A 55,209-nucleotide genomic window follows, 5' to 3' on the forward strand; every position below is an offset into this window, starting at 1 on the left:
CTCCCTCAGCGCCCGCATACGCCCGTCTTGAAAGGCAAATCCGCTAGCTCCCGCTGGCTCATCGCGGCGATGTCGGGATGCGACAGGGGATCGCGGTGCCATCTCTCCTCATCCGCGTAGTTGTCGATCGCCTGGAACTGCTCCATGCGGCGGCGAAGGTGGGCGGCAATGCTCAAGAAAAGTTGCATCATGGGTTTGTCCTCCAGATTTCATGCGTGGAGAATCCGGCCAAAACACTATGATTTCAATGGAGATTGCCTGCAGCTTGCTTTAGAAAGGCTATATGCAGAACCTGAACCGCGTCCATCTTAACGCGCTGCGCGCCGTCGAGGCGGTGCTGCGGCTCGGCTCGCTGGCGGCGGCTGCGAGCGAGCTTGGCGTTTCCATCGGCGCGGTGAGCCAACATGTCATCCGCTGCGAGCGTCAGCTCGGCCAGGGCGTCTTCGACCGGACCAAGCGCGGGCTGGTGCCAACGGCCTTCGGGCGGCAGATCGCCGGGCGGCTGAACGAAGGCTTCGGCAAGCTTGACGAGGCCGTGGCCGCCGCGCGGCGGCACGCCGACAACGTGCTGACCATCTCGGTCGCGCCGGTCTTCGCATCGAAGTGGCTGGTACAGCGGCTTGCGGGTTATTCGCGGCAGCACCCTCAGATGCGGCTCAGGCTCGATGCCTCGGTGGCGCTGGTCAATCTCGACGCTTCCGACATCGACCTGGCGATCCGCGTCGGCGAAGGCGGCTGGCCGGGGGTGAACGCGGAGTTCGTGCTGGCGCAGGAGGTCTTTCCCGTGTGCGCACCGGCGCTGGCGGAGGGGCTGAAGACGCCGCGCGACCTTATTTCCGCGCCCATCGTGCGCGACGCCAACTCGACCATAAGCTGGGACGGGTGGCTTGCCCCGTACGGCCTCGCCGAAAAGGACCTTGGCGAGGGCAGCGCCTTCACGGATGCATCGCTGGCATTGGATGCGGCGATCGCCGGCCAGGGGGTGATGCTCGCATGGCAGACGCTGGCCCACGACGCGCTGGCCGCGAATTTGCTGGTGCGCCCATTCGAGGGGCTGGCCGAGACGAAGTTCGGCTATTGGCTGGTGACGTCGAATTCGCGGCCGGAGCCGAAAAAGGTCAAGGACTTCAAGACCTGGCTTCGCCGAGAGATCGCCGCCACGGCTTCCGCCTATAAAACGTGATCGCCGCGCCCTGTCCGCTCTCGGCCATGCGCCCCATATCGTGCTATATTGTCGGCTTCTGCCAAAACGCGAAACGAAGGAGGATCGAACGATGAAAGAATTTCATTGCGGATCGCTTGTCCCCGGTTGCGACTGGCACACGAGGCATGAGGAGGAGGCGGAGGTCATCCGCCGCGCCGTCGAGCATATGCGTGAAGCCCACGGCGAGACGATCATCCGCGAAAGCATGATCGAGGCGATCCGCTCGCGCATTACCCAGGAGAGGGACGCGGCATAGCCGCCGTATCCTCCCTTTCCTTTTGAAGGGAGGGCTATCGCATATAGATGGAGCTTTTGGTTCGGCTTCGCCGGACCCCCCACCCCCAATCCCTCCCCACAAGGGGAGGGAGAGCAAGCACGGCCAGTGCGCCCCACCCGTCCCTTCGCTAACGCTCCGGTCCACCCTCCCCTTCGGCATGCTCAGAAGGCAGGCAGCGTGCGGCTTTTTCCAACAGCTCCTTGCGTGTCATCTTGAAGCCGGAATCGATCCAGGCCTGCTCCAGCTTGGCAAGGAGTGCGCCAAGTTCTTCGCCGGGCGCGTGGCCGGCGGCGACGAGGTCTTTTCCCTTGACCGGCAGGGCCGGCCTTTGCCAGCGCCCGAGAATGTCGAGCAAGCGCTGGAAGCCGGCGGCTTCGATAAGCGCTTTGTCGTCCTCTGCCGCGCGGGCGCGGGCGTTGGCGAGCGCCAGACGCAGGCGCTTGTCGACGCCTGCGGGACTGCCGCGGTAGATGAGTTTCGCGAAATCGGCCTCGCTGAGCGCGGGATCGGGTAGAGGCGTCTCTGCCCAGGCGGCAAGGCAAGCCGCCTCGGCTTTCGACAGCCGCAGCCGCGCGGCAAGCGCCTTAAGGCGCCCGGCGTCGGGCGGCAGGATGGCGGCCAGCCTGAGCAGCGGGTCCGGCGGCCATGAAAGCGCCTGCTCCACGGCCATCAGCGGGTGGATCGTGTCGATGCCCCATTTCTCGCTTTCCGGCAGCACCATGGTCAGCGCGTTGGTCGTGCGCATCCACAAAAGCGCCCGCGAGGGATCGGGGGCGGAAAGCAGCTTTCTCAATTCGCTCCAGACGCGCTCGGCCGAAAGCTGGGAGAGGCCCTCCTTGAGCCGCGCACAGGCCTTCAGGCCCTCGGCATCCGGCCGGCCGGAGCCGTACCAGGCGAAGAAGCGGAAGAAACGCAGGATGCGCAGGTAGTCCTCGCGGATGCGCGTTTCCGCACTGCCGATGAAGCGCAACGTGCGTGAATTGAGATCGTCGAGGCCGCCGACGAGGTCGACCACGCGCCCGTCGGCATCGGCGTAAAGCGCATTGATGGTGAAGTCGCGGCGTTCCGCATCGCTCTTCCAGTCGCGGCCGAAGACGACGCGCGCGCGCCGGCCGTCGGTCTCCACATCGGCACGCAACGTGGTGACTTCGTAGGGCTTTCCCTTGGCGACGACGGTCACCGTGCCGTGTTCGTAGCCTGTGGGGACGACCTTGAAGCCGGCAGCCTCGGCCCGCCGCGTCGTCTCATCGGGCGGGGTGGTGGTGGCAACGTCGATGTCGGTCACCGCCTGGCCGAGGAGCGCGTTGCGCACCGCCCCGCCGGCGATCCGCGCCTCCTCGCCGTCCGCGTTGAGAACGGCAAGCAGCGCCTGCAGGCCCGGTTCGCGCAGCCAGTCGGCGTCGGCGATGGTGGCTGAGGTCATTGCGCGTAGAGCCTTTCATAGAGCATGTGCAGGATGCCGGCGGTGACTCCCCATATGAAGCGGTCACCGTAAGGCATTGTATAATAAAAACGTTCCCGCTCCTGCCAGATGCGGCTTTCGCGCCGGTGGTTGGCCGGGTCCATGAGGAAGGACAGCGGCACCTCGAACACCGCATCCACCTCGTGCGGGTTGAGGGACAGCCGGAAGCCGGGCTCCACGACCGACAGGATCGGCCGGATGCGATAGCCACTGCCGGTCGCGTAGTCGGGCATGCGGCCGACGATTTCGATGCGGGCGGGGTCGAGGCCGATCTCTTCCTGCGCTTCGCGCAGGGCGGCATCCTCGGGCGAGGCGTCGGTGGGATCGATGCGCCCGCCCGGCAGGGCGATCTGGCCGGAATGGCTGCGCAGATTGGCGGTGCGCTGGGTGAGGATGACAGTGGTCTCGACGCCGTGATCGACCACCGGAACGAGGACGGCGGCATCATGCAGGCTGTCGCGGATGATGAGGTGCTTCAGGTCCGGGTTGAGGCGATGGTCGCCATAGGCATCGGGATCGTGCTCCGGGTCCTGCGCGGCGGCGCGGCGGCGGAATTCTTCCGCCGAAAACAGGTCTTTGGTGTCGGTCAGCAGGGTCATTCGGAGAGCGCCTTGAGCTTTTCGGCGGGCATGATGGGGAAGACCGCGCCGCCGGAGCGGACGGCGAACATCGCCCGGCCGTCGATCTCCACCTCCTCGCCCAGCTCCACGAGCTCGTACATGACGGGACGCGCCACCAGCGCCTCCAGCCGCCCGCGCACGAGGATATAAGGCTTCATGCCGCCCGTACCCTCCTCGTCGACGAAGCGGATGGGATGGTCCGGGCCTGCCTCCACCACATCACCCACATTTGTGCGGAAGGTGAGAATCTGATTCTCGCCCTTGCCTGTGGCAACCACCTCGACGGCGAGGAAGGGCGCGTCCTCGACGCGGATGCCGACTTTTTCCACCGGCGTTACGAGGTAGGTCCTGCCGTCCTCGTCCTTGCGCAGGACGGAGGAGAAAAGCTGCACCAGGGGCATGCGGCCTATGGGCGTGCCGAGATAGAACCAGGTGCCGTCGGCTTTGATTTCCATGTCGAGGTCGCCGCAGAAGGCCGGATTCCAACGCTCCACCGGGGCCGCGCCCTTGCCCGCACGCGCCGCCCGCGCGATCAGCGCCGATAGCGCGCCGGCATCGGCGGCCTTGGCGAAGGTGCCTTCGTCGGCGGAAGTGTGGCGGTGTGCAGGGGCCATGGTCACGAAATAGTCACTGTTCTTCGGCTTGTCAGCCTTATGAACTGATTTAAGCTCCCTAGTGGTCTGACCCAAACAGATGTACCCATCTGTTTGGAGAAGTCAGCCCACAAGCGATTAATCTGGTGGGGCGATTTGTCCTGACAGAGGGGTACTATCTGTCAGGATCGCACCATTAGGGTGGCAATGCTGCGTACGCTGAACCATGTATCGCAGACTGGGCCAGTTCGGCAAAGCGAGGAAAAAGCCGCATGAGCATCATCGCCAGGGACAGCCAGGCCGGCATCATCGGTGCCAGCGAGAAGGAAATGGTGGCGCAGGCCGAGACCGCCCTTGCCGACATCGCCCGCGTGCGCGAGGGCGTCGGCCGGGTGATCTTCGGCCAGGAGGTGGTGGTCGAGCGGGTGCTGGTGGCGCTCATGGCCGGCGGGCATGCGCTTCTGGTGGGCGTGCCGGGCCTCGCCAAGACCAAGCTGGTGGAGACGCTCGGCATCGTTCTGGGTCTCGACACCAGGCGCATCCAGTTCACGCCGGATCTGATGCCGTCCGACATCCTCGGCTCCGAGGTGATGGAGCAGGACGAGAAGGGCCGCCGCGGCTTCCGCTTCCTGCCCGGGCCGATTTTCGCCCAGCTTCTGATGGCCGACGAGATCAACCGCGCGAGCCCGCGTACCCAGTCCGCGCTTCTGCAGTCCATGCAGGAATACCACGTGACGGTGACGGGCCGCCGCCACGACCTGCCCTCCCCCTTCCACGTGCTGGCCACCCAGAACCCGCTGGAGCAGGAGGGCACCTACCCGCTGCCGGAGGCCCAACTCGACCGCTTCCTGATGCAGGTCGACATCCTGTACCCGGAACTAGAAGCCGAAAAGCGCATTCTTCTGGAGACGACAGGCGTCGAGGAGGCGCGGCCGGAGAACGTGCTCGCGCCGGAAAGGCTGAAGGAAGTGCAGACGCTTATCCGCCGCATGCCGGTGCCTGAAAGCGTGGTGGAGGCCATTCTGGCCCTGGTGCGCTCGGCCCGCCCCGGCCTCGGCCATCCCGAGACGGACCGGCACGTTGCCTGGGGACCGGGCCCGCGCGCCAGCCAGGCGCTGACGCTGTGCGCCCGTGCCCGGGCACTCTATGACGGGCGGCTTGCCCCGTCGGTCGACGACGTGCGCGCGCTGGCCGAGCCGGTGCTGCAGCACCGCATGGCGCTCACCTTTGCCGCCCGTGCCGAGGGCATGAGCGTGCGCGACGTCATCGCCCGACTGGTCAAGGGGCTCGGCTGATGCAACGGCGGAAGGCTGATGGCGCGGATCGGTGAAGTCACCACCCCGGTAGAGACCCGGGATGCGCTCGTGCGGGCACGCACACGGGCCGCGCTTGTGCCCGATCTGCTGGTGGAGGCGCGGCGGGTCGTCAACAATGTGATCGCCGGCTGGCACGGCAGGCGGCGGCGCGGCATCGGCGAGAATTTCTGGCAGTTCCGGCCCTATGTGGAGGGCGAGGCGGTGTCCCGCATCGACTGGCGCCGCTCGGCCCGCGAGGAAGACCACATCTATGTGCGCGACCGCGAATGGGAGGCCGCCCATACGGTTTGGCTGTGGGCCGACCGTTCGCCATCCATGCTATTCCGCTCGAGCCAGGCGGATGTCTCCAAGGAATCGCGGGCGCTGGTGCTGATCCTGGCTCTGGCCGAACTCCTGTCGCGCAGCGGCGAGCGCATCGCCTGGCCGGGGCTTTCCGATCCCTTCGCCGCGCGCAACGGGGCCGAGAGGCTGGCCCAGCATATCAGCCATGCCGAACCCGCCACCGGGCGCCCGGACCTGACGGTCGTCCGCCGCTTCTCCGATCTCGTCGTCGCCGGCGATTTTCTCGAAGCGCCGGAAGAGACCATGCGCTGGCTCGACCCGCTGGCGCGCGCCGGCGCCAGGGCGCATCTGATCGAGGTGGCCGACCCGGCGGAAGAGACCTTCCCCTATTCCGGCCGCACCGAGTTCCATGACCCCGAGACGGGCGAGCGGCTGATCGCCGGGCGTGCCGAGACGCTGGGCGAAGACTACCGCCGGCTCTATCTCGCACGGCGCGAGACGCTTGCCCGGTGGTGCAAGAAGCTCGGCTGGAGCTACACGGTGAACCATACGGACCGGCTGGCTTCCGAAGCGCTCATCCGCGTGCACACGGCGATGACGGCCGAAATGGATATCGGCCGATGAATTTCCTCCCCCTCTCCTTCGGCGCGCCGATGGTCCTGTGGGGCCTCCTCGCCCTGCCCATCATCTGGTGGCTCTTGCGGCTCACCCCGCCCAGGCCGCAGCAGGAGACCTTCCCGCCGCTCGCCATCCTGGCGCGTATCGTGAAGAGGGAGGAGACGCCGCACCAGAGCCCATGGTGGCTGACGCTTCTGCGGCTGGCGCTTGCGGCCCTCGTCATCCTGGCGCTCGCCGCCCCCGTCTTCAACCCGCGCGAGAAGATCGCCGTGGGCGGCCAGGCGCTTGCCATCGTGATGGACAACGGCTGGTCGAGCGCGCCCGACTGGGAGCGACGCGTGGCCACGGCGACGCGGCTCATCAACGACGCCAAGGAAAGCAGCGTGCCGGTGATCGTGGCGCTGACGGCGGAAAAGCCGGCGCAGGACATCGGCCCCTTCGACGCCGACACGGCCATCGAGCGGCTGAACGCGGCCGAGCCCCGGCCCGTGCCGACGGATCGGCCGGCAACCTATGCCCGCGTCGCCGGTGCGCTTGCCGATATGCCCGGCGCGACCTTAGCCGTGCTGGCGGACGGGCTCGCCGGGCCCGACGACGAGGCGGCGTTCGAGACGCTGTTTTCCGCCGAGCTTTCCGATGTTCTCTGGGTGACGCCGGACCGGCTGCCGACCGTAGCGCTCGCCGACGGCGCCAACGAGCCGGAGCGCTTTGTCGTGACGGCGGTGCGGCGCCAGGACGAGACGGGGCCGCACCAGGCGGTCGCCTACGCTTCCGACGAGCGCGGGCGCCGGATCGCCGAGACAACGATCACCTTCGGCCCCGGCGAGGCGCGGGCCAGTGGAGAGATGCGCGTTCCCTTCGAACTGCGCAACGACTTCGCCTCCATCGGCCTTGCCGGCGAGAGCCATGCCGGGGCGCTGCGTATGCTCGATGAGAACGCGCGCCGCCGGCGCGTCGGGCTTCTGTCGCAGCACGAGGCGGACCAGGCACAGCCGCTGCTCTCGCCGCTCTATTACATCGAGCGCGCGCTCGGCCCCTATGCCGACCTCATCCGGCCCTCCAACCCGGAATTGACCGAGGCCATCCCGCAGCTTCTGGAGCAGAAGCCGGCGGCGATCGTCATGGCCGATGTCGGCACCCTGCCGGATTCGGCGCGCGAGGCGCTGGTCGAATGGATGCACGAGGGGGGCACGCTGATCCGCTTCGCCGGGCCGCGGCTGGCAGCGGCAGAGCATGACGAAGAGCTGCTGCCCGTGCGGCTGCGCGCCGGCGAGCGCTCGCTGGGCGGGGCGTTGTCGTGGTCCGAGCCGCAGCCGGTGGACGAGTTTCCCGCAGGCGGCCCCTTCTCCGACCTGACGCCGCCGCGCGACGTGGCGGTGACCCGCCAGGTGCTGGCCGAGCCGTCTGCCGACATCGTCGAGCGCACCTGGGCCAATCTCGCCGACGGCACACCGCTGGTGACCGGCGCGGGGCGCGGGGACGGCCGCGTCATCCTGTTCCACGTTACGCCGGAGGCCACATGGTCGAGCCTGCCGATCTCCGGAAGCTTCGTCGAGATGCTGCGGCGCATCGTGCAGCTTTCGCGCAACCAGGGAAGCCTCGCCGCCGACCAAGAGGAACAGAGCGGGCGGCTGCCGCCTTACCGCATGATCTCGGCCACCGGCACGCTGGTGCCGCCCGGACCCGAGGCCGAGCCGCTGCAGCCCACCGGCGATACTCCGGTCACACTTGCCAATCCGCCGGGGCTCTACGGCTCGGAAGAAGGCGTGGTGGCGCACAACCTTCTGGCGCCGAACGCGCAACTCACCGCCCTTTCCCGCCCCACCGCGCCGGTGACGATGAGCGAGGCACGTTACGCCTTCGACCAGTCGCAGCCGCTCAAGGGGCCGCTGATGGCGGCGGCGCTGGCGCTTCTGGCGCTCGACACGCTGGCCGTGCTGTGGCTGGGCGGCCTGCTGCAGCGGCGCCCGACGCGCCGCGCCGCCTCCGCCGCCTCTGTGCTGCTTGGCGCCGCGCTCGTGCTTTCCCTGCTGGTCCCTGAAGGGGCTCTGGCGCAGGACGACCCGCAAGTGGGCGACGTGGAGGCGATCGAGGCCACATCAGCCACCCGCATCGCCTATGTCAGGACCGGCATCTCCTCGGTCGACGCCATCAGCCGCGCCGGCGTTCTGGGCCTGTCGCGCTTCCTGGCCGAGAAGACGGCGCTGGAGCCCGGCGCGCCGGCGGGCCTCGACATCGCTACCGACGAACTCTCCTTCTACCCGCTTATCTACTGGCCTATCGACCCCAGTGCCGAGATGCCTTCCGAGGCCGCCATCGCGCGCATCGACGCCTATATGCAGCAGGGCGGCACGGTACTCTTCGACACGCGCGACCAGTATTCCTCGGGCTTCGGCTCCTCCGGTTCTGTGAGCCCGGAGACGCAGCGGCTGCGCGACATCCTTTCCGGCCTCAACGTGCCGCCGCTGGAGCCGGTGCCGGACGACCACGTGCTGACCAAGGCGTTCTACATCCTGTCGGAGTTTCCCGGCCGCTACCGCGGCAGCGACTTGTGGGTGGAGGCCTCGGCCGACGCCGAGAGCCGCGCCGACCGGCCCGTGCGCACGGGCGACGGCGTGTCCCCCATCATGATCACGGCCAACGACCTTGCCGGCGCATGGGCCGTGGGCTCGAACGGCGAGCCGCTGCTGCCCACCGTGCCGTCGGACCCGATACAGCGCACCTACGCGCTGCGGGCGGGCGTGAACATCATGATGTATATGCTGACCGGGAACTATAAATCGGACCAGGTGCACGTGCCTGTCCTGCTCGAACGGCTGGGCCAATGATGAACTGGTCCCTGAGCTTCGATCCGCTGTTTTCCTGGGGTGTTCTGGCGCTTCTCGTCATCCCGCTCGCCTGCCTGATGGCGCTCAGCCTGTTCGTTGGCCGGCGCGGCGCGCTGCTTCGCCTGGCCGCGCTTGTCGCTCTGGCGCTGGCGCTCCTCAATCCCGTGCTCCTGGAGGAGGAGCGGGACCCGCTCAAGAGCGTCGTCGCCCTGGTGATCGACGAAAGCCAGAGCCAGAACATCGGCGACAGGAGCGAAACGACGCGGCAGGCGGCACAGGCGCTGGCGGAGCGGCTGGAGCGCTTCGACCAGTTCGAGGTGCGCATGGTCGAGGCCGGCCGCAGCGAGGCCGTCGACGAGAACACCGAGACCCGTCTCTTCGATGCGCTGGAGGGCGCGCTGCGCGATGTGCCGCCCTCGCGCGTGGCGGGCTCCCTCATGATCACCGACGGCCAGGTGCACGACGCGCCGGCCAATGCCTCGGGCCTTGCCGGACCGCTGCACGCGCTGATCACCGGCCGGGCGGGCGAGCGCGACCGGCGCATCCGCTTCGAGCGCGCGCCGCGCTTCGGCATCGTCGGCCAGCCCCTGGAAATGAGCTATCGCGTCATCGACACCGAGGGCGAGACCGGCCAGGTGGAGGTCGAGGTTCTCGTCAATGGCGAACTGGCGCTGGTCGAGCAGGCGACGATCGGCCAGGAAATGCCACTGGAAGTCACCGTTCCCACCGCCGGGCGCAACATCGTGGAACTCAGGATCCCGGTAGAAGAGGGCGAGATCACGGAGACAAACAACCGCGCCGTCGCCCTGATCGACGGCATCCGCGAAAACCTGCGCGTGCTGCTCGTCTCCGGCGAGCCGCATTCGGGCGAGCGGACCTGGCGCAACCTCTTGAAGTCCGACGCTTCCGTCGACCTCGTCCACTTCACCATCCTGCGCCCGCCGGAGAAGCAGGACGGCACGCCGATCAACGAACTGTCGCTGATCGCCTTCCCGACACGCGAGCTGTTCGTCGAAAGGATCGAGGACTTCGACCTCATCATATTCGACCGCTACCAGCACCGCGACGTGCTGCCGATCCTCTATTACGACTACATCGCCGAGTATGTGGAGAACGGCGGGGCGCTTCTGATCGCCGCCGGGCCGGAGTTCGCGGGCGACCAGTCGATCGCCCACACGCCGCTGATCTCGGCACTGCCGGCGCTGCCCAGCGGCGAGGTGATGGAGGCCGGCTTCTACCCTCGTCTGACGGACACGGGTGCCCGCCATCCCGTCACACGCGGCCTCGACGGCTCGGCCTCCGAGCCGCCCGGCTGGAGCCGCTGGTTTCGCGCCGTCGGCATCGGCGAGACGGACGGCCAGGTGGTGATGCAAGGGCCGGGCGAAGCGCCGCTTCTCCTGCTGGCGCGCCGCGGCGAGGGCCGGGTCGGCATGTTCCTGTCCGACCAGGGCTGGCTGTGGGCGCGCGGCTTCGAGGGCGGCGGCCCCTACGTCTCGCTCTATCGCCGCATCGCCCACTGGCTGATGAAGGAGCCGGACCTTGAAGAAGAGCGCCTGACGGCGGCCGGCCGCGGCATGCGGCTCGAGATCACCCGCCAGTCCATGGAGGAGGAGGTGGGCACGGCCACGGTGACCGCCCCTTCGGGCGAGACGCGCCAGGTGCCGCTGACGGCCGGCGAGCCCGGCCTGTTCCGCGGCACGCTGGAGGCCGACGAGATCGGCCTCTACCAGGTCGAGAACGGGGATCTGTCGGCGCTTGCCCATGTCGGCCCGGTCAACGCGCCGGAGTTCGCGAATACGGTGTCGACGGAAGAGGTGCTGGCACCGGTGGCAGAAGTGACCGGCGGCAGCGTGCGCCGGCTGGAAGGCGGCATGGGCGGCCCCGCCCTTCCCAACATCGTGCCTGTGCGCAGCAACGCCACCACGGCGGCCGGGCGCGACTGGATCGGCCTCCGGAGCACCAACGACAGCGTCTTGCAATCCATCAGGCGCGTGCCGCTGTTCGCCGGCTTCCTGGGCCTCGGGCTGCTGCTACTGGCGCTGGGTGCGATGTGGTACCGCGAGGGGCGGTGAGGCAGGAGCTCGCCCCGCCCCAGCCATATTTCAATCACGTTTTATCGCTACGTATCGTTTTATTGCTTATACCATTGATTTAAATAATTATTCATGGGGACAAAAATGCATATTCCGACATCTTCGGGTGCCGTCGCCGCCATTCTCGCAACGCTCTGCGGTTCCGCTTTTGCAGATACCGGAGCGGCGCCGGCGAACTTTCTTTATACGAGTTCCGGAAGCCTCGAAGGGCTGCAGGCCGTTCTGGAGCGGCCGGATATCGACGGCGTTCAGATCGTCTATAGCTGGAAGTCGCTCGAGCCCGGCATAGGGCAATATGACTTTTCGGCGATCGAGCGGGACCTCGCGACCGCCGAAAAGCTGGGCAAGAAGCTTTTCATCCAGGTGCAGGACCGCTTCTTTTCGCCCAAGGCGAGGAATGTGCCTGCCTATCTGACGAGCGAACCGCAATATGGCGGCGGTCTCGTGGCCCAGGTCGACAATGCCGGCGAGGGAGAACCGGTCGGTCACGGCTGGGCGGCCATGCAATGGAACGATGCCGTGCGCGGCCGTTTTCAGGCGCTCATCGAAGCCCTGGCCGAAAAATTCGACGGTAGGGTGTTCGGCATAAACCTGCCCGAGACCGCCGTCGACATCGACATGGAAGGCGACCGCACCGGCTTTACCTGCGACGCCTATTTCGAGGCGGAGATGGATAACCTGGCCGCGGCCCAGGCGGCCTTCACCGAATCGCACGTCGTGCAGTATGTGAACTTCTGGCCCTGCGAGTGGGCGAACGACCACGATTACATGGGGCGCCTGTTCGAATACGCGGCCGATCACGGTGTCGGCCTCGGCGGCCCCGACATCGTTCCCTACCGCAAGGGGCAGATGAAGAACGCTTATCCGTTTTTTAATCGGTACAAGGGGAAGCTCGGCCTGGTGGCAATGGCGGTGCAGGAACCCACCTTGACCTACACGAACCCGAAGACCGGCAGGCCGTTCACGAAAGACGAGTTCGTTGGCTTCGCTTCCGACTATCTGGGGGTCGACGTCATCTTCTGGAGCGCGGAATCGCCATGGCTGAAGGGCTGACCGTCAGCGGAAGCCCATTCCTTGCTTCTCCCATCGGACCGCCGGGCGCTGGCCCGGCGGCAAGGAGTGTGATCTGGAATCTCCGCTAGACCAGTTCATCGTTTCACGATGCCGATGAACTGGTCTAACTCTTTGTTTTGTCGCAATTCCGCACGGAAAACCGGTTCCCACTTTTCCTGGAATTGCTTTAGTCGGCAGCCAGCGCGGCGTGCGTCACCGCGCCCGAAAGGGCCGCCAGTGCGCCCTCTTTCAGTTCCACCGCCAGGAGGCGGTTGGGATCGACCGGGCGCGGCATGCGCAGTTGGCCGGGTGGAATGCGCTTGAAGCCGAGCGGGCCGTAGTAGGGTTCGTCGCCCACCAGCACCACCACCGCGGCGCCCGCCTCGCCCGCCGCCTCCACCGCGATCTTCACCAGCTTCTTGCCGATGCCCTTGTTCTTGTAGACGGGGCGCACGGCAAGCGGCCCGAGAAGCAGCGCCCTGCCCTTTCCCGCCGCGATGCGCGTCAACCGCACCGAGGCGACGACATGGCCCGCGTTGAGGGCGACGAAGGATAACGCGCGCTCATGCGGCCCGCCTTCGCGGATCTTGTAGGCAGCGCGCGTGAAGCGGCCGGGGCCGAAGGCCTCGGCGTTGATGTGCTCTATTTCGGCGTCGTGCGCCGGGTCTTCCGGCAGAAAGGCGATGTCGGCAAGGGACATGGAGAGATTTTCCGGTGATAGGACAGGGATATGCGGCGTCAGGCGCACCCGCAAAGGCGCGTCAGCCCTATCGTCGTCGCTGCACCGGAAAGAGAACCATTGCATTCATCTCCAAGGAACGGTTCCGCTAGCACCAAACGCCCGCCTCGTCCACTGGAATGATGCCTCCTCCTTGCGGGAACGTTCGCAATTGTTGACGATGCGTTCATGCCCGCCGGGGTTGGGAAGCAATCGTCAATGTCCTAGATGCGGGTGGCAGACAGAAGGAGAATGACGATGGGCCTGCTCGTCGACGGCGTATGGCACGACCAGTGGTACGACACCTCGAAGACCGGCGGCCGCTTCGAGCGGTCGAAGTCGCAATTCCGCGATTTCGTGACGAAGGACGGGCAACCGGCAGAGGGGCGCGAGCGCGGCTTCAAGGCGGAGCCCGGCCGCTACCATCTCTACGTCTCCTATGCCTGCCCCTGGGCCCACCGCACGCTGATCTTCCGCAAGCTGAAGAAGCTGGAGGACGTTATCTCCTTTTCCGTCGTGCACCATTTCATGGGCGAGAACGGCTGGACCTTCAAGACGGGCGACGGGGCGACGGGGGACCGGCTTTACGGCCTCGACTTCCTGCACCAGGTCTATACCCGGGCCGACCCGCACTATTCGGGCCGGGTGACGGTGCCGGTCCTGTGGGACAGGAAGACGGAGACGATAGTCTCCAACGAGTCGGCCGAGATCATCCGCATGCTGAATTCGGCCTTCGACGAATGGGGTGACACCTCGGTGGACCTTTATCCGGCACCCCTGCGCGCCGAGATCGACGCCATCAACGACCTCGTCTACGAGAACATCAACAACGGCGTCTACCGCGCCGGCTTCGCCACCACCCAGGAAGCCTACGAGGAGGCCTTCGGCCAGCTGTTCGCCGCCCTCGACACGGTGGAAGAGCGCCTGTCGCGCCAGCGCTATCTCACCGGCGAACGCCTGACGGAAGCCGACTGGCGGCTTTTCACCACGCTGGCGCGCTTCGACCCGGTTTATGTGGGCCACTTCAAGTGCAACCTGCGGCGCATCGCCGACTATCCGAACCTGTCGAACTATCTGCGCGAACTCTATCAGGTGCCGGGCGTTGCCGAGACCGTGAACATGCGCCACATCAAGGCGCACTATTACGGCAGCCACGCCTCCATCAACCCGACGCGCATCGTGCCGGTGGGGCCGGAGGTGGACTACTCGGCGCCGCACGACCGGGGGAGGCTTACCAAGGCGGCATAGGGTCAGCCGAATTCCGCTCTTGAGCCTACCACTCCGCCGATACCGGCGCTCCTTCGAAGATTTCCGACAGGCGTCGACGGGTTCCCTCGGTTGTCTCCTCCGGCAAGGCATCGAGGGGGAAGAACCGGGCCTCGGCGATTTCCCCGTCCGGCTTGTGCGGGTGGGTCTGGCGGAAACCGGCGACAAGATAGACGGCGACGTGATCGCGGCGGCTGGCCTTGCGGTTGAAATGAACCGATTTCAGCTCCGGCGCTCCTGTAAGGGCGATGTTGCCCTCCTCTTCCAGTTCGCGCGCCAGGGCCGCTTCCGTGGTCTCGCCCGGCTCGACGCCGCCGCCGGGCAATTGCCAGCCGGCCACATAGGTGTGGCGCACGAGGAGAACGGTGTTGGCTTGCGCGTTGTAGACGACGCCGCGCACGCCGAGCGTCATCGGGCGGCGCAAGAGGAACCACAGATGGAAGAGGCGCACGAGGAGACGCGTCTTCGCGGGGCGGGGCGCGAGGAGGCGTCCGTTCATGCGGGGCTCCGCGAGGGCTGGAAAGGCGGGCGGGGCTGCATTACACACGGAGCATGTTTCGCCTTGCACATTTTTCCGACATCCATCTGGGGCCGCTGCCCGACATAACCTATCGCGAACTCGCCAACAAACGCATTACCGGTTACATCAACTGGCAGCGCCACCGGCGCATCCATCTCGACCACGGCATCATCGACCGCATCACAGACGACATGCTGGCCGCAAACCCCGACCACATCGCGCTGACCGGCGATCTGGTGAACCTGGCGCTTGCCAAGGAGATCGAGACGGCGCGGCTGTGGCTGGAGGGGCTTGGGAGCCCTGAGGACATTTCCGTGGTGCCGGGCAACCACGACGCCTATGTGCCGCGGGCGCTCGCCAGGGCCTGCCTCGCCTGGGGACCATATATGACGGGCGACGGAGCGGCACCGCCCACCGACCGCCACGGCTTTCCATATCTCAGGGTGCGCGGGCCGGTGGCGATCATCGGTGTGTCTTCGGCACGGGCGACGGCACCGTTTCTGGCCAGCGGCTATTTCGCCGAAAGGCAGGCGAGAAAAACGGCGAAACTCCTGGACGAGGCCGGCGCGCGGGGCCTGTTCCGCATCGTCATGATCCACCATCCGCCCGTGCGCGGCGCCACTGGCCCGCACAAGCGGCTTCTTGGCATTTCACGCTTCCAGAAGATGGTGCGCCGGCACGGCGCGGAACTGGTGCTTCACGGGCACACGCACCTGCCTACCGTGCACCGCATCGACGGGCCGGACGGCACGGTGCCGGTCGTCGGCGTGGCTGCGGCGGGGCAGATGCATGGCGGGGCAAAACCCGCGGGGCACTACAATCTCTTCCAGATCGTCGGCATGCCAGGGGCGTGGCAGGTGCAGTTGACACGACGCGGGGCGGTCGAGGGGCGAACCGAGATCGGCGAAATCTCTTCTCAGATACTGGTCTCAGGCGTGCGGGCGCCGGCGTGAGAGGTAGTACCAAGGCACCGGCCCTATCGGAGAAGGCTGCCGATCTCCGGAAAGCGACCCGAGAGGAAAAAGAGTACGCCGGCGATGCCGACGGCGCCGCCGGCCAGAACCAGCAGCAGACCACCGAAGAACGCCTTCCACGGGCTGCGCGCAGCCGGCGTGGCCTCTCCTATTTCTTCCCGTCCGCGAGGCAGCGCCTCCACCTCGCCCTCGACGGCGCGCTGACGCTCCACCAGGCGCTCGGCGATATAACGGGTGACCTGGTCGGCCACCGGCGCCATGTCCGTCGATTCCGCCAGCACCACGCGGCCCAGCCGCGTATCGCGCAGGAAGCGGTAGGTGCGCCGGTCGCGGCCCATGGTGACGTGCGCCACGGCATCGATCCATAAGCGCGGCTGCTCGCCGGACGAGATGACGAGGTCGAAGGCGGGATCGTCCTCGGGCACGTCGGCGAAGACGGGTCCCAGTTCCTGCGCCAGAAGCTCGAGCCGTGTGCGGCTCGCCTCGCGCATCTCGACGACCACGTCCTCGCGGTCGGCGGCGGCGTTCTTCATCTCGCGGACGGCGTCGGAGAGCTTGCGCAGATTGGCGATGGGAGCGACGTTCTGGTTAGCCTCGCTCATGATGGTCCTCCAGACCAATAAAGATCGTTAACCTACCGTTAACACGGGCGGGAAGGGAAATCATCCTGATTTGTTCCGCTTTCGTGCCTGTTGAAAACCGGCATACAGCGCCGTGCGCCCTTTAGGACGCACGGCGCTGTATGTGATTGAATCTGCACATCGTGCTTTCCGAAAATCGATTCCGATTTTCGGGCCGATGCGTTAGCCGAGAGCGCGGACGAGGATGCGCGCCATCTCTTCCGGCGCTTCCTCCGGCAGCATGTGGCCGAGATCGGGGAAGATGTGGAGGGCGAACCCCGGCGGCAGATCGCGCGCCTGCCGAACGGGCAGAACGGTGTCGAGCCCACCCCAGGCGACATGCACGGGCATCTGGAGCGCGGCCAGCTTTTCGCGGGGGATGATGCCTTGGCGGCCGTTGCGGGCTATCAGGCCGCAGACGTGCCTGAGCATGGCGGACTGGGCCGGCACCGCGCGCATGGCCGCAGCCTGGCGCACGGCATCTTCCGCAACCAAGGGCCGGCGCCCGGACATGAGGGCGAGGCAGTCGCGGATGGCAGCGGCACTTTCAGCCTCCGCATAGCGGCGAAGAAGCGGCGCGTTGATCTCCGGACCGATGCCGCCGGGAGCGAAAAGCGTGAGCGAGAGGACGCGCTCGGGTGCGCCAAGGGCGGCGAGCGCAGCCACCGCGCCGCCGAAGGAATGGCCGGCGAGGTGGAAACGGTCGATGCCGCGAGCTTCAAGGTCGGCAAGGACGGCCTTGGCGGCGGCGCCGGCCCGGCCTGCATCGGGAAAATGAAGCGAGCCGCCGTGGCCCGGCAGGTCGTAGGCGAGCAGTTGGGGACTTCCGCCGAGTGCCGCGCGCACGCCGTCCCAGACACGATGAGTGCCGGCAAAGCCGTGCAGGAGGACGAGGGCGGGAGCGCCCTCGCCCGTCCGGCTGACGTAGATCTCGGTGCTCACCCGACGATGCGGTTTGCCGCCGACGTCACCGCCTCCAGGGACGCGGTGACGATGTTGGTGTTGATGCCGACGCCGAAGAGCTTGCCGCCGGGATGCTCCACCTCGACATAGCTGACGGCGGAGGCATCCGCCCCGCGCTGCAGCGAATGCTCGGAATAGTCGAGCACGGTCATCTCCACGCCGACATGGGCCGACAGCGCGTTGACGAAACCATCGATGGGGCCGGTGCCGGTGCCCTTGATAACCGTCTCCCGGCCGTTGTCGATGATCGTCGCCTCGACGATGCGCCGGCCCTTGGCCTCCGGGTGCGGGAAGGTCTGGTGATCGAGGAATTTGAGCCGCCCGCCCGGCTGGTCCACATAAAGCTCCAGGAAACGCTCGTGGATGCGCTTCGACGGCAGCTCCTTGCCCTCGGTATCGGTGATCGCCTGGATGTCCTCGCGGAACTCGACCTGCAGGTTGCGCGGCAGGTTGAGCCCGTAGTCGGCCTGCAGCACATAGGCGATGCCGCCCTTGCCGGACTGCGAGTTGATGCGGATGATCGCCTCGTAGGTGCGGCCGACATCCGCCGGGTCGATCGGCAGGTAGGGAACCTCCCACAGCTCCTTGTTGGCCTGGCGAAAGGCCTTCATGCCCTTGTTGATGGCGTCCTGGTGGGAGCCGGAGAAGGCGGTGTAGACAAGCTCGCCGACGTAAGGATGCCGTTCCGGGATGCGCAACTGGTTGCAGTGCTCGAAGACGTCCTTGATACGGTTGATGTCCGAGCAGTCGAGCATCGGGTCGACGCCCTGCGTGTACATGTTGAGCGCGAGCGTGACGATGTCGACGTTGCCGGTGCGCTCGCCGTTGCCGAACAGGGTTCCCTCCACCCGGTCCGCCCCCGCCATCAGGCCAAGCTCGGTGGCGGCGATGCCTGTGCCGCGGTCGTTGTGCGGGTGGAGCGACAGGATGATGCTATCGCGCCGGTCGAGCTGGCGGCTCATCCATTCCATCTGGTCGGCGTGGATATTGGGGGTGGACATCTCCACCGTCGCCGGCAGGTTGAGGATGAGCTTGTTGTCGGGCGTCGGATCGATGATCTCGGTGACGGCGTTGCAGATCTCCAGCGCCACCTCCAGCTCGGTGCCGGTGAAGCTCTCGGGCGAATACTGGAAGCGGTAGCCCTGATGTCCTGACTCCCTGGCTGCCTTGGCCGCCATGTCGGTGATCATCCTGGCGGCGTCCGTGGCGATCCGTTTAACGCCGGCGACATCCTTGGCGAAGACGACGCGGCGCTGCAACTCGCTGGTCGAGTTGTAGAAATGGACGATGGGCCTCCTGGCGCCTTCGAGGGATTCGAAGGTGCGCGCGATCAGTTCGGGCCGGCATTGCACCAGCACCTGCAGCGAGACGTCGTCGGGCACGTTGCCCTCTTCGATGGCCCAGCGCGCGAAGTCGAAATCCGTCTGCGAGGCGGAGGGGAAACCCACCTCGATCTCCTTGAAGCCCATGTCGAGCAGGAGGGCGAACATGCGCGCCTTGCGCTCATGCCCCATGGGGTCGATGAGCGCCTGGTTGCCGTCGCGCAGGTCGACCGAGCACCAGATGGGCGCCTTGTCGATGCGTTTGCCCGGCCAGGTGCGGTCGGCAAGGCCGACCTGCGGATAGGGCTGGTACTTGCGCGGGGCGTCGGGCATGCCCTTGTGCCCTGCGTTGCGGTTGGCGGTCTCGTTCTTCGCGTCCATATCGTTCACTCCGGCGGCCGCAGGCTTGCTCCAATGCAAAGCGCCGCCTGTCAAGGCTTCACTGAAAAAGGTTTAGCGGAAGGAGCAGGCCAGCGCATCCGGCGACACCGATCGCCGGGCGCCCCTTCAACGGACCCGGCGATCGCCGATAAGGCCGAGAAGCAGCAGGCTGGGGGCGAGCGCACGCGTGGCCGCGCCGCCAAAAGCGGACGGGCAGGAATGGCTTATGCGCTCAATGTCCAACATGGGGTTTTGATAGCCGAGGCGGTGGCACGGCGCAAGAGGCCGCTTGACAGGGCCAGCGCCTTTCTATATTTCACCAGTTAGATAATTAACTTAATGGTGAACTAGATGAAGTCGGATCCCCTCAGCGCCGCGTTTGCCGCCCTGGCCGACCCTACGCGGCGCGCCATGCTCACCCGGTTGTGCGAGGGCGAGGCGACGGTGAACGAGATCGCCGCGCCGTTCGACCTGTCGCTTCCGGCCATCTCCAAGCATCTCAAGGTTCTGGAGGGCGCGGGGCTGATCTCGCGCGGACGCTCCGCGCAGTTCCGCCCCTGCCGGCTCAAACCGGGGCCGCTGAAGGACGTGGCCGACTGGGTGGAGCGCTACCGCCGCTTCTGGGACGAGAGCCTCGACCGCCTGGACAACTACCTGAAGGAAATCCAGCACAAGGAGAGATCCGATGACGCCTGAGACCGCCACAGCCCTGCACTCCGATGCGGAACTTTACATCTCGCGCCTCTTCGATGCGCCGCGGGCGCTCGTCTTCGAGGCATGGACGAAGGCGGAGCATATCAGCCGCTGGTCCTGCCCGACCGGCTTCACCATCCCCCACTCCGAAGGCGACATCCGCACGGGCGGCTGGTTCAAGACGTGCATGCGCTCGCCTGAAGGCGAAGAACACTGGTTGAGCGGCACCTATCGCGAGGTCACGCCGCCCGAGCGCCTCGTCTTCACCCATGCCTGGCATGACGAGAGCGGCAAGCCGGGCCACGAAACCGTGGTCACCATCAAACTGAGGGAGGAAGGCGGCAGGACGCGGCTGACCCTGCACCAGGCCTTCTTCGCCTCCAGGGCCTCGCGCGATGGCCATGAAGGCGGCTGGAACGAGACGCTCGACAATCTGGCCGCGTATCTGCCGACCATCGCCGGCGGTTGAAGCGGCACTTGAGGAAAGCTGAATCGGAATGTCAGCCAGCACAGCCAACCGCGCGGAATGACTCGACGTTTCACTCACATCTTGATCCGATGGGGAGAAGGACGATGATCCAGACGACCACCGCCATGAACGACCTCGCACTTTCCATCACCCGCGTCTTCGATGCCCCGCGCGGCCTCGTCTTCAGGGTCTGGAGCACGCCGGAGCATCTCGCCCGCTGGTGGGGGCCGAAGGGCTTTTCCGTGCCGTCGGTCAAAACCGACTTTCGCGAGGGCGGCGCGTGGCGCGCCTGCATCCGCTCTCCAGAGGGACAAGACTACTGGGCGAGCGGGGTTTACCGCGAGATCGCCGAGCCTCACCGCATCGTCTTCACCTTCACCTGGGAGGAGGAAGGCGCCATGGAAACGGTGGTTACCGTGACGCTGGAAGAGGCTGGAGAGAAGACACGGCTCACCTTCCACCAGACGCCCTTCCCCACCCCCGAAAGCCGCGACGGCCACACGGAGGGCTGGGAGGAATGCATGGACCGGCTCGGTGCCTATGTCACCGTGCAAAAGGAGGAGATGGGATGAGGAAGACCTATCACGGGAGCTGCCATTGCGGGGCCGTCCGCTTCGAATGCCGGCTCGATCTGGCGCCGGAAGGCCAGCGCTCGGAGCCGGCGCGGGAGGGCGTGTATTGGACCTCGACCTTCCGCTGCAACTGCTCCTCCTGCCTGAAGACGCGGTTCTGGAAGGCATTCGCCGTACCGGAGGACTTCAAGCTGCTTAAGGGCGAGGAAGCGTTGACGGAATACCGCTTCGGCGCGCGCATGATCAGGCATGTTTTCTGCAGGCACTGCGGCGTCCACCCCTTCGCCAGCGCCGATTTCGACGTAATGGGCGGGGCGTTTTATGCCGTCAATCTCGTCTGCCTCGACGATGCCAGCGACGAGGAGCTGGCGGGCGCGCCGATCATCTATGAGGACGGCCGACACGATGCCTGGGACAGGGCGCCGGAGGTGACCTCATACCTTTAGGCAGGCGCGCGCCCCCGCGCCATCACCTCCTCATAGGCCGCGCGCAGCCTCTCGCGCACGCCCGGCCCTGACCTGGGCTTCGCCGGGATCCCCAGATGCTCCTGGCGCAGCTCCTCCATGAACTCTTCCCACAGGTCCGGCCCGCCCTCCTCCAGCAGCTGCGCACGGATGGAGAGCGCCTCCGTCACGGGCAGCCATTTGCGCCCCCAGGCGCCGATCATGGCGAAGACCGGCAGAAGCTCGATCCCCATCTCCGTCAGGCTGTAGATCGCCTTCTGCTTGTGGCTCGGGTCGTCCTTTTTGGAGATGACGCCTTCAGCCATGAGCCGCCGCAGGCGGTCGGCCAGGATATTGGAGGCGATCCCCTCCTCGTTCTGCGCCAGAAGCTCACGAAAGTGGCGGCGGTTCCCGAACATCATGTCGCGCACGATGATGAGGGACCATTTGTCGCCCAGGACCTCCAGCGTGAGGTTGATGGGGCAGCCCGAGCGGTGGGCGGTTTCTTCCTTTTCTGTGGCCAATTTTGCGGTCTCCAAAAAAACTGGTTGCAATATAGGATCAGTTTGATAATCTGCAACCAGTTGCAAGATGCAATCGGACTTAAGCAAAGTCAAGGGAGAGAGCACCGTGGAGAGGCAAGGGAAGGTTTTCTGGCATGCGACGATGTCGCTGGACGGGTTCATCGCCGACCCGCAGGATCGCGTGGACTGGGTGTTCGCGTACAAGGCGCCGAACCCGGCTGCCGACGAGGCGATCCGGACGACCGGCGCGGTGCTCATCGGCCGGCGCACCTATGACATGGGTGTCAGCAAGGGCGGCAAGGTCTATGGCGGCCGCTGGAGCGGGCCGCAATTCGTGATCACGCATAATCCGCCGGACCCTTCCGACGACCCGGAGGTCACCTTCATTTCGGAGGGCATCGGCGCGGCCGTGGCACGCGGGCTCAAAGCGGCCGAGGGCAAGAACCTGCTTGTCATCGGCGCCGACGTCGTGCGCCAGTGCGTCGAGGCCGGGCTCGTGGGCGAAATCCTCATCCACGTCGCGCCCATCCTGCTCGGCGACGGCGTCCGCCTGTTCAGCCGGCCGGGTATGGAGCTGGTCAAGCTGGAGAGGACCGAGCTGTCGGAGGCGGGGCAGATTACCAACATGCGCTTTCGCCTAGCGAAAGGGAGTGCCTGAGATGAACACACGCATCATTAAAACCGACGATGTCGAGATTGCTACCGAGGCTTTCGGTGATCCGGCCGACCCGCCGGTTCTGCTGATCATGGGTGGGATGGCCTCCATGCTGTGGTGGCCCGAGGAATTCTGCCGACGCATGGCCGAGCGCCGCCGCTTCGTCATCCGCTACGACCAGCGCGATACCGGTCTTTCGACGAAATATCCGCCCGGCCAGCCGGGCTATGCCTTCGACGATGCGGTCGATGACATCTTTCGCGTGCTCGACGGCTACGGGATTTTTGCCGCCCATATCCTCGGCTTTTCCCTCGGCGGCATGGTGAGCCAGGCCGCCGCGCTGAAGAAGCCGGAGCGCGCGCTTTCCCTGACGGCGATCAGCACCACGCCGGTTGGGGTGGATACGTCCCACCTTCCCGCGAGCGGCGAGGCCTGGATGGAACATATGGCCGTGGAGGCGGACTGGTCGGACCGGGCAGGCGCGGTCGCGTATCTGGTCGAGGATGCACGGCTGACGGCGGGCACGGCACATCCGTTCGACGAGGCCGGGACCCGAGCCTTCATCGAACGGGATTTCGACCGCTCAGGCGGCTATCTCAGCGCCACCAACCACAGCATCCTCTTTGAGGTCGGCGAGGCATGGCGGGACCGGCTGCACGAGATGAAAGCGCCGCTTCTCGTCGTTCACGGCACGGCCGATCCGGTTTTCCCGCCGGAGCACGGCGCGGCACTTGCGCGGGCCATCCCCGGCGCGAGGCTGATGAGGCTGGAAGGCGGCGGCCACGAGCTGCATCCAGGCCATTGGGACCGGATCGTAGCGGCGATCACCGAACACACAGGCAATATCGGCTGACCACAAGAGAGAAAGAGAAAGCCATGTCCAGCAAAGGAGACAAAGCAATGAGACGGTTGGTGGTTTGGAACATGATGACGCTCGACGGCTATTTCGAGGGCAAGAGCCCGTGGGACCTCGGCTTCCACGAGACGGTCTGGGGAGACGAGTTGGAGGCGTTCTCGCTCGAGCAGGGCAAGGAGATCGGCACGCTGCTTTTCGGGCGGCGCACCTATGAGGGCATGGCCGACTACTGGCGCAAGGAAACCGGGGCGATTGCCGACATGATGAACTCGATCGACAAGGCGGTGGCGACCCGCACGCTCGACACGGCGACGTGGAACAACACCCGGCTCTTGAAGGGCGAGGCCGCGGAGGCGGTCAGGGCGTTGAAGGCCGAGGAGGGCAAGGACGTCTATGTGTTCGGCAGCGCCGACCTGCTCAATTCTCTCCTCAAGGCCGGGCTCGTTGACGAATACCGGATCTGTGTCGTGCCAGTGGTGCTGGGCGGGGGCAATCCGCTGTTCAAGCCACAGGACCGTGAGGTCAAGATGCGCCTCGAAAGCTCGCGCCCGCTCAAGACCGGCGGAGTGGTGCTCACCTATGCCGTGGGCGGGTAGCCCAATGGGCGGGATACCATCCACAGTTCATCGGCTCTAGCAACCAACTCGGGAGACAAGCCATGTCCAAGCTTCGTGTTCATGCCTTCACCATTTCGCTGGACGGATACGGCGCCGGCCCCGGCCAGAGCCTCGACAACCCGCTGGGCAGGGGCGGCGAGGACCTGCACCAATGGTTTTTTCCGACCCGCACCTTTCAGCGGACGTTGTTCGGCAAGGACCAGGGGACGACCGGGATCGATGATGACCTTGCCGCAAAGGGATTTGAGAACATCGGTGCCTGGATCATGGGCCGGAACATGTTCGGACCGGTGCGGGGCCCGTGGCCGGACGACTCCTGGCGGGGCTGGTGGGGCGAAAACCCGCCCTATCACGTCCCCGTCTTCGTTCTCACCAACCACGCGCGCCCGCCGTTGGAGATGGAGGGCGGCACGGTCTTCCATTTCGTCACCGACGGCATCGAGGCCGCGCTCGAGCGCGCCAAGGAGGCGGCCGGCGGCCGCGATATCCGCCTCGGTGGCGGTGCCAGCACTATCCGGCAATATCTGAACGCCGGGCTCGTCGACGAGATGCAATTTGCCATCTCGCCTGTCCTCCTGGGCAGCGGCGAGCCGCTCTTTGCCGGCCTTGACCTACCTCGCCTCGGCTACGAGGTGACCGAGCATATCCCCTCGGAAAAGGCGACCCACATCGTCCTGTCGAGGCGGGCCTGACCCTTCGCATGAAATGAAGAGGAGGCTTCAACATGCCAGCGCGAAGCAGAACGGAAATCGCCCGCGCCTATTTCGGCGCTTACAAGACGAACGATCGCAAATTCATTGAGGATATGCTGGCGGCAGACTTCACTTTCACCAGCCCCTATGACGACGCCATCGACAGGAAGACCTTCTTCGAGCGTTGCTGGCCGGCCGGCCAGCGCATGGCCGAAATTTCTCCCGAAGAAATTGTCGAGAACGGCGACCGCGTGTTCGTCTTGTACAAGTGCCGCACTCGCGAAGGGAAGGAATTCCGCAATGTCGAGACGCTCGATTTCACGGATGACCGCATCCGCGCCGTCAATGTCTATTTCGGCGCGGCCTATATCGACGGCGTTTTCCAACCCTCCTGAGGGAGCCGGCGCGCAACTTCGAACCATGGAGGAACTGAAGATGAGCCTGCCAAAAGTTGTTTCGCGAGAGGAATGGCTGGAAGCCCGCAAAGCGCTGCTGGCCAAGGAAAAGGAGATGACGCGGGCGCGCGACGCCTTGAGCGCGGAGCGGCGGCGCCTGCCGATGGTGAAGATCGAGAAGGACTATGTCTTCGATGGGCCGGATGGCAAGAAGCGGCTGATCGACCTCTTCGAGGGCCGCCGCCAGCTCATGGTTCAGCACTTCATGTTCGATCCGCGCTGGGAGAAGGGTTGTCCCGGCTGCACGGCCGGCACCGACGAGATCTCGGGCGGGCTGCTGCGCCACCTGAACAGCCGCGACACCTCCTATGCCTGCATATCGCGGGCGCCGCTTGAGAAGCTCGAGCGCTACAAGGCCGAGAGAGGCTGGAGCATCCCCTGGTATTCGTCCTACGGCAGCGACTTCAACTACGACTTCGGCGTGACGGTGGACGAGAGCCGCGGCCCGGCGGTCTACAACTACAAAACCAAGGAGGAGCACGAGAAGGCCGGTACCGGGTACTATTTCGAAGGCGAGCAGCCGAAAGAACAGCCAGGCCTCAGCTGCTTCCTGCGCGTGGGCGACGATGTCTACCACACCTATTCGACCTTCGGCCGGGGCGACGAGGCGACGGGCGGCTCCTACTACTGGCTCGACCTGACGGCGCTCGGCCGCCAGGAGGAGTGGGAGGAGCCGAAGGGGCGCGTGGAGAGCGCCCGGGCCAACCAGCCCTTCTTCGACGATTGACGCGGGACCAGTCGACATGGATATGCATCGGACCATTGGCGACATCCGCTGCTGAAAGGGGCAGTGCTCGGCGTCGCGGGTTTTGCCCGCGCCGCCGGCGGCGAGGCGGCGAAAAGACTCGGAACGGCCGGCGAAACGTTTCTGACAGAAGCGCGCGACGCGTCCCCAGGGCGCAATGGACGGCCACTTTTTTCCTGAGCCGTGAGAGACTTACGCCGATTTCCGGACTCATGCCAGTAAGGTGATCTGAGCGTTGCCGCGATGAAAATCGTTTCGGCCTTGTCGGGTAACGGCGCTATCGTTCGTCCTGGGGGCGCACCGATTGCAGACACCCGAAACGGAGGACCCTCACGATGCGCTACATGATGCTGATGATCCCGAAGGGCTACGAGAGCGCCGGGCCGGAGCTGGATTTACCCGCCGACGCCGTCGACAAAATGATGAAGTACAATGAGGAATTGCGTTCTGCCGGGATCCTGGAGGCGCTCGAGGGCCTGCATCCGCCGTCCGCCGGCGCGCGCGTCTCCTTCGCCAGCGGGGAACCGGTCGTCATCGACGGTCCCTTCATCGAGGCCAAGGAAGTTCTGGGCGGATTCTGGATCATCGATGTGCCAACGCTTCAGGACGCGATCGACTGGGCCAAGCGCTGCCCGGGATCACCAAACGAGACGATCGAGATACGCAAGATCCAGGAGATGGACGACTTTTCCGACGAGGTTCGGGAGGTCGTGCAAGCCTATCCGGATGTACTGGAGAAGGGGATCGGCAAGCCCTGATCAGCCATGCTTGGCCTTGTGTTCCGGCTCCACGTGGATGGTGACACGGGCGCCGGGAAGCTCTTCCTCCAGCACATCCTCGATGCGATCGCAGATCTGGTGCGCGCGCTCCACCGTCATGTCCGAGGGCACCACCAGGTGAAACTCGATGAAGCGGGCACGACCAGCCTCGCGCGTCTTCAGGTCGTGAAACTCCAGCGCGCCGTCGCTGTTGGCGCGCACGAGACGCTCGATCTCGGCCAGTTCCGCGGGGTCGACCGCAACGTCCATCAACCCCTGGACAGAGGCGCTGACCATGTGCCAGCCATGCCACAGGATATTGGCCGCGACGATGACCGCCATCAGCGGGTCGAGCCACAGCCAGCCTGTGGCGAGCGCCAGGAGAAGGCCGACGATGACGCCGGCCGACGTGATGACGTCGGTCCACAGATGACGGCCGTCGGCCACCAGCGCCGGCGAGCGGGCGGTGCGGCCGACGCGCGCGAGGACGACGGCCCAGATGCCGTTGCCAACCGCGGCAACAGCCGTAATCGCAAGGCCGAGCCCCGGCGCCTCCAGCGCGTGCGGCAGGGAGAAGGCGAGCCCCGCCTCGCGCAGGATGAGGAGTGCCGCGACGACGATCAGCACGCCTTCCAGCACTGCGGAAAGATACTCCGCCTTATGGTGCCCGAAGGGGTGGTTTTCGTCGGCTGGGATGTAGGCCACGCGAATGGCGAACCAGGCCGCACCCGACGCCACGACATTGACGATGGATTCCATCGCGTCGGAGAACAGCGCGACGGAGCCCGTCAGCCACCAGGCGCCGAGCTTCAGGGCGAAAATCGCCATGCCGACGACAATGGACCAGAAGGAGAGGCGCCGGACTGTCTTTGCGGATGTCATGGTTCGCCGCACCCTCGCAAACTTGCCGTCACACGCGAGCGTCGCGGCCGGAACGCCTCACGCCGCCTTCACCTTCGCCTTCGACGGCAGATGCGCGACCACGTTCTCGATCATGCGCATGCCGGCATTCTGGCCCAGCGTCATGATGGATTCGGGGTGGAACTGCACGGCCGCCACCGGCTCGCTCTCGTGTTCGATGGCCATCACCACGCCGTCCTCGGTTTCCGCCGTGACGACGAACGCCTCCGGCATGCACGCAGGATCGGCGAAGATGGAGTGGTAGCGCCCTACCGTCACCTCGTGCGGCAGGCCGGAGAAGACGAGGCTGTTGCCGCCGGCACGGATGCGCGAGGGCTTGCCGTGCATGGGCTCGCGCAGGTGACGCAGCGCGCCGCCATAGGCCTCCACCAGTGCTTGCAGCCCCAGGCACACGCCGAAGATCGGAAGCCCGCGCGCCCGCGCCTTGGCGATCGTCGCTGCGCAATCGAAATCGGCCGGCGTGCCCGGCCCTGGCGAAAGCACCACGAGATCGGGATCGACGCGGTCGAAAACGGCCTCGGCCACCGGCGTGCGCACGGTGGTGACGGCCGCTCCCGTCTGGCGGAAATAGTTGGCCAGGGTGTGGACGAAGGAATCTTCGTGGTCGACAAGCAGGATCTTCACGCCCTCACCGACCTTCGCCGCCTCTCTCGCCTCTTGTCCCATATTGGTTTTCCCTGCTTCGCGGATGGCCGACAGCATGGCGGAAGCCTTCAGCTCCGTCTCTGCTTCTTCTTCCGCTCCATCGGAATCGAAAAGGAGCGTTGCGCCCGCCCGCACCTCGGCAATGCCATCCTTGATGCGGATGGTCCGGAGCGTCAGCCCCGTGTTCATGTCCCCGTTGAAATGGACCATGCCGACGGCGCCTCCGTACCAGGCGCGCGGGCTCTTCTCGTTGTCCTCGATGAAGCGCATAGCCCACAGCTTCGGCGCGCCGGTGACGGTAACCGCCCAGGCATGGGAGAGGAAGGCATCGAAAGCGTCCATGCCCTCGCGCAGGCGCCCCTCGATGTGGTCGACCGTGTGGATGAGCCGCGAATACATCTCGATCTGTCGCCGGCCGATGACGCGCACCGAGCCCGGCTCGCATACGCGGCTCTTGTCGTTGCGGTCGACGTCAGAGCACATGGTCAGTTCCGACTCGTCCTTCTTGGAGTTCAGGAGCTTCAGGATCTGCTCGGAATCGGAGATGGCGTCGTCGCCGCGCTTGATGGTGCCGGAGATTGGGCAGGTCTCCACGCGCCGTCCCGACACGCGCACGAACATCTCCGGAGAGGCGCCAATGAGATACTCGCGCTCGCCAAGGTTGATGAAGAAGGAATAGGGCGACGGGTTGATCTGTTTCAGGCGGCGGGAGATTGCCGACGGGCGGTTCTGGCAGTGCTCGAAGAACATCTGCCCCGGAACGACTTCGAAGAGATCGCCGCGCCGGAAGCTTTCCTTCGCCTTTTCCACCAGTTTCGCGTATTCGCCTGGCTCGTGATCGGCGCGCGGCGGCACGCGGGCTCCTGGCTGGAACGGCTCTTCGCGGCCCTCGCGCGGCTTACCTTCGGTGGAAAACCCCTTGCCCGAATAGTCGTAGCGGTCGTGCCAGGCCCTGGCCGCGTGGTGGTCGACGACGAGGATTTCGTCCGGCAGGTAGAGAACGAGGTCGCGCTGGCTTTCCGGTCGATCGAGCTTCAGCGCCACGGGGTCGAACTGGAAGGCGAGATCGTAGCCGAAGGCGCCGTAAAGCCCGAGATTGTCGTCGTTCTCCGTATGGAAGAGGTTCGTGACGGCCCTGAGTACGGTGAAGACGGAGGGAACGCGCGAGCGCTCCTCCTCCGATACGATTTCCCTCGGCTCGGCAACTATAACCTCGAGCAGACGCGGGCTTCGCACCGTCATGGCGACGTCCGGCAGGCCTTCGATGGCCGCGCCCAGCGCCGGCAGCATGACCTCCCCGCGCCCGTTCAACGCCTCGACCTTCATGGCCCGTCCGCGCGCCGAAATCACCAGCGGCGGGTCGATGATGGCGGTATCCCAGCGCGTATAGCGGCCCGGATATTCGTAGTTGGAAGAGAAGACGGCGCCGCGGCGCGCATCCAGTGCATCGATATAGGTGTCGATGGCGCCGTTATATGGCGTCTCGCTGCGGCTGCGGACAACGCTTATGCCGCCCGCCGTGACGAACCGCTCGCCGCCGTTTTCCAAGACTTCCACGCTCATTCTCCGCTCCCTTTCAAGCGCCGCCGGGAAGCCCATATAATGAAAATGGCCGCCCGGTTTTCACCTGCGGCCAATCGTCGAAGTTGCACGCAAACGCTTGCGCTGGCCGCAGTCAGCAGGCCCACCACCAAAGCTTTGCGTTCGCAACCGTGTCCATGCGCCTTCCATAGCCGCGAAAGAACGCATGCGCAACTGCTTTGGTCATGCATCGCCATCCTGGCCGTCGCCGCCTTGGCCGTGCCGGCTCTCCTTCGCCAGACTGCCGCGGCGGTACTGGAGCAGCGAAGCGAGGAGCCATGTGAGGCTTGCCCAAGCCGCCCCCAGCGCCCAACCGGCCGCCACATCGCTCGGCCAATGGACGCCGAGATAGACACGGGTGATGCCGACGGCGACCGAAATGACGAGAGCCGTGAAGAGCACATAGAGCCGCACCCGCAGATCGCCGAAGAAGCGTATGACGAGGGCGGCCAGCGTGAGATAGGCGACGGTGGTCAACAGGGCGTGGCCGCTTGGGAAGCTGGACGTATGGACGATGTCGAGATGGGCGGCGAGATCGGGCCTCGGGCGCTCATAATACTGTTTCAGGAAGTGCGATACGAGCGCGCCCGATCCAACAGAAAGCACGACGTAAAGCGCCGGCCCGTGGCGCCGTGTGACGACCAGTAGGCCGACGACGGCGGTGAGCGCGAGAAGGACGAGCGTGTAGCCGCCGAGCGCGGTTATCTCCAGCGCCACCTCCTCCAGCCAAGGCGGTCCGAGCGGATCGGAGGGGTCGGCGGGATTGCGCAGGGCGAGGAAAAGCCGCCGGTCGAGGGCGCGGATCTCGCCCTCGGCCACCTCGTCGGCGATCGCGAGAAATGCGTAGACGCCGAAGGCGAGCACTGCCAGCACGACGACCGGCCCCACCGCCTCCCGGCGTTGCTTCATGCCGCGCACAAGGCCGGTCACGGCCGTGACGATCGCGCTGTCTGCCAAATGCCTGCGCCTCCACATCGAAATGCCGCGCTTGAAAATGGTGCCGCGGCGACAAATGTCCCTTATGTTGGGATATAAGTCCCGCGGGAGCATGATGCACGATGGTATGGTCTTTCAACATCGGCAGGATCTTCGGCACGACGGTGCGCATCCACGTCACCTTCCTGCTCCTGCTCGTCTGGATCTGGTTCATGCACTACAGGATCGGCGGCGCGGCCGCCGCCTGGGAGGGCGTGGCATTCATCCTCGCCGTCTTCGCCTGCGTGGTACTGCACGAATACGGCCATGCCCTTGCGGCGCGCCGCTACGGCATCAGGACGCCGGACATCACGCTTTTGCCGATCGGCGGGCTGGCGCGGCTGGAACGCATGCCGGAGGAGCCGGGCCAAGAGTTCGTCATCGCCGTGGCAGGCCCTCTGGTCAATGTCGTCATCGCCGTCCTCATCTTCCTGGCGCTCGGCGGTTCGGCCGGCATTGAGCAGATGATGCAGGTGGAGGACCCGCGCGCCGATTTTCTCGTGCGGCTTGCCGGCGTCAACGTCTTCCTGGTGCTGTTCAACATGATCCCCGCCTTCCCCATGGACGGCGGGCGCGTGCTGCGCGCCCTTCTCGCCACGCGGATGACCTGGGCACGGGCCACCCAGATCGCCGCCAATATCGGCCAGGGGCTCGCCTTTCTGTTCGGCTTCCTGGGGCTGCTCTACAACCCGCTGCTCATCTTCATCGCCATCTTCGTCTATCTGGCAGCGGCGGCCGAGGCGCAGAACGCGCAGATCCGCGATGTCGCCAACAGCGTTCTGACGGGCGACGTGATGGTGACGGAGTTCGCCGCCCTCGACCGCTCCGCGAGTATTGGCGAGGCCATCGAGCGGCTGCTCGCCACCACGCAGAACGAGTTTCCCATCCTCGACGCATACGGCCGCATGGAAGGGCTTCTGACGCGCAACGACATGATCGCCGCGCTGAAGGAGACGGGGCCGGAGGCACCCGTGGTCGGCGCCATGCGCACCGGTCTTCCCTCCGTCCACCGGCGCCAGAACCTGACGGAGGGTTTTCGCCTGATGCAGGAGAAGAATGCGCCTGCCGTCGCCGTGGTCGACAGCGACGGCCGTCTGGTCGGGCTGCTCACCCACGAAACCATCGGCGAGATGATGATGGTTCGGGCTGCCATGCCCGAAGGCTTCCGCTTCGGCCGTCTGAGAAGGCCGCCGCCGATGCCCCGCCGTCCTTGACACGGGCCCTGCCCTGACCCACTTTCTTTTTATGGTACGGAATTCGATTTCTCCCCTCTACCTTCTTCGGGTGTGTCCCCTCACGGGACGCTAACCCCGGGGTCCGGTGCCATGCGCCTCCGGATCGCGGGGCGCAACGAAGCCGCAGCCCTATCGGGATCGTGCGGACAAGAGCAATCCCAGGCGCAATTACAAAAGAACAAAAGCCGCAGATGACGGCAGTCCTTGGATCGAAAGCCATGCAGAAGAAGGCCGGACGCAAGCCAAAGATCATCGTTTCCAGAACCGATCACGACCGCCTGCTCGGTCTCGCCACGGCGATGGAGGAGCACGACCCCGTATTTGCGGAAACCATGATCGCCGAACTGGAGCGCGCACGCGTAGTTGAGGATTCCGCGCTTCCCGAAACGGTGGTGCGCATGGGATCCACTCTCACCTACACCGCCGACGAGGCCCCGCCTACCACCGTGACACTCGTCTTCCCCGTGGAGGCGGATATCGCCCAGGGCAAGATTTCCGTGACGACGCCGGTCGGCGCCGTGCTCGTCGGTCTGTCGGCCGGCCAGTCGATCGACTGGACGGCGCGCAACGGACGCACCCACCGGCTTACGGTCACCGACGTTCGCCAGCCGGTGAAGAAGGCGAGCTAACGCCAGCGGTCCTAACGTTTGACCGCTGGCGGCGCATCAATGTCCGGGCATGAATCCTTCCTGCCGTCAGACTTCCCCTGGGCTGCCCCTGACGATCGCTTTCAGAACGTCGCGCACGCCGATGGCGCCGAGAAAGCGGGAGGCTTCGTCGAACACCGCAACGGGCGCCGTTTCCGACTGGTGCATGGCCTGCATCACCGTCTTCAGCGGTGTGCCGGCGTGCGCCCAGTAGACCTTCGGCTTATTTTCCGGCAGCTTTTCCGTGTTGTCGCAGGAGACCCAGATGGCCGGCTGGCTGTCACGTTCGGCGTCCACGACCAGCATGTTCGCGTCGAACTTGAAGCGTGTCGTCTGCCGGCGGTCGAGCCACAGCCAGCCCTCGCCGGCGCCCTTGAGATCGCGCGCGTCCCGCATCACATTCCACGCCGTCAGCACGGACAGCGGATTCACATTGGCGATGAAATCGCGCACGTAGTCGTTCTGGGGCCTGAGCACGATGTCCTCCGGAGTGCCGGTCTGGACGATGCGCCCACCCTCCATGATGGAGATGCGGTTGCCGATTTTCAGCGCCTCCTCAAGGTCGTGGCTGACGAAGAGAATGGTCTTCTTCAGCCGCTCCTGCAGTTCGATCAGTTCGTCCTGCAGCTTGGTGCGGATCAGCGGGTCGAGAGCAGAGAAAGGCTCGTCCATCAGGAGGATGGGCGCCTCCGTGGCAAAGGCGCGGGCAAGGCCCACGCGCTGCTGCATGCCGCCGGAAAGCTCATGGGCGTATTTGCCCGCCCAATCCTCCAGGTGCACCAGCTCGAGCTGCGCCATCACGCGCTCCTGGCGCTCCTTCGCCGGCGCGCCCGAAAGCTCCAGCCCGAAGCCGACATTTTCCGCCACAGTGCGCCAGGGCAGAAGCGCGAACTGCTGGAACACCATGGCCACACATTCGCGGCGGATCTTCCTGAGCTCGCTCTCGGAGCAGTTCACGACGCTGGCCGACCAGTCGCCGTCGTGAACGATCACCTCGCCGCGCGCCACCTTGTTGAGCCGGTTGACGGCACGCAACAGCGTCGATTTTCCGGAGCCCGAAAGCCCCATCAAAACGGAGATCTCGCCGCGCTCGACCGCCAGGTCGCAACCGGCGCAGCCGAGCACCGCGCCGGTCTTCTCCAGGATCTCGGCGCGGCTCGCACCCGCGTCCACCATCGGCAGCGCCGCGGCGCGCTCCCGGTCGGTGCCGAAAATGATGTCGACGGCACGAAAATCGACGGCCGGTCTCATCGCTCGCCCTCCTTGCCGATGCGGGCCATGCGGTCGAGGATGATGGCCAGGACGACGATGGCGAGCCCCGCTTCAAGCCCCAGCGGGATATTGACGGAGTTCAAGGCCCGCACCACCGGCTTGCCAAGCCCGTTGGCGCCGATGAGGGCGGCGATGACCACCATCGACAGCGACAGCATGATGCACTGGGTGAGCCCCGCCATGATGGAGGGAAGTGCCGCCGGTAGCTCCACCTTCCACAGAAGCTGGCTGCGGGTCGCCCCGAAGGCCTGGCCCGCCTCCAGCATCGGCTTCGGCACCGAGGTGATGCCGAGATAGGTGAGCCGGATCGGCGCCGGCGAGGCGAAGATGACGGTGACGATGAGGCCCGGCGCGGCACCCAGGCCGAAAAGGATAAGTACCGGAATGAGATAGACGAAGGTCGGCAGGGTCTGCATGAGGTCCAGGACGGGGCGCAGGAACTGATAGACCCGCTCGCTGTGGGCTGCCCAGATGCCGACGGGAACGCCAATCGCCATGGAGGCGGCGGCCGCGGCGACGACGAGGACCAGTGTCTCCACCGTCTCCTTCCACAGGCCCTGATTGACAATGAAGAGGAGGCCGATGGCGACGCCCAGCGCCAGTTTCCACGAGCGCTGCAGGAGAAAGGCGAGGACGGCGACCGCCACCACGACCACGCTCGGCGGAAGCCATAAAAGGAAGCCGGCCATCCCGTCTAGGACGGTTGCCAGCCCGCTGGCCAGATTGTCGAAAAGCCAGGCGAAATTGGTTGTCAGAAAGTCGAAAAATTCGCGGCCCCATCTGCCGATGGGAATTTTCCAGGCCGCGATCCATTGTGTCAGGGGATCCATAGGGTTGGCGGTCTCCCGTTATCGGTGGAGGAAGCGAGGCAGGGAAGCGGGCGCTCGAGCGGCGCCCGCCACTCAACTCACATCCCCAGGTGCGCCTTGACGGCTTCCATCGCGTCGCCGCCGTCGAAGGTGGTCACGCCTTCGAGCCAGGGGCCCAGCACGTCCGGGCTCTCCTTCAGCCAGGCGGCGGCCGCGGCCTCGGGGTCCTCGCCCTCGTCAAGGATGGCACCCATGATCTCGTTTTCCATCTGCAGCGAAAAGATCATGTTCTCCAGAAGCCGTCCGAGATTGGGGCACTCTTCGGCCAGCCCCGCGCGCACGTTCGTGTGCACCGTGGCGCCGCCGTAGTTCGGACCGAACACGTCGTCACCGCCTTCCAGGTAGGCCATGTCGATATTGGCGTTCATCGGGTGCGGCTCCCAGCCAAGGAAGACCACGTGCTCCTCGCGCTGCACGGCGCGGCGCACCTGCGAGAGCATGCCGGCCTCCGAGCTTTCCACGAGCTCGAAGCCGGAGAGGCCGAAAGTATCGTTCTCGATCATGTCGAGGATCAGACGGTTGCCGTCGTTGCCCGGCTCGATGCCGTAGATCTCGCCGCCCAATTCGTCACGGAATTTAGCGATGTCGGCGAAGCTCTTGAGGCCCGCGTCATAGGTGTATTGCGGCACGGCGAGCGTGTATTTGGCACCTTCCAGGTTGGTGACGACGGTCTCTACCGAGCCGTCCGCGCGATAGGGCGCGATGTCGGCTTCCATGGTGGGCATCCAGTTGCCGAGGAAAACGTCGACGTCGCCATTCTTGAGTGAAGCGTAGGTTACCGGCACGGAGAGCACTTGCGTTTCCGGCTGATAGCCGAGCCCTTCCAGAACCGTGGAAGCCGTCGCCGTGGTAGCGGTGATGTCGGTCCAGCCGACATCGGAGAAGGTGATGGAACGGCATTCCTCCGGCTCGGCGGCAAGGGCCGTACCCGTGCAAAGGCCGACGGCCACGCCGAAGCCGGCCGCGATGCGTTTAAGGTGGGACATGACGGTTCTCCCCTGGAAAGTTTGTTTGACATAACTTTTTTGCACCAGCGCCGTTTAACCGGCTTCACTGTTTTGTTCAAACGCAAGCATCATTTGAGGCTGGCCGCAAGCGGAAAGGATGATCCCGAAGCCGCGCTGCCCCGGCCGCCGTGGCGCCATTCCGGTGGAAGACCGTCGCCGCGGCGTTTCACGAGCCCCTGATGCTGCTATCAGGCAAACGGACCGGAACGGCGAAGACGATGGCCAAGCTCTATTTCCACTACGCGACGATGAATGCCGGCAAGACCACCATGCTCCTGCAGGCCTCCTACAACTACCGGGAGCGCGGCATGTCGACCATGCTGTTCGTCGCCGGCCATTACCGCAAGGCCAGCCACTACCATAAGGACGGTGCCGGCTACATCGCCTCGCGCATCGGGCTGGAGGCGGATGCCGAGATGTTCAGCGATGGCGACGACCTCTTCGCGCGCGTAGCCGAGCATCACCGGCACACCACCACCCATTGCGTCTTCGTCGACGAGGCGCAGTTCCTGGCCGAAGAACAGGTTTGGCAGCTTGCGCGCATCGCCGACCGGCTCGACATCCCCGTCATGTGCTACGGCCTGCGCACCGATTTCCAGGGCAAGCTCTTCACCGGCTCGCGCGCGCTTCTGGCGATCGCCGACGAGCTGCGCGAGGTGCGCACCATCTGCCGCTGCGGCCGCAAGGCGACCATGGTCGTGCGGCTGGGTCCCGACGGCAAGGTGGCCAAAAAGGGCGAGCAGGTGGCCATCGGCAAGGACGTATACGTGTCGCTGTGCCGCAGGCATTGGGAGGAGGAGATGGGCCGCTGGCGGGCGGAGGACCTTATCGGCTTTGCCGGGGCGGAATAGCGGCGGGCGGCCCAGTGGCGCGATCCGGACAGAGGTACCCATCTGTCAGGGCAAATCGCCCCACCAGGTAATTTGCTTGTGAGCCGGCTTTTCCAAGCGGACGGTACTTTCCGTTTGGGTCGGACCGCCAGGTTGTGGAAGCACCGAAAAGTGCTTATCTCAACGCACTTGGCGCTTCTGAGGCGTCTCTGCGGTTTCGCCTGAGGGAGGCGCTTGGTGTCCGGTTCGATCGTCGATTTCTTTACCCGTGTATTCGCCGCGCTCGGCCGCGGCATCGGCCACCTCTTGGCGTGGCTTGCCTGGCCGTTCGTGGCGCTCGGCCGCTGGTACAAGCACCGGGGGTGGATCGTGCGCGCCGTGGTGGGCGCCGTCGTTGTCCTTTTCATCGGGCTTTACGCCTATTTCTTCTGGCAGACCCAGGTGTGGACCGGCTTCGACCGCGATTACGTTCAGGCCTATGATCTGACGAACCGAGGCGTGTCGGCCGGCGAGCCGGTGGCCGCGACCGGCGAGGAGGGACCGCGCACATGCGGCCGCTCGGCCATCGCCGACGTCGCCGCCGACCTCACCGATATCAACGTCAACCAGAACGCGTGGATTTCCTCCATGCTTCTCTACAAGCTCGGCTTCTTCGGCCTCGACTGGGACGACACGCCCTTCTTCGACAACAAGGCCTCCTTCCAGCGCGGCGTCAACCAGGCGGTGCGGCGCACCTCGGTGGAGCTGGTCGACGCGCTCGGCCGTGTGCGCGGCACCTCGCAGATCGACGGCGACCTGCAAAAGGCGCGCGAGAGCATCCAGTTCTCGGAGGACGCCTGGTATTTCGGGCTTTCCCCGTTCGGCCCGAAGACGCCGACACCAGGCTTCTACCGCACCGCGATCACCTCGCTGCGCGCCTTCAACGACCGGCTGGAGGCCTGCGACGCCGTGTTCGACGCGCGCGCCGACAATCTCATCCAGTTCCTCGACCGCATTGCCAACGATATCGGCTCCACCTCGGCTATCCTGCGTGAGCGCTCGGAGAATTATAACAGCGGCTGGTTCGACACGCGCGCCGACGACCGCTTCTGGTTCGCCTACGGCCAGCTCTACGGCTATTACGGCCTTCTTCACGCGGCACGCGCGGATTTCGAGGATGTCGTGGCGCAACGCTCGCTGGGCTCGCTGTGGGACACAACGGAGAACCAGCTCCGCGCAGCCCTTAACATCACCCCTTTCATCATCTCCAACGGCCGCGAGGCCGGCTGGATCATGCCCACGCATCTGGCGACCATGGGGTTCTATATCCTGCGGGTGCGGTCGAACCTGGTAGAGTTGAGGCAGGTGCTGGATCGGTGACAGTGAGGGAGTGGTGAGTGGTGAATAGTGCGTAGTGAGTAGGAACGGCGCTGCCGTGCTTGCGTTGCGAAGGAAACGCCTGCATTCCCGCTGCCCACTACTCACTATTCGCTACTCCCTCGCACCCTGTCGCATTTCGCGCATTATCCGCCTTTTTCGGGATGGCACGGAGCAGCCTTGCGGGCCCTTATTGCCTGAAACCGTCAGGTGTGGCAGGCACATCGCAGCCGACGGCAATCGAGGAGGAGACGCATGGCCGAGGTGAAGTCCGATATCGAAATCGCGCGCGCGGCGAGGAAGAAGCCGATCCAGGAGATCGGCGAAAGGCTCGGTATCCCGCCCGAGCACCTTTTGCCCTATGGCCATGACAAGGCGAAGATCTCGGCCGAGTTCATCGCCGGGGCGCGGGGGAATGGCGACGGCAAGCTGATCCTCGTGACGGCGATCAACCCCACGCCTGCCGGCGAAGGCAAGACGACGACCACCGTCGGCCTCGGCGACGGCCTCAACCGCATCGGCAAGAAGACCGCCGTGTGCATCCGCGAAGCCTCTCTCGGCCCTTGCTTCGGCATGAAAGGGGGAGCTGCCGGCGGCGGCTATGCGCAGGTTGTACCCATGGAGGACATGAACCTGCATTTCACCGGCGATTTCCACGCCATCACCTCGGCCCACAATCTTCTGTCCGCCCTCATCGACAACCACATTTACTGGGGCAACGCGGAGAACATCGACACCCGCCGCGTCGCCTGGCGCCGCGTCATGGACATGAACGACCGGGCACTGCGCCAGATCGTCGTCTCGCTGGGTGGCGTCGCCAACGGCTTTCCGCGCGAAACCGGCTTCGACATCACCGTCGCTTCGGAGGTGATGGCCATCCTGTGCCTTGCCACCGACTTGCATGATCTCGAAAAGCGGCTCGGCGACATCATCATCGGCTACCGCCGCGACAAGAGCCCGGTCTTCGCCCGCGATATCAAGGCGGACGGCGCAATGGCCGTGCTCCTGAAGGATGCGCTTCAGCCCAACCTCGTGCAAACGCTGGAGAACAATCCGGCCTTCGTCCACGGCGGGCCGTTCGCCAACATCGCGCATGGCTGCAACTCCGTCATGGCCACCACGACGGCCTTGAAGCTGGCCGACTACGTGGTGACGGAGGCCGGCTTCGGCGCCGACCTCGGCGCGGAAAAATTCTTCGACATCAAGTGCCGCAAGGCCGGCCTCAAGCCCTCGGCCGCCGTCATCGTCGCCACCATACGGGCACTGAAGATGAACGGCGGGGTGAAGAAGGAGGAACTGGGCGCGGAGGATGTCGAGGCGGTGACGAAGGGCTGCGCCAATCTCGGCCGCCACATCGAGAACGTGAAGCAGTTCGGCGTGCCGGCCATCGTCGCCATCAACCATTTCCATACCGACACCGAGGCGGAGATCGCGGCGGTAAAGGCGTATGTGGCGGCTGAGGGCGAGGAGGCGGTGCTGTGCCGGCACTGGGCCGAGGGCTCCGCCGGCATCGAGGAACTGGCGCGCAAGGTGGTGGCGCTCGCCGAGGGCGGCACCTCGCAATTCGCCCCGCTCTACCGCGAGGACATGCCGCTCTTCGAGAAGATCGACACCATCGTCAAGCGCATCTATCGCGGCTCGGAGGCGATCGCCGACAAATCCGTGCGCGCCCAGCTCAAACAGTGGGAGGATCAGGGCTACGGCAACTTGCCCGTCTGCATGGCGAAGACCCAGTACTCCTTCTCGACCGATCCCAACCTGCGCGGCGCGCCGACGGGGCATGTGGTGCCGGTGCGCGAGGTGCGGCTTTCAGCGGGCGCGGGCTTCATCGTCGCCATCTGCGGTGAGATCATGACCATGCCGGGCTTGCCCCGCACGCCATCGGCGGAGAAGATATTCCTTAACGAGCAAGGCTATATCGAAGGGCTGTTCTAGGGACAGCCGCAATCCAAGGGAGGCAATTCATGAATCCATCCGGCATCACCGCGCTCGTCACGGGCGGCGGTTCGGGCCTTGGCGAGGCGACGGCCAGGGCGCTGGCGGAAAGAGGCGCCAAGGTGGCGCTTGCCGATGTCGGCATGGAACAGGCGGAAAAGGTGGCCGGAGAGATCGGCGGGTTGGCGGTCAAATGCGACGTGACGAGTGCGGAGGACGGCGAGGCGGCGATTGCCGCGGTCACGGAGAAGCTCGGCAGCCCGCGCATCCTGGTCAACTGCGCCGGCATTGCCGTCGCCATGAAGACGGTGGGCAAGGAGGGACCGCATCCGCTCGACCTCTACCGCAGAGTGATCGAGGTCAACCTTATCGGTTCCTTCAACATGATCCGCCTCTTCGCCGCTCAGGCGCAGGAGCTTGAGCCCCTCGCGGGCGACGAGCGCGGCGTGATCGTCAACACGGCGTCCGTCGCCGCCTTTGACGGGCAGATCGGCCAGGCCGCCTATTCGGCCTCGAAGGGCGGCATCGTCGGCATGACGCTGCCTGTCGCGCGCGACCTCGCCCGCGCAGGCATCCGCGTGTGCACCATCGCGCCCGGCATCTTCAAGACGCCGATGCTGGCCGGTCTGCCGGAAGACGCGCAGGCATCGCTCGGGCAGCAGGTGCCCTTCCCGCCACGGCTGGGCGAGCCTTCCGAATATGCAGCGCTTGCCTGCCACATCGTGGAGAACCAGATGCTGAACGGCGAGACGATCAGGCTCGACGGCGCCATACGGATGGCGCCGCGATAGGATGGGCAGCGCCGGCGGAAGCGGCCCCCTTTCCGGCCTGACGGTTATCGAGATGGCGGGGCTTGGGCCGGTGCCGCTGGCCGGCCTGATGCTGGCGGAGATGGGCGCGGACGTGCTGCGCGTCGAGCGCAAGAACGCCGGCCGCGCCTTCCTCGACGCGCCGCGCGAATACGATCTCGAACGCCATGGCCGGAAGTTCCTGAAGCTCGATCTCAAAAGCCCGGAGGGCTGCGCGCTGCTGCTGCGGCTCGTGGTGGGTGTGGACGTGCTTCTGGAGGGGTTTCGCCCGGGCGTTATGGAACGGCTGGGAGCCGGGCCGGAGGTGGCGCTGAAGCGCAATCCACGGCTCGTCTACGGCCGCATGACCGGCTTCGGCCAGGATGGGCCGCTCAGCGCCCGCGCTGGCCACGACCTCACCTACCTCGCCTGGTCGGGCGTCCTTTCGATGATCGGGCCGAAGGGCGGCAAGCCCCTGCCGCCGCTCAACCTTGTCGGCGACTATGGCGGCGGCACCATGTTTCTCCTTACTGGTGTGCTGGCCGCCCTTTTCGAGCGGGAACGCTCGGGCAAGGGGCAGGTGGTGGACGCGGCAATGGTCGACGGGGCGTCGATGCTGTCAGCGCCCTTCTTCGGCTTCATGGCGGCGGGGTTCTGGCACGAAGGGCGCGGCCAGAACCTGCTCGACGGCGGCGCGCCGTTCTACGATACCTACGAGACGGCGGATGGCGGCCATGTCGCCGTCGCCTGCCTGGAGCCGCAGTTCTTTGCCGAATTCGCACGGCTCCTGCCGCTGGAGGGGCGGTTTGTCGAGGGGCAGTACGACCGCGCGCTGTGGCCGGAGATGCGGGCGGCCATCGCGGCGCGCTTCCGCGAGAAAAGCCGCGACGCGTGGGCGGCGCTGTTCGAGGCGACGGATGCATGCGTGGCGCCGGTGCTCTCACTGAGAGAGGCGACGGAGCATCCGTACAACCGCGCCCGGGCGGTGCATCAGACGCGGGACGGCTTCACCCGCCCTGCCCCGACGCCACGCTTCGCACGCACGCATTCGCAGCGGGCGGGACCGGCGGAGCCCGCCGTGTCGCTTTCTCGTTTCGGCATTTCCGACGAGGAGCGGAAAACCCTTGAAGCGGCAGGCGTTATCGGAGAAGGCTCCGTCTAGAAGGAGCACGGGCTATGGCGAAGGCCGATCCATTTCTTGAAACGGACGCGGAGGCGATCCGGCTGGCGAAGACGCTTCTGCGCACCGCCCGCTTCGGCGCGCTGGCCACGCTCGACGCGGACGGCGCGCCACTGGCAACGCGGGTGGCGGTTGCGACCGATATGGACGGGGCGCCGCTGATCCTCGTCTCCGCGCTGTCGGCCCACACGGCGGCACTTGCGGCGGACCCGCGCTGTTCGCTGTTGGTTGGCGAGCCCGGCAAGGGCGACCCGCTCGCCCACCCGCGCCTGACGCTGAAGGCGCGGGCGGAGAGGCTGGAGCGCGGCACGATCGGTGCGGCACATGCGGAGCGGCGGTATCTCAACCGACATCCGAAGGCGAAGCTGTATGCCGGCTTCGCGGATTTCTCCTTCTTCCGGCTGGAGCCGGAGGGCGGGCTCCTCAACGGCGGCTTCGCCCGCGCCTACAAGCTGAAGCGCGAGGAGCTTCTGGCCGAGGGCACCGTCTCGGCCGCGCTTCTGGAGATCGAGCAAAGGGCCGTCGAGCACATGAACGAGGACCACGCGGACGCGGTGGAGAACTACGCGACGGCGTTCGCCGGCGCCGAGGCGGGGAACTGGGTGCTGACGGGCATCGACCCGGAAGGCATTGACCTTGCCAAGGGCGACGAAGCGCGGCGCGTCTTCTTCGACGCCCCCCTGAAGGACGCCTCCGAGATGCGGCCGGTGCTGGTTGCGATGGCGAAGAAGGCGCGTGGCGGCTGAGGCCATGTCCCGCGAGCTCATCCCCATAGACGACCCGCAAGACCCGCGGATTTCCGCCTACCGCGATATCCGCGAGCGCGATCTCGTCGGCCGCGAGCGCCGGTTCATCGCCGAGGGCAAGGTGGTGCTGAACGTGCTCTTCTCCACCGCCCGCTTCAAAGCCGAGTCCGTGCTTCTGCGCGAGAACCGGGTGGCCGGGATGGGCGAACTCATCGACCGCGTGCCGCAGGACGTGCCGGTCTACGTGGCGGGTGGTGCGGTGATGGACGCCATTGCCGGCTTTCCCATGCATCGCGGTGTGTTGGCCATCGGCAAACGCGGAGAGGAAGCGAGTGCGGAAGCGCTTATCGCCCGCCTGCCGGAGCGGGCACTGGTCGTGGCGCTTTCGGGCATCGCCAACCACGACAACATGGGCGCGATCCTCCGCAACGCGGCTGCCTTCGGCGCCGACGCTGTGCTGATGGACGCCGACTGCTGCGACCCGCTCTACCGCAAGGCGATCCGCGTTTCGGTGGGTGCCGCGCTCAAGGTGCCCTTTGCGCGGGGCGACAGCGCTGAGGCGCTTGTCGAAGCACTCTCGGAGCACGATTTCGAGGTTCTCGCTTTAAGCCCCGGGGGGACCAGGGAGATAGACGCCGTGAAGCGGGCACCGCGCACCGCCCTCCTGCTTGGCGCGGAAGGGCCGGGACTGCCGGCAACGCTGCTCGACCGCGTGCCCTCGGTGCGCATCAGCATGCGCGAAGACTTCGACAGCCTGAACGTGGCCGCCGTATCGGCCATCGCGCTGCACCGGCTTTGGCGGGAAGAGGCGTAGAACCTGGACCATTCATCGTTTCATAGACTCGATGAAATGGTCTAACTCGTTGTTTGTCGCAACTCCGGACGGAAAACCGGTTTCCACTTTTCCTGGAACTGCTTTACTCCGCCGGCGCCGAGCCCTCGCGGAGGGTGCGGACGCGATCGGCCAAGCTTGGCGGGCGAATCTCGTCGGCGGGTGGGGCCGGCGGCGGCTCCGAAAGCGCCTTTTCGATGGGCGAGCCGGGGCCTTCGAGGGCGGCGGCCATATTCACCACTTCCGCCGCCAAGCCGGAAATCTGCTCGCGCAGGGCGTCGTCGCCCGGCCCTTCTTCTGCAGCGGCGATCGCCGCTCGCAGCTTCTTGTTCTCTCGCATCAAGGCGGCAAGCCGCGACTGCAGCCGTTCCACCTCCGATTTCCTGGCTGTAGACATCTCACCTCCTTCCCCGCCTTCCTGAGCCAGTAGGGTCGAGAGTTGCAGTGAAAGATCAGCCACCTGCATCTCCAGCCGCGCCTTTGCCTCTTCCGCGTCAACGATCGGACTCGAACCGCTGTCGCCGCCGGCGGCTTCCCTGATCTTGCGCTTCAGGCGCGCGATCTCCTTTTCCTGCCGCTCCAGCCGTTCGTCGCGCGTCGACAGGTCGGTCATCATACGCTCGAGCTTGTGCTCCAGTTCCCCGGAACGCTTGCGCGCGACGTTCAGGGCCTCCTCCACCTTGGTCTTCTCGGAGGTAGCCGCACGTCTTGCCCGGTCGGCCTCCTTGGCCTCGTTGCGCAAGCGCGTGATCGTGTCATTGAGCCGCTCGATGTCGGCTTCGCGCGCCACCAGCTCGACCTGATGGCTGCTGGCGATAAGGCTCGACTCCTCGTAGAGGCGCGAAAGCTCCTCGACCTCCGCCTTCCGCTCGGCCAGGCTCGTCTCGGCCGCCGGCAGCTTCACCGACAATGCCTTCAGCTCCGCCTCACGCTCGGAAAGCTGCCTGGCGATATCGTCGTGCCGCGCCTGCACGGCGGCCAGGGCCTCCTCGCGCGCGGCGCACTCTTCGCCAAGCCGCCTCGCTTCTTCGCGCTGGGCGTTGATCTCCACCAGATCCTGGGCGGCCTTTTTCTTGATGGCTTCCGCCTTCATCTCCAGCCGCCGCGTCGTCATGGCATACTCGGCCCTGACGGCGTCGATCTCGGCTTGCAGCTCCTCGCGCGACAGCGGCATCGAGGCTTCGATACGCTTGCGCGTGAGCACGCCCGCACGCCGCCATAGCGCCGGAGCCACCGCTAGAGCCAGCGCGGCAGCAGCGAGGAAACCGAGAATGAATGACAGAACGGTCTGAATCACAGGGCATATCCGTCGGCGATTGTCGGCCGCTACTGTGCCACGGCGGGCAGAGGCAAATCCAGTGCCCCGACGGATTTGCCGGTTTGCCCGCCAGTCCGCCTCAGAAAGGATTCCAAGTCGGCCGTTGGGTCATCTTCAAATAACCGAGATTGACGCCCAACCGGGCGCCGACGCCGGTGCGGATCGGCACGATGAGCACGGGGCCGTTCTTGAGCACGTTGAAACCCAGGCCGGCGACGAGATAGGCGGAGCCGGCAACGCCCGCATAGCGCCGATAGAGCTCGCCCACGTCGTTGAGATTGTAGACCAGAACCATGACACGCGAGCCCTGGCCGCCGAAGTCCCAGCCGATGGACGGTCCCTGCCAATAGGTCGGGTGATCGCCGGCATTCTTGGTGTAGAGCGTGCCCTCGCCGTAGGTGAGGCCGCCGATGAGGGCGCCAGATCCCTCCTCGCCCAGCACGTAGCCGTTAGGCAGCCCGTAGGTGGAAAAGACCTTTTCCACCACCGTCGCCAGGCCACCCGTGGTGGTGCCGAAGAAATTGCTTCCGGCGTCGATGATCTCGTCCATCGTATAGCCGTTCTGGGCGTGAGCGGAGGGCGCGGACAAGAGGATCGCCGCGCCCAGCATCGCCAGCGCCACGACGGCAAGGCGCGCCTTGGCGCGGCTAAAGAGGCTGGTTAGCATCGGTTTCATCTCCATTGCGAAGCGACAGCAGCTCGAGGTCCGTGCGGCTTGGCTGCCTCTTACGAAAATTGGAAGATAATCCGTAATCCTTTTTCAACCATTAAGCTGACGCCAAAAATCGGCACCGCCATGGTACGTTTAAAGGGGGTATTGCCGCGCTGGATATAGCTGCGCTTTGTTGCCGGCCAGCCCGCGATGTGTAACGACAGTTGCGTTTGTCGATATGGCGATTCGCAGGCTTGGGGCCGGTTTCGCGCGCTTGTGGTCTACCCCGAACAGATGGGTACCCATCTGTCAGGATCGCACCACCAGGGATTGGGAAATTTTGACTGGGAACGGTTCAAAGATGAATGACATTCTCTCGCTGAGTGCAACCGATCTGGCTGCGTTGCTATGCAGCCGCGTGTGCCACGACATCATCTCGCCGGTGGGGGCGATCAGCAACGGCCTGGAGCTTCTGGACGAAGGGGGCGCGGACGAGGATGCGATGCAGCTCATCCGTACCAGCGCCAGGAATGCCTCTGCGCGCCTGCAGTTCGCCCGCATCGCCTTCGGCGCGGCAGGTTCGGCGGGCATGCAGATCGACACCGGCGATGCGCAGACCGTCGCCATGGCTTTCATCCACAATGAAAAGCCGGAGCTGGAATGGATCGGCGGACGGGCGCTGTTGCCCAAGAACAAGGTGAAGCTGCTTCTGAACCTGGTCCTGGTGGCCAACACGGCCATTCCGCGCGGCGGCAAGCTGACGGTGCGGCTCGAGGATGTCGAGACGGCGCCGAAGTTCACGGTCGCCGCACACGGGCCCATGATGCGTGTACCGCCGAAATTCCTCGAACTGCATTCGGCCCAGCCGCCCGAGGAACCAATCGACGCGCACAGCGTGCAGTACTACTATACGCTGCTGCTTGCCCGCGAGACCGGCATGAGCGTCTCCATCCATGCTTCCGCCGAAGAGATCGTGCTGACGGCAAATTAGCGAACAATTTACCAAGCCCGTTTGCGACGAATTTACCAGGCTTCGTTACCATACGCTCCCGGGGGTTGCGGCCACGGCCGGTTTGAAGGGAACGGAAGGATGAAGCGCTGTTTGATCGTCGACGACTCGAGCGTGATCCGCAGGGTCGCCAAGCGCATTCTTGCCGGCCCCGATATGCTGGTCGGGGAAGCCGCCACCGCCCACGAGGCTATCGACATCTGCCGGCATGAGATGCCGGAGATCATGATCGTTGACGGCCTTTTGCCCGACATGGATTCGGCCGACCTCATCCGGCGGCTTGTGGCGCTCGATCCCGGGGCCAAGCCGCACATCGTATTGTGCATCAGCCAGTTCGACGTCGGCCGCATCATGCGCGCCAAGCGGGCCGGCGCCAGGGGGTTCATCCTGAAACCCTTCACCCGCGCCCAGCTTCTGGAAAGTTTTCGCGAGTTCGACGTGGCGGCATAGGGCGCTGCGTGTTACCGGGGTCCGGCTCGAATGCCGCCCTTCGTGCCTCCTCAATTCTGTGTCCTGTCGAAGGCCGGCCAATAAAAAACCCGGCCTAAGCCGGGTCTTTTCGGGGAACGCGCATCGCCGATCAGGCGCTTTCGCGGATTTCCTCGGGCTCGCGCAGCACATAGCCGCGGCCCCACACGGTCTCGATGTAGTTCTGGCCGCCGGATGCGGTGTCGAGCTTCTTGCGCAGCTTGCAGATGAAGACGTCGATAATCTTCAATTCCGGCTCGTCCATGCCGCCATATAGATGGTTGAGGAACATTTCCTTGGTCAGTGTAGTGCCCTTCCGCAAGGAAAGCAGCTCCAGCATCTGGTATTCCTTGCCCGTCAGATGTACGCGCTGGCCGGCGACCTCGACGGTCTTGGCGTCCAGGTTCACCACAAGGTCTCCGGTGGTGATGATCGACTGGGCGTGTCCCTTGGAGCGGCGCACGATAGCGTGGATGCGGGCAACCAGCTCGTCCTTATGGAACGGCTTGGTCATGTAATCGTCGGCACCAAAGCCGAGCCCCCTTACCTTGTCCTCGATGCCGGCCATGCCCGACAGGATGAGGATCGGCGTCTTGACCTTGGAAAGGCGCAGCGTCCTGAGCACCTCGTAACCCGACATGTCGGGCAGATTGAGGTCGAGAAGGATTATGTCGTAGTCGTAAAGCTTGCCGAGATCGACGCCCTCCTCGCCGAGGTCGGTCGTATAGACGTTGAAGCTTTCCGATTTCAGCATCAATTCGATGCTTTGTGCGGTCGCACTATCGTCTTCAATCAGCAGAACGCGCATTTCCTGTCCCCTTTCCGCCGCCGAACCGGGTCTGGCAGACATCCGGGCACCGCAGCAGTGATGCCTTGAATCGGAAGCTGCCATTTAATGGTTAACAAAATCTGATTCGTCCTTGCAAGTGCTAAGATCGCCTTTCAGCTTTCCCAGTCACACTGTTGAATCCAAATACGGAATCGCGCCTGCCCATTTTCCTGCTCCAGCCGCCTTCTCACATCGAACGCGGAACCCGGAAGGCGGGCGATGAACCCTTGATCCCGTGCGCGTCTTTACCGCGCCTTAAGTCCTGCGCCTTATGATTAACAACGCCCGTAAACGAATGGTTACCGTCGGCCGCGATTCTTAGGGTTTTGTTTTCCAAGATCGGCGGGATCGGGGCTGATGGGCATAAAAGACACGACGTTGGCCGGTGACGGATTTGCAGTATGGGGCCGCGTTTTCTGGGAGTCTGGAGATGAAGTCACGTACGAACCTCGTCCGGCTGAAGCAGTTTCAGGTGAACGAAAAACGCCGCCGTATCGCCCAGCTCGATGCCATGATCGCGGAGTTCAACCGCATGGCGGACGAGCTGGAGGCACAGGTTGCCTCCGAGGAAGCAAAGGCCGGCATTACCGACCAGAACCACTTCGCCTACCCCACCTTCGCAAAGGCGGCGCGGCTGCGCCGCGATAACCTGCGCACCTCCCAGGCCGAGCTCGCCCAGCAAAAGGAGCAGGCCGAGGACGAACTGGCCGAGACCGAAGCCGAGCTCAGAAAAGCCGAAGCGCTGGAATCGCGCGACGGCAAGCAGCGCGGCGGCGACGAGGGCGCACACGCGCTGACGGGTTGAGACAGGACCGGCGAGCCTGGCCGGCTACAGCCTCAGATTCAAAGAGTTAGGACGTCCTTCCGCGCCCAAAATGGGCGCGCGACGCTGTAGCGGCAGGCTTTCCCGATCACCAATGCAATCGAAAGCTGCCCTTGGTGACTATCGGTCAACGCGAGCACACGCGTTATTACGGCTGCAAAATGCGGCGTCCAGTTCGTCATCAAGCTGAAAAGCATCACACCGCTCCCCTCCAATAGACGAAAGAGAGCTTCGTAAGGCCGTTTCAACCCGAAACGTGGCAGTCGCCTTGCCAAGGGAGAAAGCAGCGGAACTGATCCAAGATTAGCCCGAGCTCACACCACCGATCGGCTGGCTGAGAGTGCCAGCCGCCCAGTGTTTGCACACTCGGTCAGTGACGGTATTGCTGGATGCGCGTCGTGCGCAGGCCCTGAAGGCCGTACTCATCGATGGAGGCCTGCCAGGACAGGAACTCCTCCACCGTCAGGCGGTAGCGCTGGCAAGCCTCTTCCAGGCTCAATAGCCCGCCGCGCACCGCGGCCACCACCTCCGCCTTGCGGCGGATGACCCAGCGGCGCGTATTGGACGGCGGCAGGTCGGCTATCGTCAGCGGGCTGCCGTCAGGCCCAATCACATATTTCACGCGCGGTCGCACCAGATCGGTCATCGTACTCTCTACACTGAACCAAGACCCAATCAATCGCTGGGACGATATCGTCGCAGCTTTAAGAATTGCCTAAACGCGTGGTAAGAGTAGCGTAATACAAGTGAATCCGGCGTTAGGGATTTGCTCGGATTTTGATTCGAATGCCGGCAATGCGCCGAGGCGGCATGGCAGCCATCTTGACCCGGTCGCGCCGGATTGCCATTTAGCCTGGGCCATGTAGCCTGTGATCAGGAACGGAATTGAGAGCGATGAACAGCCTCGACCTGCCGGGAGCGCCCAGGGACACACGCGTCGTCGTGGCCATGTCGGGCGGCGTCGATTCTTCCGTCGTGGCCGGCATCCTGGCGAATGAAGGCTATGAGGTGGTCGGCGTAACACTGCAGCTCTACGACCACGGTGCGGCCGTCCACCGGGCCGGCTCCTGCTGTGCCGGCCAGGACATCGATGACGCGCGCCGCGTTGCAGAAACGCTGGGCATTGCCCACTACGTGCTCAACTACGAAGAGCGCTTCCGCAAGGCCGTCATCGACCCCTTTGCTGAGAGCTACGTGTCCGGCGAGACGCCCATCCCTTGCGTTTCCTGCAATCAGACGGTGAAGTTCTCCGACCTTCTGGAGACCGCCCGCGACCTTGGCGCGGACGCGCTGGCCACCGGCCATTATATCTGCTCGAAGACCAACGGCGCGCACAGGGCGCTCTATCGGCCGGTCGACGCCGACCGCGACCAGAGCTATTTCCTCTTCGCCACGACGCAGGAGCAGATCGACTATCTGCGCTTTCCGTTGGGTGGTCTTTCCAAGCCGGAGGTACGCAAGATCGCCGGGGAGATGGGTCTGTCGGTTGCCGCCAAGCAGGACAGCCAGGACATCTGCTTCGTCCCCCGCGGCAAGTATTCCGACATCATCGCCAAGCTGAAGCCGGAGGCCGCCAGCCCCGGTGAGATCGTGCACATCGACGGCCGCGTCCTCGGACGGCACGAAGGCATCCTGCGCTACACGATCGGCCAGCGCCGCGGCATCGGCATTGCCGCCGGCGAGCCGCTCTATGTCGTGCATCTCGACGCCGAACGGGCGCGCGTCGTGGTCGGCCCGCGCGAGGCGCTGGAGACGCGACGGCTCACCCTGCGCCAGGTGAATTGGCTGGGCGATGGGCCGCTGGAGACGATACCCGAGGAGGGCATGGATCTCTACGCGAAGGTGCGCTCGACCCGCCCGCCGGCGCCGGCCACCCTTTACCACCGGAACGGCACCACGTTCGTGGAGTTGCACGAGGGTGAGGCCGGGGTAGCGCCGGGCCAGGCCTGCGTGCTCTATTCCGACGATGCGGAGGAAGCGCGCGTCTTCGGCGGCGGCTTCATCGAGCGCTCGGAGCGAGGGGCCGAGGCGGAGGCACAACTCGCGCGCCTGGTAGGTCTGCCGGCCTGAGGGCGCGGCACGTTTAGCCGGCATCCGCGATACGATTGTGGCACTGGCGCTTCGGCGGCCGGCGGATATTCCCTCAGTTGTGCGACACCGTGCCGGCGGTGAGGATGCGCAGCACCTCGATCGCCTCCTTGCCCGTGGTGCGCGGCTCGCTGCGCGTCTCGATGCAGTCGATGAAGTGTTCCAGCTCGCGCGTCAGCGGCATGCCCTCCTCGACCGGCACGTAGGTCGGCTCGTTGGTCGTGAAGGCCCACTGGCCGCTGTCCTGCCACACGGCGTGGCGGTAGACGGCGAGCTTGCGCCCCCAGGGCTCGACATCGTCGAACACGGCCATCGCCTTGGTGCCCACCACGGTCAGCCGCCGCTCACGATAGGGGTTGAGGCGCGAGGCGAAGAGATGGCTCCTCAGCCCGTTCTCGAAAAGCATGTGTAGATGCGCGAAATCGCTCAAATGATCGAGCAGCGCCGCCCCCTCCCCGCGCACCTCGACCGGCGCTGAACCGGTGATCGCCAGGATCATGGAGAGATCATGCGGCGCCAGGTCCCACAGCGCGTCGTTCTCGGTGTGGAATTTTCCAAGCCCCAGGCGGTGCGAGTGGATATAGCGCACCTCGCCGAGCTCGCCCGCATCGATGAGCGATTTCAGCGTCTCGAAGGCTGGGTGAAAGCGCAGCACGTGGCCGACCATGTAGATGCGGTTCGCCTTGCGCGCGGCGTTCACCGCCCTTTCGGCATCCTCGACGGTCAGCGCGATCGGCTTTTCGACCAGAAGATCCTTGCCGGCGGCGATGGCCTTCATCGCATACTCGGCATGGAACTGCGGCGGCAGCGCCATCACCACGGCGTCGATTTCCTTGTCGTCGAACAGGTCTTCCGGATCGACGACGCGGCAGTCCTGCTCGCTGGCGAAGCCCTCGGCCCGTGGCCGATTGGCATCCGACACGGCGCTCAGAACGTCAAGCGACTTAAGCGTGCGGATATGGTTCGACCCCCAATACCCGCACCCCAGGACTGCGATTCGCGGCTTCATATAATCGTCACAAGATTTGGCGTTGCCGACACATATCGGCGCCAGCGCCGCAACTCAAGCCCGCAGAGCGATGACGGCCACGACGAAGGGTCGCAGCCGCTCCGCCGAAATGCTTCTTTGCAAACAGCAGAGCCGCTTGACACCACCACGCGCACAACCTTATATCCGCCCGTCCTCGAAGGCGCCTGGCCCCATCACCACCGGCGATGCCCCATGCGCCTCCTGCGGCGGAGTAGCTCAGTTGGTTAGAGCAGAGGAATCATAATCCTTGTGTCGGGGGTTCGAGTCCCTCCTCCGCTACCAAATAAAAGACAAGAAATACAAAGGCTTAGCTTATAGAAAGCGCCGATCAGGCGCCTTTTCGTGTTGCAAGCAGGCGCAGCACGCAACCAATGAAATCAACAAATTGCAGCCAGCGAAACAGGTGGCAGCGACTAGACATGCAACACGATGTTACAATCATCCGCATACCAAACAGCGACGCAGCTTTCGCTCCACGCCCTTGTAATGCGTCTGGCGAACTGCCATATAGCAGCGATCAGCCGCCGGTTGGTGCGAAGCGTCCTGTCAGATGGATGGTGAGGTTTCCCAAAGGCGGTTGAATTTGACCTGATCGACAGTTTGGAAATCGCGGATGTACCGGCGCCAGGCAGAAGTCTCAGGAACGAAGATCAAGCGGGCTCACGGCCCGCTTTTTTTGTTGCCACGCGATAAAGCAGCGACGCAGCTTTCGCCGCGCCACCAAGGTGCTGGCTGATCCGCGATGCTGGATAGCGACCGCTTCGAACAGTGAGTTTATCTTGTCCCAAGCAGGCCCCAATACCAAATTGCGAGTATGTTCTTGGCTCACTAAATTGCGTTCACACAGGCAAGACGATCCGCAAGCTGCCGATTGAACTTGTCGGCATAGCCAGGAACGACGACATGAAAACGGCCGCGATGAAGATCGCAGCCGTAGGTCGTTTTTGAGAGCGGCTTAACAGGCAGTCATCAGGATGAGCTACCGAGGCACCGCTGGTTCAGCACCCTGAACCAAATCGAGCGCATGGCGCTGCCTTCTAGCAATAGCCCTTGCCGCTGCCCATCCGCCGGTCCTCCTGGCCATTCTTCGCAGCCGGCGGCGCTTCCTTCCGGTTTCCAGGGAATTGAGAATTTCGGGATCGAACTTGGAAAGAACGCCATCCGACGTATGCAGCTCCGCGAGGCGTCCAACAAACCATTGGCGCTCATAGCGCAGCAACAGCAGGACAGCGGCGAGGAAAATCATCAGATTGACCAGGACTTTAAAGAGCAGCAGCGCAAAACCCAGCTTGCTATCATTGGCAACGAATTCGGGGGTTGGGCTATCCCATACGAAATGCATGAGCCACGCGCTCACGAAAAGGGCAATCGCCGTCGCCCAGCGGTGAAGCGCCTTCCATTCTCTTCGGCCTGCGAAGCTGGGAAGTAGAAGCAGCACGCCGACGGAGGTCAACGCCGTATAGGACCAGTGGGACGGAAATCCGGTCAGGATTCGAATGATAAGCGTAGGCACGGCTCCGGCAAGATCGGAGTCCGGATCGCCGAGCGCCGACTGCACTTCATAGGTCAGATCCTCGACAATGTCGAAGCCGAGTCCGACGAACATGCCGACCATCAGGGCATGGGCTATGCGGTTCATTCGGTCCCAACACAAAACGAGGATTACGGCTGCGCAAGTTGCCTTGCTTGCCTCCTCGATGATCGGCGCGCTCAGGGCAGCGGACCAATCGGAAGCGAAGTCAGCGCCGAAGAGCCAGCTTATGATGGTCTCCATCGCCCCATTGCCCTGCAGCGCCATGAACAGGGCCGCAGTGCCTCCGAGGACTGCTGCGGCAACCAGAACCTGTGGCACCTGGCGCACCGCACGAAATGGATCGAACAGCAGGATGATGCGGGCGAGAACGAAAACGAAGACCGCCCAGACCGGGATAAGCAAAAGGTTGGTATGGAGCGTTATCTGGATCGCCGACCCGAACGCCATAAACACGCCGATAAGGCCAATCGCGATGGCTACGAGATAAACCCAGAACACCGCCGAATAAGGTCGGTAAATCAGTGCGGGATCGTAACGAGCTGTCATGACGCTGAGTTTTCGCTGATGGAGGCGATAATGCTGTCGATCGGCGCAGCAGGTCTTTCGGCAGTCCCGATCGAAGTGATCCTGACAATGACGGTATCATCCAAGAGGACGGCGCAATGTCCGGTGTATTCGGTGGCAACCAGTACGCAGGTCGGACCACTCAGGTCGGAATCGGGTACAGAGACGCTGCCTCCATCGAATCCGGAGGCGATCCCGCCGATGCGGTCGAGGCGCAGTATTCGCTCCGCCTCAACCTTCGGATCGCCCTCACCGCGATCAACGATCTCGACGACAATTCGCCGATGACCCGACCGCAAGGTGACGGTTGATGCAGTCTGCTGTGCCTCCCAGTGCCGGGGTGGGACAAATGAAATCGCTGCGCCGGAGTCGGACGTGATCGTCGCCAAATCGCCGTCCGAGGTTCGCTCCCAGGCGGGCTGAGGGGCAAGTTGAGCCAGAGTGACGGGTATGGCCGGAATGCACACAAGTGCAGCACTCAACCAAGCCGCTGAGGTTTTCTGTTTCAACGCGCGCAGTTTCACGGCCTTGCCCCTGTCACCAAGCCTCGGCTGCCCGTGTCGATCGCGTTTCAGCCAAGATCGTGGCGCGCTGGGTAGAGCGCTTCAAGGGCCGCAAGAGACTCGTAGGATGTGTCAGTTCGCTGCCGGGACGGGGCAGCTCAGATCGCCTTCCTCGCAATTCAGATAGCCCTCGAAATCTTCGACACGGGATTGCGTCAGGCCATCCATGCACATCGCAACGAGCATTGGAACTACGCTTCCTCCGGCCGCTCCCGCCGTCTGGAAACCGCACTCCGCGTCGCGAAATTTGACCCAATCCCGCTGAGCTTGAATGAGAAGCTTTTTGGTATCGGCATCGTCCTTCAGGCGGGCTTCGATCTGCTTGTAGAGCTCGTTGAGCTTCTTGTCGGATTTCTCGAACGCAGCGTCGGCACACTCGTTCATGGTGGCCTGATCCTCGGCGTCGTCGCAGTTGTCTTGCGCAAATGCGAACGTCGGCATGGCCAGAACCATCGCAGCAGCCAGGAGAAAGGTTTTCATCGATTGACTCCCCATTAAGAATGAGCGTGTTTTGCGGGGCTCCAACGCCCGCCAATGTCCACTGAATTTTCCGTCTCCGCCACGGTCAGCCGCTCCCTTGGGTCGGGGCCGGCCTGGCAGCCCGCCAGCAGCACGGCCGCGCCGGATTACATTTCGTTTGATCATTCTCTCATCTGTCGGTTCGCATCTCGCCCCGTACAGCTAATCTCCTACCGTATCTCACAGGCAAACAGAGGGCTTAGGCTGAACATGCCACACGTGAAGTGAAGCACAGAAACGGCAACAATTTGCCGAAGCCGGTGAAAAAGCAGCGAAATTTTGACAAATGATAGGTTTTTGACAGATCCACGCCAAAATACCCACCTTGGTATATGTAATATTCTGAAATATCTCTTGAGTTTATGCCATTAATATCAATTTCTTAGCCATATATTGACGGAAAA

General features: G+C 64.7%; 57 protein-coding genes and 1 tRNA gene. 34 read left to right on the forward strand and 24 right to left on the reverse strand.

What is annotated here, in order from left to right; genetic code table 11:
- Positions 1-5: 5 nt before the first annotated feature.
- Positions 6-191 (reverse strand): hypothetical protein, encoded by a 186-nt coding sequence (locus GPJ75_RS13200; RefSeq protein ID WP_163268807.1) that lies wholly within the window; start codon positions 189-191, stop codon positions 6-8.
- 92 nt (positions 192-283) lie between these two features.
- Between GPJ75_RS13200 and GPJ75_RS13205 the strand changes: the two genes are divergently transcribed.
- Positions 284-1,183 (forward strand): LysR substrate-binding domain-containing protein, encoded by a 900-nt coding sequence (locus tag GPJ75_RS13205; RefSeq protein WP_163268808.1) that lies wholly within the window; start codon positions 284-286, stop codon positions 1,181-1,183.
- Positions 1,184-1,274: 91 nt separating this feature from the next.
- The gene (locus GPJ75_RS13210) at positions 1,275-1,460 is read left to right on the forward strand and encodes a DUF1059 domain-containing protein (protein WP_159587076.1); all 186 of its coding nucleotides are present in this window, start codon (positions 1,275-1,277) and stop codon (positions 1,458-1,460) included.
- Between the two features lie 148 nt (positions 1,461-1,608).
- On the opposite strand, the gene GPJ75_RS13215 is transcribed toward GPJ75_RS13210, so the two are convergent.
- From GPJ75_RS13215 to GPJ75_RS13225, 3 genes are read right to left on the reverse strand one after another with little or no spacing between them, the layout of a single operon-like run.
- Positions 1,609-2,904, reverse strand: a complete 1,296-nt coding sequence (locus tag GPJ75_RS13215; protein ID WP_163268809.1) for a CCA tRNA nucleotidyltransferase — start codon at positions 2,902-2,904, stop codon at positions 1,609-1,611.
- The gene (locus tag GPJ75_RS13220) at positions 2,901-3,542 is read right to left on the reverse strand and encodes a CoA pyrophosphatase (RefSeq protein WP_163268810.1); all 642 of its coding nucleotides are present in this window, start codon (positions 3,540-3,542) and stop codon (positions 2,901-2,903) included. Before GPJ75_RS13220 ends, GPJ75_RS13215 begins: the two co-directional genes overlap by 4 nt.
- Positions 3,539-4,177, reverse strand: a complete 639-nt coding sequence (locus GPJ75_RS13225; protein ID WP_163268965.1) for a DUF1285 domain-containing protein — start codon at positions 4,175-4,177, stop codon at positions 3,539-3,541. The genes GPJ75_RS13220 and GPJ75_RS13225 overlap by 4 nt, the downstream gene beginning before the upstream one ends.
- Positions 4,178-4,428: 251 nt before the next feature.
- Here GPJ75_RS13225 and GPJ75_RS13230 point away from each other — a divergent pair, with 251 nt between their 5' ends.
- The 5 genes from GPJ75_RS13230 to GPJ75_RS13250 all read left to right on the forward strand — a co-directional run bounded on the left by GPJ75_RS13230 (position 4,429) and on the right by GPJ75_RS13250 (position 12,346).
- On the forward strand, positions 4,429-5,451 hold the full coding sequence (locus GPJ75_RS13230; protein WP_163268811.1) for an AAA family ATPase: 1,023 nt from the start codon (positions 4,429-4,431) through the stop codon (positions 5,449-5,451).
- Between the two features lie 18 nt (positions 5,452-5,469).
- Positions 5,470-6,378, forward strand: a complete 909-nt coding sequence (locus GPJ75_RS13235; RefSeq protein ID WP_163268812.1) for a DUF58 domain-containing protein — start codon at positions 5,470-5,472, stop codon at positions 6,376-6,378.
- Positions 6,375-9,200 (forward strand): DUF4159 domain-containing protein, encoded by a 2,826-nt coding sequence (locus GPJ75_RS13240; protein WP_163268813.1) that lies wholly within the window; start codon positions 6,375-6,377, stop codon positions 9,198-9,200. Before GPJ75_RS13235 ends, GPJ75_RS13240 begins: the two co-directional genes overlap by 4 nt.
- Entirely contained in the window at positions 9,200-11,272 is a 2,073-nt protein-coding gene (locus GPJ75_RS13245) for a hypothetical protein (RefSeq protein WP_163268966.1), read from the forward strand. Before GPJ75_RS13240 ends, GPJ75_RS13245 begins: the two co-directional genes overlap by 1 nt.
- A gap of 105 nt (positions 11,273-11,377) precedes the next feature.
- On the forward strand, positions 11,378-12,346 hold the full coding sequence (locus tag GPJ75_RS13250; protein ID WP_246249045.1) for a hypothetical protein: 969 nt from the start codon (positions 11,378-11,380) through the stop codon (positions 12,344-12,346).
- A gap of 187 nt (positions 12,347-12,533) precedes the next feature.
- Here the strand turns inward: GPJ75_RS13250 and GPJ75_RS13255 are convergent, their stop codons facing one another.
- Positions 12,534-13,046, reverse strand: a complete 513-nt coding sequence (locus tag GPJ75_RS13255; protein ID WP_163268814.1) for a GNAT family N-acetyltransferase — start codon at positions 13,044-13,046, stop codon at positions 12,534-12,536.
- Positions 13,047-13,322: 276 nt separating this feature from the next.
- Between GPJ75_RS13255 and GPJ75_RS13260 the strand changes: the two genes are divergently transcribed.
- Entirely contained in the window at positions 13,323-14,312 is a 990-nt protein-coding gene (locus tag GPJ75_RS13260; protein ID WP_163268815.1) for a glutathione S-transferase family protein, read from the forward strand.
- A 25-nt stretch (positions 14,313-14,337) separates the two neighbouring features.
- On the opposite strand, the gene GPJ75_RS13265 is transcribed toward GPJ75_RS13260, so the two are convergent.
- Positions 14,338-14,829 carry an NUDIX domain-containing protein gene (locus GPJ75_RS13265; RefSeq protein WP_281354785.1) on the reverse strand — a complete coding sequence of 164 codons (492 nt, stop codon included), beginning with the start codon at positions 14,827-14,829 and terminating at the stop codon, positions 14,338-14,340.
- 53 nt (positions 14,830-14,882) lie between these two features.
- Between GPJ75_RS13265 and GPJ75_RS13270 the strand changes: the two genes are divergently transcribed.
- A complete protein-coding gene (locus GPJ75_RS13270; protein WP_163268816.1) occupies positions 14,883-15,803 on the forward strand; it encodes a metallophosphoesterase family protein in 921 nt (306 codons plus the stop codon).
- A gap of 23 nt (positions 15,804-15,826) precedes the next feature.
- Here the strand turns inward: GPJ75_RS13270 and GPJ75_RS13275 are convergent, their stop codons facing one another.
- The 3 genes from GPJ75_RS13275 to leuA all read right to left on the reverse strand — a co-directional run bounded on the left by GPJ75_RS13275 (position 15,827) and on the right by leuA (position 19,110).
- The gene (locus GPJ75_RS13275) at positions 15,827-16,426 is read right to left on the reverse strand and encodes a hypothetical protein (protein WP_163268817.1); all 600 of its coding nucleotides are present in this window, start codon (positions 16,424-16,426) and stop codon (positions 15,827-15,829) included.
- Between the two features lie 201 nt (positions 16,427-16,627).
- Entirely contained in the window at positions 16,628-17,386 is a 759-nt protein-coding gene (locus GPJ75_RS13280; RefSeq protein WP_163268818.1) for an alpha/beta fold hydrolase, read from the reverse strand.
- Positions 17,383-19,110 carry a 2-isopropylmalate synthase gene (gene leuA, locus GPJ75_RS13285; protein ID WP_246249046.1) on the reverse strand — a complete coding sequence of 576 codons (1,728 nt, stop codon included), beginning with the start codon at positions 19,108-19,110 and terminating at the stop codon, positions 17,383-17,385. The genes GPJ75_RS13280 and leuA overlap by 4 nt, the downstream gene beginning before the upstream one ends.
- A 351-nt stretch (positions 19,111-19,461) precedes the next feature.
- Here leuA and GPJ75_RS13290 point away from each other — a divergent pair, with 351 nt between their 5' ends.
- The 4 genes from GPJ75_RS13290 to GPJ75_RS13305 all read left to right on the forward strand — a co-directional run bounded on the left by GPJ75_RS13290 (position 19,462) and on the right by GPJ75_RS13305 (position 21,290).
- Complete coding sequence (locus GPJ75_RS13290; RefSeq protein ID WP_163268819.1) at positions 19,462-19,806, forward strand: ArsR/SmtB family transcription factor; 345 nt, start codon at positions 19,462-19,464, stop codon at positions 19,804-19,806.
- Positions 19,796-20,272 (forward strand): SRPBCC family protein, encoded by a 477-nt coding sequence (locus GPJ75_RS13295; RefSeq protein ID WP_163268820.1) that lies wholly within the window; start codon positions 19,796-19,798, stop codon positions 20,270-20,272. The genes GPJ75_RS13290 and GPJ75_RS13295 overlap by 11 nt, the downstream gene beginning before the upstream one ends.
- Before the next feature lie 104 nt (positions 20,273-20,376).
- Positions 20,377-20,844, forward strand: coding sequence for an SRPBCC family protein (locus GPJ75_RS13300; protein ID WP_246249047.1), 468 nt, complete (start codon positions 20,377-20,379; stop codon positions 20,842-20,844).
- Positions 20,841-21,290, forward strand: a complete 450-nt coding sequence (locus GPJ75_RS13305) for a GFA family protein (RefSeq protein ID WP_163268821.1) — start codon at positions 20,841-20,843, stop codon at positions 21,288-21,290. The genes GPJ75_RS13300 and GPJ75_RS13305 overlap by 4 nt, the downstream gene beginning before the upstream one ends.
- Here the strand turns inward: GPJ75_RS13305 and GPJ75_RS13310 are convergent.
- Positions 21,287-21,811 carry a winged helix-turn-helix transcriptional regulator gene (locus tag GPJ75_RS13310; RefSeq protein WP_163268822.1) on the reverse strand — a complete coding sequence of 175 codons (525 nt, stop codon included), beginning with the start codon at positions 21,809-21,811 and terminating at the stop codon, positions 21,287-21,289. The genes GPJ75_RS13305 and GPJ75_RS13310 overlap by 4 nt on opposite strands.
- A 106-nt stretch (positions 21,812-21,917) precedes the next feature.
- On the opposite strand from GPJ75_RS13310, the gene GPJ75_RS13315 reads away from it, so the two are divergent.
- The 7 genes from GPJ75_RS13315 to GPJ75_RS13345 all read left to right on the forward strand — a co-directional run bounded on the left by GPJ75_RS13315 (position 21,918) and on the right by GPJ75_RS13345 (position 26,589).
- Positions 21,918-22,469, forward strand: a complete 552-nt coding sequence (locus GPJ75_RS13315) for a dihydrofolate reductase family protein (RefSeq protein WP_205602532.1) — start codon at positions 21,918-21,920, stop codon at positions 22,467-22,469.
- A gap of 1 nt (position 22,470) precedes the next feature.
- Positions 22,471-23,319, forward strand: a complete 849-nt coding sequence (locus tag GPJ75_RS13320) for an alpha/beta fold hydrolase (RefSeq protein ID WP_163268824.1) — start codon at positions 22,471-22,473, stop codon at positions 23,317-23,319.
- A gap of 47 nt (positions 23,320-23,366) precedes the next feature.
- Positions 23,367-23,918, forward strand: coding sequence for a dihydrofolate reductase family protein (locus GPJ75_RS13325; protein WP_163268825.1), 552 nt, complete (start codon positions 23,367-23,369; stop codon positions 23,916-23,918).
- A 62-nt stretch (positions 23,919-23,980) separates the two neighbouring features.
- Positions 23,981-24,631: a dihydrofolate reductase family protein gene (locus tag GPJ75_RS13330; RefSeq protein WP_163268826.1), complete on the forward strand. Its 651-nt coding sequence runs from the start codon at positions 23,981-23,983 to the stop codon at positions 24,629-24,631.
- Between the two features lie 32 nt (positions 24,632-24,663).
- Positions 24,664-25,026 (forward strand): nuclear transport factor 2 family protein, encoded by a 363-nt coding sequence (locus GPJ75_RS13335; protein WP_163268827.1) that lies wholly within the window; start codon positions 24,664-24,666, stop codon positions 25,024-25,026.
- A 40-nt stretch (positions 25,027-25,066) separates the two neighbouring features.
- The gene (locus GPJ75_RS13340; protein ID WP_163268828.1) at positions 25,067-25,813 is read left to right on the forward strand and encodes a DUF899 domain-containing protein; all 747 of its coding nucleotides are present in this window, start codon (positions 25,067-25,069) and stop codon (positions 25,811-25,813) included.
- 353 nt (positions 25,814-26,166) lie between these two features.
- Positions 26,167-26,589 (forward strand): YciI family protein, encoded by a 423-nt coding sequence (locus tag GPJ75_RS13345; protein ID WP_163268829.1) that lies wholly within the window; start codon positions 26,167-26,169, stop codon positions 26,587-26,589.
- Here GPJ75_RS13345 and GPJ75_RS13350 read toward each other — a convergent pair whose 3' ends face one another.
- The 3 genes from GPJ75_RS13350 to GPJ75_RS13360 form a co-directional block, all read right to left on the reverse strand.
- Positions 26,590-27,471, reverse strand: a complete 882-nt coding sequence (locus GPJ75_RS13350; protein ID WP_163268830.1) for a cation diffusion facilitator family transporter — start codon at positions 27,469-27,471, stop codon at positions 26,590-26,592. It abuts the gene before it with no gap.
- Between the two features lie 57 nt (positions 27,472-27,528).
- Positions 27,529-29,718: an anthranilate synthase gene (locus GPJ75_RS13355; RefSeq protein WP_163268831.1), complete on the reverse strand. Its 2,190-nt coding sequence runs from the start codon at positions 29,716-29,718 to the stop codon at positions 27,529-27,531.
- Positions 29,719-29,919: 201 nt separating this feature from the next.
- Positions 29,920-30,693 (reverse strand): phosphatase PAP2 family protein, encoded by a 774-nt coding sequence (locus GPJ75_RS13360; RefSeq protein WP_246249048.1) that lies wholly within the window; start codon positions 30,691-30,693, stop codon positions 29,920-29,922.
- 101 nt (positions 30,694-30,794) lie between these two features.
- Between GPJ75_RS13360 and GPJ75_RS13365 the strand changes: the two genes are divergently transcribed.
- Positions 30,795-31,925 (forward strand): site-2 protease family protein, encoded by a 1,131-nt coding sequence (locus GPJ75_RS13365; RefSeq protein ID WP_163268833.1) that lies wholly within the window; start codon positions 30,795-30,797, stop codon positions 31,923-31,925.
- A 212-nt stretch (positions 31,926-32,137) separates the two neighbouring features.
- Positions 32,138-32,575, forward strand: coding sequence for a nucleoside diphosphate kinase regulator (rnk, locus tag GPJ75_RS13370; RefSeq protein WP_246249049.1), 438 nt, complete (start codon positions 32,138-32,140; stop codon positions 32,573-32,575).
- Positions 32,576-32,641: 66 nt separating this feature from the next.
- Here rnk and choV read toward each other — a convergent pair whose 3' ends face one another.
- From choV to GPJ75_RS13385, 3 genes are all read right to left on the reverse strand, one after another.
- A complete protein-coding gene (gene choV / locus GPJ75_RS13375; protein WP_163268834.1) occupies positions 32,642-33,844 on the reverse strand; it encodes a choline ABC transporter ATP-binding protein in 1,203 nt (400 codons plus the stop codon).
- Entirely contained in the window at positions 33,841-34,695 is an 855-nt protein-coding gene (gene choW / locus GPJ75_RS13380) for a choline ABC transporter permease subunit (protein ID WP_163268835.1), read from the reverse strand. The genes choV and choW overlap by 4 nt, the downstream gene beginning before the upstream one ends.
- A 77-nt stretch (positions 34,696-34,772) precedes the next feature.
- Positions 34,773-35,720, reverse strand: a complete 948-nt coding sequence (locus tag GPJ75_RS13385) for a choline ABC transporter substrate-binding protein (RefSeq protein ID WP_163268836.1) — start codon at positions 35,718-35,720, stop codon at positions 34,773-34,775.
- A 239-nt stretch (positions 35,721-35,959) separates the two neighbouring features.
- Between GPJ75_RS13385 and GPJ75_RS13390 the strand changes: the two genes are divergently transcribed.
- The 7 genes from GPJ75_RS13390 to GPJ75_RS13420 all read left to right on the forward strand — a co-directional run bounded on the left by GPJ75_RS13390 (position 35,960) and on the right by GPJ75_RS13420 (position 43,390).
- Complete coding sequence (locus GPJ75_RS13390; RefSeq protein WP_163268971.1) at positions 35,960-36,592, forward strand: thymidine kinase; 633 nt, start codon at positions 35,960-35,962, stop codon at positions 36,590-36,592.
- Positions 36,593-36,808: 216 nt separating this feature from the next.
- The gene (locus tag GPJ75_RS13395) at positions 36,809-37,930 is read left to right on the forward strand and encodes a DUF2333 family protein (protein ID WP_163268837.1); all 1,122 of its coding nucleotides are present in this window, start codon (positions 36,809-36,811) and stop codon (positions 37,928-37,930) included.
- Positions 37,931-38,182: 252 nt separating this feature from the next.
- Positions 38,183-39,862 (forward strand): formate--tetrahydrofolate ligase, encoded by a 1,680-nt coding sequence (locus GPJ75_RS13400; protein ID WP_163268838.1) that lies wholly within the window; start codon positions 38,183-38,185, stop codon positions 39,860-39,862.
- Positions 39,863-39,891: 29 nt separating this feature from the next.
- On the forward strand, positions 39,892-40,653 hold the full coding sequence (locus tag GPJ75_RS13405) for a 3-hydroxyacyl-CoA dehydrogenase (protein ID WP_163268839.1): 762 nt from the start codon (positions 39,892-39,894) through the stop codon (positions 40,651-40,653).
- 1 nt (position 40,654) lies between these two features.
- Positions 40,655-41,812, forward strand: coding sequence for a CaiB/BaiF CoA transferase family protein (locus GPJ75_RS13410; protein WP_163268840.1), 1,158 nt, complete (start codon positions 40,655-40,657; stop codon positions 41,810-41,812).
- Positions 41,813-41,826: 14 nt separating this feature from the next.
- Positions 41,827-42,576 (forward strand): HugZ family pyridoxamine 5'-phosphate oxidase, encoded by a 750-nt coding sequence (locus GPJ75_RS13415; protein WP_163268841.1) that lies wholly within the window; start codon positions 41,827-41,829, stop codon positions 42,574-42,576.
- Positions 42,577-42,580: 4 nt separating this feature from the next.
- Positions 42,581-43,390: a TrmH family RNA methyltransferase gene (locus GPJ75_RS13420; protein ID WP_163268842.1), complete on the forward strand. Its 810-nt coding sequence runs from the start codon at positions 42,581-42,583 to the stop codon at positions 43,388-43,390.
- Positions 43,391-43,493: 103 nt separating this feature from the next.
- Here GPJ75_RS13420 and GPJ75_RS13425 read toward each other — a convergent pair whose 3' ends face one another.
- Both GPJ75_RS13425 and GPJ75_RS13430 read right to left on the reverse strand, forming a co-directional pair.
- Entirely contained in the window at positions 43,494-44,705 is a 1,212-nt protein-coding gene (locus tag GPJ75_RS13425) for a coiled-coil domain-containing protein (RefSeq protein WP_163268843.1), read from the reverse strand.
- 100 nt (positions 44,706-44,805) lie between these two features.
- Entirely contained in the window at positions 44,806-45,336 is a 531-nt protein-coding gene (locus GPJ75_RS13430; RefSeq protein ID WP_425483157.1) for a DUF1134 domain-containing protein, read from the reverse strand.
- A 403-nt stretch (positions 45,337-45,739) separates the two neighbouring features.
- Here GPJ75_RS13430 and chpT point away from each other — a divergent pair, with 403 nt between their 5' ends.
- Positions 45,740-46,369, forward strand: coding sequence for a histidine phosphotransferase ChpT (gene chpT / locus GPJ75_RS13435; RefSeq protein WP_163268845.1), 630 nt, complete (start codon positions 45,740-45,742; stop codon positions 46,367-46,369).
- Between the two features lie 99 nt (positions 46,370-46,468).
- Entirely contained in the window at positions 46,469-46,837 is a 369-nt protein-coding gene (locus GPJ75_RS13440; RefSeq protein ID WP_163268846.1) for a response regulator, read from the forward strand.
- Between the two features lie 130 nt (positions 46,838-46,967).
- Here GPJ75_RS13440 and ctrA read toward each other — a convergent pair whose 3' ends face one another.
- On the reverse strand, positions 46,968-47,663 hold the full coding sequence (gene ctrA, locus GPJ75_RS13445) for a response regulator transcription factor CtrA (RefSeq protein ID WP_159587121.1): 696 nt from the start codon (positions 47,661-47,663) through the stop codon (positions 46,968-46,970).
- A gap of 451 nt (positions 47,664-48,114) precedes the next feature.
- Here ctrA and GPJ75_RS13450 point away from each other — a divergent pair, with 451 nt between their 5' ends.
- Positions 48,115-48,489 carry a flagellar export protein FliJ gene (locus GPJ75_RS13450; RefSeq protein WP_163268847.1) on the forward strand — a complete coding sequence of 125 codons (375 nt, stop codon included), beginning with the start codon at positions 48,115-48,117 and terminating at the stop codon, positions 48,487-48,489.
- A gap of 388 nt (positions 48,490-48,877) precedes the next feature.
- On the opposite strand, the gene sciP is transcribed toward GPJ75_RS13450, so the two are convergent.
- Positions 48,878-49,153 carry a CtrA inhibitor SciP gene (gene sciP, locus GPJ75_RS13455; RefSeq protein ID WP_159587124.1) on the reverse strand — a complete coding sequence of 92 codons (276 nt, stop codon included), beginning with the start codon at positions 49,151-49,153 and terminating at the stop codon, positions 48,878-48,880.
- A gap of 248 nt (positions 49,154-49,401) precedes the next feature.
- Between sciP and mnmA the strand changes: the two genes are divergently transcribed.
- Positions 49,402-50,577 (forward strand): tRNA 2-thiouridine(34) synthase MnmA, encoded by a 1,176-nt coding sequence (mnmA, locus tag GPJ75_RS13460; protein WP_163268848.1) that lies wholly within the window; start codon positions 49,402-49,404, stop codon positions 50,575-50,577.
- Between the two features lie 73 nt (positions 50,578-50,650).
- On the opposite strand, the gene GPJ75_RS13465 is transcribed toward mnmA, so the two are convergent.
- A complete protein-coding gene (locus GPJ75_RS13465) occupies positions 50,651-51,604 on the reverse strand; it encodes a Gfo/Idh/MocA family protein (RefSeq protein ID WP_163268849.1) in 954 nt (317 codons plus the stop codon).
- A 226-nt stretch (positions 51,605-51,830) separates the two neighbouring features.
- On the opposite strand from GPJ75_RS13465, the gene GPJ75_RS13470 reads away from it, so the two are divergent.
- A tRNA-Met gene (locus GPJ75_RS13470) sits at positions 51,831-51,907 on the forward strand.
- 697 nt (positions 51,908-52,604) lie between these two features.
- Here the strand turns inward: GPJ75_RS13470 and GPJ75_RS13475 are convergent.
- From GPJ75_RS13475 to GPJ75_RS13485, 3 genes are all read right to left on the reverse strand, one after another.
- Positions 52,605-53,705 (reverse strand): PrsW family intramembrane metalloprotease, encoded by a 1,101-nt coding sequence (locus GPJ75_RS13475; RefSeq protein ID WP_163268850.1) that lies wholly within the window; start codon positions 53,703-53,705, stop codon positions 52,605-52,607.
- Positions 53,702-54,247 (reverse strand): hypothetical protein, encoded by a 546-nt coding sequence (locus GPJ75_RS13480; protein ID WP_163268851.1) that lies wholly within the window; start codon positions 54,245-54,247, stop codon positions 53,702-53,704. Before GPJ75_RS13480 ends, GPJ75_RS13475 begins: the two co-directional genes overlap by 4 nt.
- A gap of 111 nt (positions 54,248-54,358) precedes the next feature.
- Positions 54,359-54,766, reverse strand: a complete 408-nt coding sequence (locus GPJ75_RS13485) for a lysozyme inhibitor LprI family protein (protein ID WP_163268852.1) — start codon at positions 54,764-54,766, stop codon at positions 54,359-54,361.
- Positions 54,767-55,209 lie beyond the last annotated feature (443 nt).

This window comes from Chelativorans alearensis (assembly GCF_010993735.1).
Lineage (GTDB): Bacteria > Pseudomonadota > Alphaproteobacteria > Rhizobiales > Rhizobiaceae > Chelativorans > Chelativorans alearense.

Coding starts and splice junctions, on each gene's coding strand:
- GPJ75_RS13200 (WP_163268807.1), bottom strand. CDS start 191: ATGATGCAACTTTTCTTGAGCATTGCCGCCCACCTTCGCCGCCGCATG.
- GPJ75_RS13205 (WP_163268808.1), top strand. CDS start 284: ATGCAGAACCTGAACCGCGTCCATCTTAACGCGCTGCGCGCCGTCGAG.
- GPJ75_RS13210 (WP_159587076.1), top strand. CDS start 1,275: ATGAAAGAATTTCATTGCGGATCGCTTGTCCCCGGTTGCGACTGGCAC.
- GPJ75_RS13215 (WP_163268809.1), bottom strand. CDS start 2,904: ATGACCTCAGCCACCATCGCCGACGCCGACTGGCTGCGCGAACCGGGC.
- GPJ75_RS13220 (WP_163268810.1), bottom strand. CDS start 3,542: ATGACCCTGCTGACCGACACCAAAGACCTGTTTTCGGCGGAAGAATTC.
- GPJ75_RS13225 (WP_163268965.1), bottom strand. CDS start 4,177: ATGGCCCCTGCACACCGCCACACTTCCGCCGACGAAGGCACCTTCGCC.
- GPJ75_RS13230 (WP_163268811.1), top strand. CDS start 4,429: ATGAGCATCATCGCCAGGGACAGCCAGGCCGGCATCATCGGTGCCAGC.
- GPJ75_RS13235 (WP_163268812.1), top strand. CDS start 5,470: ATGGCGCGGATCGGTGAAGTCACCACCCCGGTAGAGACCCGGGATGCG.
- GPJ75_RS13240 (WP_163268813.1), top strand. CDS start 6,375: ATGAATTTCCTCCCCCTCTCCTTCGGCGCGCCGATGGTCCTGTGGGGC.
- GPJ75_RS13245 (WP_163268966.1), top strand. CDS start 9,200: ATGAACTGGTCCCTGAGCTTCGATCCGCTGTTTTCCTGGGGTGTTCTG.
- GPJ75_RS13250 (WP_246249045.1), top strand. CDS start 11,378: ATGCATATTCCGACATCTTCGGGTGCCGTCGCCGCCATTCTCGCAACG.
- GPJ75_RS13255 (WP_163268814.1), bottom strand. CDS start 13,046: ATGTCCCTTGCCGACATCGCCTTTCTGCCGGAAGACCCGGCGCACGAC.
- GPJ75_RS13260 (WP_163268815.1), top strand. CDS start 13,323: ATGGGCCTGCTCGTCGACGGCGTATGGCACGACCAGTGGTACGACACC.
- GPJ75_RS13265 (WP_281354785.1), bottom strand. CDS start 14,829: ATGAACGGACGCCTCCTCGCGCCCCGCCCCGCGAAGACGCGTCTCCTC.
- GPJ75_RS13270 (WP_163268816.1), top strand. CDS start 14,883: ATGTTTCGCCTTGCACATTTTTCCGACATCCATCTGGGGCCGCTGCCC.
- GPJ75_RS13275 (WP_163268817.1), bottom strand. CDS start 16,426: ATGAGCGAGGCTAACCAGAACGTCGCTCCCATCGCCAATCTGCGCAAG.
- leuA (WP_246249046.1), bottom strand. CDS start 19,110: ATGGACGCGAAGAACGAGACCGCCAACCGCAACGCAGGGCACAAGGGC.
- GPJ75_RS13290 (WP_163268819.1), top strand. CDS start 19,462: ATGAAGTCGGATCCCCTCAGCGCCGCGTTTGCCGCCCTGGCCGACCCT.
- GPJ75_RS13295 (WP_163268820.1), top strand. CDS start 19,796: ATGACGCCTGAGACCGCCACAGCCCTGCACTCCGATGCGGAACTTTAC.
- GPJ75_RS13300 (WP_246249047.1), top strand. CDS start 20,377: ATGATCCAGACGACCACCGCCATGAACGACCTCGCACTTTCCATCACC.
- GPJ75_RS13305 (WP_163268821.1), top strand. CDS start 20,841: ATGAGGAAGACCTATCACGGGAGCTGCCATTGCGGGGCCGTCCGCTTC.
- GPJ75_RS13320 (WP_163268824.1), top strand. CDS start 22,471: ATGAACACACGCATCATTAAAACCGACGATGTCGAGATTGCTACCGAG.
- GPJ75_RS13325 (WP_163268825.1), top strand. CDS start 23,367: ATGAGACGGTTGGTGGTTTGGAACATGATGACGCTCGACGGCTATTTC.
- GPJ75_RS13330 (WP_163268826.1), top strand. CDS start 23,981: ATGTCCAAGCTTCGTGTTCATGCCTTCACCATTTCGCTGGACGGATAC.
- GPJ75_RS13335 (WP_163268827.1), top strand. CDS start 24,664: ATGCCAGCGCGAAGCAGAACGGAAATCGCCCGCGCCTATTTCGGCGCT.
- GPJ75_RS13340 (WP_163268828.1), top strand. CDS start 25,067: ATGAGCCTGCCAAAAGTTGTTTCGCGAGAGGAATGGCTGGAAGCCCGC.
- GPJ75_RS13345 (WP_163268829.1), top strand. CDS start 26,167: ATGCGCTACATGATGCTGATGATCCCGAAGGGCTACGAGAGCGCCGGG.
- GPJ75_RS13350 (WP_163268830.1), bottom strand. CDS start 27,471: ATGACATCCGCAAAGACAGTCCGGCGCCTCTCCTTCTGGTCCATTGTC.
- GPJ75_RS13355 (WP_163268831.1), bottom strand. CDS start 29,718: ATGAGCGTGGAAGTCTTGGAAAACGGCGGCGAGCGGTTCGTCACGGCG.
- GPJ75_RS13365 (WP_163268833.1), top strand. CDS start 30,795: ATGGTATGGTCTTTCAACATCGGCAGGATCTTCGGCACGACGGTGCGC.
- rnk (WP_246249049.1), top strand. CDS start 32,138: ATGACGGCAGTCCTTGGATCGAAAGCCATGCAGAAGAAGGCCGGACGC.
- choV (WP_163268834.1), bottom strand. CDS start 33,844: ATGAGACCGGCCGTCGATTTTCGTGCCGTCGACATCATTTTCGGCACC.
- choW (WP_163268835.1), bottom strand. CDS start 34,695: ATGGATCCCCTGACACAATGGATCGCGGCCTGGAAAATTCCCATCGGC.
- GPJ75_RS13385 (WP_163268836.1), bottom strand. CDS start 35,720: ATGTCCCACCTTAAACGCATCGCGGCCGGCTTCGGCGTGGCCGTCGGC.
- GPJ75_RS13390 (WP_163268971.1), top strand. CDS start 35,960: ATGGCCAAGCTCTATTTCCACTACGCGACGATGAATGCCGGCAAGACC.
- GPJ75_RS13400 (WP_163268838.1), top strand. CDS start 38,183: ATGGCCGAGGTGAAGTCCGATATCGAAATCGCGCGCGCGGCGAGGAAG.
- GPJ75_RS13405 (WP_163268839.1), top strand. CDS start 39,892: ATGAATCCATCCGGCATCACCGCGCTCGTCACGGGCGGCGGTTCGGGC.
- GPJ75_RS13410 (WP_163268840.1), top strand. CDS start 40,655: ATGGGCAGCGCCGGCGGAAGCGGCCCCCTTTCCGGCCTGACGGTTATC.
- GPJ75_RS13415 (WP_163268841.1), top strand. CDS start 41,827: ATGGCGAAGGCCGATCCATTTCTTGAAACGGACGCGGAGGCGATCCGG.
- GPJ75_RS13420 (WP_163268842.1), top strand. CDS start 42,581: ATGTCCCGCGAGCTCATCCCCATAGACGACCCGCAAGACCCGCGGATT.
- GPJ75_RS13430 (WP_425483157.1), bottom strand. CDS start 45,336: ATGCTGGGCGCGGCGATCCTCTTGTCCGCGCCCTCCGCTCACGCCCAG.
- chpT (WP_163268845.1), top strand. CDS start 45,740: ATGAATGACATTCTCTCGCTGAGTGCAACCGATCTGGCTGCGTTGCTA.
- GPJ75_RS13440 (WP_163268846.1), top strand. CDS start 46,469: ATGAAGCGCTGTTTGATCGTCGACGACTCGAGCGTGATCCGCAGGGTC.
- ctrA (WP_159587121.1), bottom strand. CDS start 47,663: ATGCGCGTTCTGCTGATTGAAGACGATAGTGCGACCGCACAAAGCATC.
- GPJ75_RS13450 (WP_163268847.1), top strand. CDS start 48,115: ATGAAGTCACGTACGAACCTCGTCCGGCTGAAGCAGTTTCAGGTGAAC.
- sciP (WP_159587124.1), bottom strand. CDS start 49,153: ATGACCGATCTGGTGCGACCGCGCGTGAAATATGTGATTGGGCCTGAC.
- mnmA (WP_163268848.1), top strand. CDS start 49,402: ATGAACAGCCTCGACCTGCCGGGAGCGCCCAGGGACACACGCGTCGTC.
- GPJ75_RS13465 (WP_163268849.1), bottom strand. CDS start 51,604: ATGAAGCCGCGAATCGCAGTCCTGGGGTGCGGGTATTGGGGGTCGAAC.
- GPJ75_RS13475 (WP_163268850.1), bottom strand. CDS start 53,705: ATGACAGCTCGTTACGATCCCGCACTGATTTACCGACCTTATTCGGCG.
- GPJ75_RS13485 (WP_163268852.1), bottom strand. CDS start 54,766: ATGAAAACCTTTCTCCTGGCTGCTGCGATGGTTCTGGCCATGCCGACG.